A 48024-nucleotide genomic window follows, 5' to 3' on the forward strand; every position below is an offset into this window, starting at 1 on the left:
TTAAACCCCTTTTGTTGAAAAAAAGAATATTTTCATTATTTCCTACTCGATTCCTCCTTTGGAAAATTTAGCAACAAATCCCGGTAATAGGCGTATTGCTTTTTGCGTAGCTCGATTTCTTTCGGCAAGCCTTCGGTTAGGGAATTAGTTAATGCGTCGAATTTATCTAGTATGTCGACGATTTGGTTTTGGGTTTCTATAGGGGGGATGGGGATTTCAAAATTTTTAAAATCACCCATATCAATAGTGGGCACACTAGACTCTCGAATATTATTTTTGCACCATTGCGCCAACAAAAAACAATAATAAAAATAAAACTTTATATTTAAGGTTTTTTTATATTCTGGTTTTAAGGATAAATTGGTTAATTGCTGATTTGATAGATGAGGAACTGTAATTAATGCGTGTTCGCCGATAGTTGCTAATGTTGAAAACATTATTGAATTAGCAGGAAATAATTTTCCACCCTTTACCGCACTTTCGGAAACTTTTTGAATAGAATCACTAAGAACTCGCCCGTTTTCTCTAATATCTTCCATTCTAAACCAAGGGATTGTTCCGTTTTCCCAATATTCTTTATTGGCTTTTGATGGTGTGTAACCGTTTTTAATATTAAATATTTCACAAAGCGGCTTCCATTCCACCTTGGCGCCATTAAGCAGTTTTTGCAGAAAAGGAAAGCTGTCGGCGTTTTTAAAGTCTAACAGTTTATCGCGGTAGTATTGATATTGCTTTTTGCGAAGACCAAGCTCGCGCGTTAGCTCGCTTATTAGCTTGGTGAAAGTGTCTAGCATTCTGACAATTTCATTTTGAATCGCTAAAGATTTCTCTGGATTATTCGGCGCGGGGATGGGAATTTGTAAGGTTTTTAAATTGCTGGCATTTAAAGCGGGTATGCCGTCAAACGTGCATAATTCCTGAATCTCTTTTTGCATATTTTGCAATACGTGATAAAGAAAGCGGATAGTTATTTTTTTGTTATTTATGATAGTTGCGGAATAATTTAGATTTCCCCTGAAATATTTCCCTTCTTGCCAAGTAATTGAGCCAACTCCCGCTCCCCTTGTTGTGATTCCAATAGGGTCATTTTCTGTATTCCATTCATTGATAAAACCAAGCGGTTCTCTGCCGCTATTAATTACGGGATATTCTCCTGGATTTTCTGAAATCATATTTTTATTTACTGATTGCCCTGTCTTTATCTTGACTACTTCCCCCAGCGGCTTCCATTCCACGCCCTCACCATCAAGGAGTTTTTCCACAAAGGGATGTATTTTTTGATTCTGCATTACTGGCTAGCCTATTTTATGCGATTTGACTGACAATGCCATTGATGGATTGGCGGAGGTGATCGATGTTTTGGGCGATTTGATCTAGCTTTGCGTTTAGCTCGTTGATATCGATGCTCTCGCGGGTGTCTTTGGGGGCAACGTAGCTACTCACAGATAGGTTGTAATCATTTTCCCGGATCTGGTCTAAGCGCACACTTTGGGCAAAATGCTTGATGTTTTGCTTGCTGGCAAAGACATCTAAGATTTGATGGATATGCTCATCGGTTAGCACATTGTTATTGGTTTCTTTTTTGAAAAGCTCGCTGGCATCGATAAACTGCGTGGCATCATCGGTTTTGTGTTTGGATAGCACGAGGATATTGACCGCAATGGATGTGCCAAAAAACAGGTTGGGTGCAAGGGAGATAATCGTCTCAATATAGTTGTTATCAATAAGGTATTGGCGGATTTTTTGCTCCGCACCGCCACGATAAAACACGCCAGGGAAGCAAACAATAGCCGCACGCCCTTTGGCAGAAAGGTAGTTTAGGGCGTGGAGCACAAAGGCAAAATCCGCTTTGGATTTGGGTGCGAGCACGCCGGCGGGGGCGAAACGATCATCGTTGATGAGGGTAGGATCATCACTGCCTACCCATTTGATGGAGTAGGGGGGATTAGAAACGATGACATCAAAGGGCTTGGCATTTTTATACTCAGGAGCGGTGAGGGTATCGCCTAGATGGAGATTGATATGATCGTAGCCCACGCCGTGCAAGAAAAGGTTCATACGGGCGAGGTTGTAGGTGGTGTGGTTGAGCTCTTGCCCAAAAAAGCCATCTTCGGTGGGATTGTCTTGAGCGGTTTGGTCTTTGAGGGTTTTTTGGACTTGCAAGAGCAGAGAGCCACTCCCACAGGCAGGATCGTAGATTTTGTTGATCCTGTTTTGCCCAAAGGTGGCTAGAGAGGCGATGAGCTTAGAAACGTATTGCGGGGTGAAAAATTCCCCACCAGATTTGCCGGCATTAGCGGCGTAATTGGAGATGAGAAACTCATAAGCATCGCCAAAAATATCAATATGGCTACTTTGAAAATCGCCAAAATCAAGGCTAGCTACGCCTTTGAGGATAGCGCTTAGGCGGGTGTTTTTCTCTGTGACACTAGCGCCAAGTCGAGAGCTGGTGGTATCAAAGTCAGCAAATAAGCCTTTGATTTTTGCTTCGGAACGTGCGCCGGTGGCAGAAGCTTCGAAAGCTTTGAAAATATCGTTAAGATTTTTATTGAGATCGGGATTTTGGTGTGCGGTTTTTACTACATTGCAAAATAAATGGGGGGGGGATAAAGTAGCCTTTGGTATTAATAGCATCTTCTTTGATAGACATAGCAAGCTCATCAGGTGTGGTGGCATAGTCGATACTATCATCACCGGCTTTGACATAGTCGGCAAAATCCTCACTGATGAAGCGATAAAACAGAATGCCTAAAACGTATTGCTTAAAGTCCCAGCCATCGACAGCACCGCGAACATCATCGGCGATTGCCCAGATTTGGCGGTGGAGAGTGGCACGTTGTTGGGTAGTCATTTGGGTTTTCCTTTTTATTGTTTTTTACTCGGTTTGTTTGGAAACAAACCTGAAGACCGCTATGCAGAGTAAAACTCTACTTCATTTCTAATGCCTTTTAAAAATTAATCCGGGCTATTATAGCAGATTTTGAAATCCCCCAAAAAGCCCATTTAGTCCAAACATTAGTCCATTTTGCTCACATCATCCATCACGCTGGCTGCTTCTAAAAGACGCTTTTTGTCAAAATGCGTATAGATCCTGCTCGTATTAAGATCGGCGTGTCCTAGGGCTTCTTGGACCAAAACCAAATCGTATCGCTTCTGATAGAGTAGGGTGGCAAAGGAGTGGCGCAACATATGTGCGCCGTTTTTTTCCTTTCGGATGCCTACGCTAGAGAGGATTTGCTCGACTTGTCGGTAGATGTAAGCTTGAGATAGTGCCTTGCCATTTTGGTTGCAAAACAATAAGCCATCTTGGACCTCGATTTGCGAACGCAAAATAAGCCAATCTTGGAGCAAATCTTGGATATGGATGGCTTTGATCATTACTACGCGGTATTTTTCGCCTTTGCCTTTGATATTTAAAAGATACAAATCCTTTTCCAAAACCATATCTTTTGCCTTGAGCTGGAGGGCTTCGCTCACGCGCATACCCGTATAAACAATCATCTTGATGATGAGGCGATTTCTGCAAGATACTTTTTGAGACATATTAAATTCTTCAATGCCTTTGAGGAACCTCTCAAGCTCATCTTCATTGAGATATGCTGGGAGTTTTTGCCCAGATTTTCCCTTGATAGCGCCGATGTTTTTGAGTTCAATATTATAGATATGAGAATTTCCTTGGGCGTCTTGATTTTGCTTGTCGATATAGCCAAAAAGCCCGAGTAGGGCGATGCGATAGTTTCGCTTGCTAGCCAAGCTCAAGCCACTCGTCTCTGTTGCCAAAAAATCGCTCAAATTTTCTTCATCGATTTCTTTCATCGAGTCTATCGAGCCCATTGCATAGAGATTTTTTAGGTATTCATAAAGCTTAATGATAGGCTGGGCGTAGGTATTGACACCGATGAGACCGGCATTTCTGGCGTTTTTGCAAACATATTCGAGTTCATCGATTGTTTTGGGGACTTTTTGGAGCTTTGAGAGACAATCGTGAATACATTTTTTATCTTTGACCTTGGTGTTTGAGAGTGTTGTCATTTTGTAGCGGATAAAGCGTGAAGACCAAAATAGCAAATCTTCTAAGAAACCTTCGCTAGATTCTAATGGGTAACGCAAAATATTTCCTTATATTTAAGATGATTTGGTTGTAGCAAATAAAGCGTGAAGACCAAAATGGCAAATCTTCGAGAAAACTTTGATTAAATTTGATTAAATCGGTTCGGTTTAATTTTTATGTCGGAACCGCAAATCCTTAATCATCTTTTTTGTTCTTTAGTTTATTTTAGTTATGAAAACCATAATTTTCAAACTTTTTTATTTTGGGGTTGTTTGAGTAAGAGGATATAATGACGCTTGCCCCCCGTTGTGCGACGGGGGGCAAATCGCCTTTTGGAGGTTTATTATGAAACACACTCATAATAAAACTCTTTCAAAGGCGATATTTCCCGCCTCTCCCGCTCCTTGCTTCAAGAAAAACATTAAAACACCTATATAATATTTGAAACTATAAATCTTGATATTCGGTTACACCCTTCGATGATTTGCTCATTGGAGCAGGCAAAAGAAAACCGCACATAGCCATCCATCCCGAATGCTTTTCCCGGAACCAATGCCACACCCTCAACTTCCAAAAGCCTCTGGCAAAATCTCATAGAATCCCCATTATATCCGGGGACATCTTGCATATTGATAAACAAATAAAATGCTCCTTGAGGTTTCAATACAGACAAGCCGTTGATATTTTCTATCAATTCACAAGCCAAATCGCGCCGTTTTTGAAACGCTTCACGCATCATCTCAATATCCCTATCAGCCTCGCCATTCAACGCCACGATAGACGCTCTTTGCGTGATAGAATTGATATTAGAAGTGCATTGACTTTGCAAATTATTCATTAATTTTAACAATTTGAGATCTTTCGTCGCTAGATAGCCCATCCGCCAGCCTGTCATCGCCACCGATTTGCTCAAGCCATTGACCGTGATTGTCCTTGCCATCATATCTTCGCTAATGCTCGCACACGAAGTGAATTGCGTATCATAAATGAGTTTTTCATACATTTCATCGCTCAACACCCAAATACTGCTCCCTTTGAGTATTTCTGCGATTTGTGTGAGTTCATCTTTTGAATAAACCATTCCTGTGGGGTTTGATGGCGTGGTGAGGACAAGCATTTTTGTTTTTGGTGTGATGGCTTCTTTGAGTTGCTTGGGGGTGATCTTGAAATCGGTGTTTTCATTCGTGGGGATAAAGACAGGCTTCCCGCCACTATAAACCACCAATTCTGGATAAGTAACCCAGTAAGGTGAGGGAATAATAACTTCATCGCCCTGCTCTATCAAAGCCTGGAATGCGTTAAACAAAGATTGTTTTGCACCATTGCTCACCAAAATCTCCTTAGGACTATAGACCAAGCCATTTTCTCTCTCAAGCTTGCCAGCTATGGTTTCAAGAAGCTCTGGGATACCCGCAACCGGCGTGTATTTGGTATATCCCGAATTTAACGCCCTGATTGCCTCATCTTTGATAACTTGGGGCGTATCAAAGTCAGGTTCTCCTGCAGAAAAGCTCAAAACATCTCTCCCCTGTGCTTTTAGCTCGGTAGCAAGCGTGGCTATGGCAATGGTGGCTGACTCTGAAAGATTTTGGATTTTTTGAGAATACATACTGCTAATCCTTAAATTTTTGATATATTCTACTCAAAAGAATATTGAAAGTCATTTAATATTTCTTAAAATATGATTTTATATGACAAAAAAATCTATTTATTCACTTATTTTTATTTTTGAAATATTTTGATAATTTTTTATCGTAGTGTTGAACTTATTTAGAAAAAATTTATTTTTGCCTGCCAAAAAACTCACCACCATTTGCAACTGCTCGCTGTTGAGTTCGGCAACCGCTTCTATACATACTTTTGAAAATTCATTATCATCTGCAGAAGCCATACTTTTAGAAAAGGCTTTGGTATATTTTTGAAATAATTTTTTATCTTGCGCTTCTTGTTTGTTTTGACGAATAATTTCATCCTCTAGGATTTTGAGCTTTGAAATGCTTAATTCCTTGAGATATTTTTTTGAATAAGCATTCGTAAGTGCCAAAATACGGGAGATAAGCTCGAGTTTTTCTGGTGTTTCATCATAATAAGCTTTATAATTTTCTTCCATCAGTGAGGGCATAAAAACCTTGATAACATCTAGTTTAACTTCTGAAATCTTTTTTATTTTTTCTATATAGGCGGGGTCTTTTGATTCATCATATACCCGTTTGAGCACAGCGAGATTGTCTTGGTTTTTCTCATAATATCTTATCAGAGGTATCCTCTCTTCAATGGGCAAAACTTGAAATCTTTGTTCAATTTTTTCAAGCCATACTTGTTGGAGCTGGCGGTATTTGACCTTGAGAATCTTTGCGATTTTGCTAGATGGGATGGTATCAAGGTGCATACACAAAATCTCTAAAAACTCCTGATAATCATAATGGTCAATATATTCATCAATTAAGCCATAAATTTTTGAAAAATTTTTTCCAATTTTAGAAAGCTTGGACTTGAGCTGATTTTCTAAATCATAATCTTTAACTTGCTCGGCAGGAAAACTATTATTTTGGCACAATGTAATTTGAAAATCATAAATCATTTTATGGTTGATGGTCTTATAAAGATTAAAAATTTTTTCATCTTCCATTATGTCAAGCTCTGCGGGGCTGTAGCCGTGATTTTTCAAATAAAGCTTCATTATTTCAAAATTATAAGGAATATGTTTCACTTCACTGCCTCTAAAGCCTCATAAATTTTCAATATATCGAGATGTTCGTCTTCATCGTGCACGCGCAAGATATTCGCACCATTTTGAAGCGCAAAAAAATGCAGGGCAAGCGTGCCGGCAAGCCGGTCTTGGGTATCTCTTTGCGTCAAAAGACCGATGGTATTTTTCCTGCTTGCCCCAACCAAAATCGGGCGTCCAAAATGCAAAAAATGCTTCAAATGTTTGATAAGGGCGAGGTTTTGCTCTTGATTTTTGGCAAAACCAAATCCAATATCTAAGATAATATTTTTGATACCAAAAGATTGCAACCATTGGATTTTTTGTTCAAAAAAATTATCAATTTCTCCAAACAAATCTGCATAATCAGTAAGCTTTTGCATTACTTTAGGTGTGCCTTTTGAATGCATCAAAACCGCTGTGGCATTGTATTGTGCTGTGATTTTTGCCATATCGCTATGATGATACCCGCTAATATCATTGACAACGCCAAACCCCTTAGCCAGCGCAAAATCAGCCGTTTGGGGATTATAAGTATCGATACTAAATAATGCTTTTTTGAAAAGATTTTGCGTATAGATTTCATTGGCGACATCGTTAAGACGTTGTTTTTCTTCTCTAAAATCTATCAAATCACTACCGGGCTTTGAGCTTGCTGCCCCAATATCGATGAAACCCACGCCTTTTTCCATCAGCTGATAAATCCTCTCAATCGCTCGTTTTCCATCACACCGACTACCTGAAAAAAAGCTATCCGGAGTAATATTGACAATTGCCATAATCTGAGGAAAATCCAAAGATTGGGGCGCAATTTTTAGATGGGAAGCAACTTGATCTGCTAGCTCTTTGAGGCCAAAAGGCTGGATTTTACATTTGCTTACGATCCGTTCAAGCTGTGATTTTGTAGCGATAAGCACCCCATCATAATGGGATTTTTTAGCCAATATGCCATCCTTTGGCGTTGCCAAATCGCCCCCGACGCTCAAGGCCTCTTGTTTGAGGATCATCATCGCACTCAAAGGTAAATTTTTGATTTCAAAGATAATGACTTCGCCTTTTTTATTCATTATTTTTTGACCCTGTTTTTCACTCCCAATATTTTCGATGGCTCGAGATAAGGTATCGGGGTGAATCCTTTTGATAAACATTTTTTACCTTTTAAAATTTTTTGCTATTTTTATCTTTTGTAGCACCATCAATAATAACGGCAAAAAGATATACACATCTTTTTGATAATTTTGATTAGCAAGTAAGGCTTCATCAAAACTCTTAAGCTCTAATTCATCAAGAAAAATACCATTTTTTTTAATCATAAATAAAAGTGATTGGATCTTTTCTTTTGTGATTTCTCTCGTTGGGCTTTTTTCTGATTCCAAAGATTTCAAAAAATCATAAATACTTTTTAAAGATAGGTTTTTTAAATCCAACTCCAAATCCCTAAAAGCGATCTTTTTTCGTTTATCTTCCAAAGGCAATCTCGAACGGATTGTCGGCAAAAAAGAAGTTTTATTTTTACCAATCAGGACAAATCGGATATTGCTTGGTGGCTCTTCAAGAATCTTTAAAAGCGCATTTTGGGCAAAATGATTATAAGCATTCGCAGCAATAATAATGGTTTTTGGCTCTGCTGAAGCGATGTAAGCTTGCGCGATAACCTCGTGAGCGTCTTCGATCTTGAACTCATCGCAATCAAAAATACGCAAAAACTCCTCTTTGATATGCATACTTTGATACTCGATTTCACGAGGCAAATCATTACACAAGATGATACGTCCGCTGGTAGTTTCTTTCATTCTAAAATGATTTTTCCAAACAATGCCCCAAACAAGGCTTCTTCAAATATCCGAAAAAGCTGGATAAGCTTATAATCAAACATCTCATCGCTATTAGGGTTTAGCGTTATGCCATCTTGAACGGATTCATTGAGTATCCATAAAAATCCATTTTCCTTACTCAACGCCAGATTTGCCATCGGATTGCGCCTCTCGCCAATATACCAAAATGCGTAGTCTTTGTAAGCGACACTTAGCATATCATTTATCAAAAACGTTTCTTCCAGAGCCGATTTTTTCGGCACAATGCTTGCGAAGTCAAAAATTGGCATCATAGGTCTTGGCTGGTCTTTTGGGCGATTGATAGAAGAAACAATATATTTGCCAAACCACTCCCGCTCACTATCGGTATAAACGAGCAATACCCCACCACCCAGTATATGGCGAATGGTGCGTGAAACCAAAGAAATCCATTGGTGGCGATCCATCTCAAGCCACCCGCTCATAAGCGCTACCTTATCGCTCTCCTCACGGATGGTTTTTAGCATCCAATCAGATATTTCAACCCCACTATTCATTTGTCAAGCTCATATACAGAATGGAGTGTGCGGACGGCAAGTTCAGCGTATTTGATATCAATAATCATCGAAACCTTGATTTCACTCGTGCTAATCATCATAATATTGATATTTTCTTTTGCCAAAGCCTTGAAAGCCGTGCTGGCAACTCCTGAATGCGACTTCATCCCAACGCCAACCACAGAGACTTTTGCGATATTGCAATCATAATCAATGGATTCGACGCTGTCTAAAAATTTTTCTAATACGTTTTTGGTCGCATCAGTCTCAGTTTGTGAGATGGTAAAATCAATATCCGTTCTCCCATCCCTGCCGATGGTCTGGACGATCATATCGACATTGATATTCGCATCAGCGAGAACGCCAAATATCTCTGCAGCGATACCCGGGCGATCAGAGACATTAGCGATACTTACCCGTGCTTGATTTTTGTCTAAGGCAATGCCACTGACGATGGGTTTTTCCATAATATTCTCCTCTGTTGTGATTAGTGTGCCCTCATCTTGACTAAAAGAACTACGCGTTACCAGAGGGACATTCCATTTTTTTGCCAGCTCCACAGAGCGATTAAGCAGGACTTTTGCTCCCATTGAGGCAAGTTCGAGCATTTCATCATAGCTGATTTTTTGAATCTTTTTGGCATTTTTATCGATCCTCGGATCGGTAGTATATACGCCATCGACATCGGTATAGATTTCACACAAATCCGCCTTCAATGCCCCAGCGACCGCCACAGCAGACAGATCGCTCCCGCCCCTACCCAAAGTCGTTACCTCACCATTCTCCCCTACCCCCTGAAAACCCGCAACCACAACGATATAATCCTCATCTAACAGCTGTTTTATCCTGCCTGTTTCGATCATCTCTATCCGTGCTTTAGTGTGTGTGTTATCCGTGATGATACCCGCTCCTCTGCCACTTAGCGAAATAGCTTTTTGCCCCATTGATTCCAGTGCAATGGCTAAAAGCGCACTCGTTACCCGCTCCCCGCTACTCAAAACCATATCGACTTCGCGCTCATTGGGGAGTTTTGAGAAATATTTGGTATAGCCAATCAACGTGTCCGTCTGCCCGCTCATCGCAGAAACGACCACAACGACAGAATGCCCAGCATTTTTTGCTTGCATTACACGATTGGCGACATTTTGGATTCTCTCACAATCCCCCATACTTGTCCCGCCATATTTTTGGACAACTAGCATTATAAATAGCCCTCTTTCTTAAAATAATCAATCACTTGCTTATAAACCTGTCTTTTAAAATGTGTTACTTTTTCGAATAATTCTTTATAGGTTACAAATTGATATTGATCAAATTCTGGAATAGCCGTTTGGATATCAATCAATGCATTATTTTTCAATCGCACTAAAAAGTATTTTTGTTCCTGCCCATCAAAAGGATAAAGTTTTTTACTCACGCTCGCAGGGAAATCATATTTGATCCAATCAGGATACTCCGCAATGATTTCCACCCCATCCGTGCCGATTTCTTCTCTAAGCTCACGATAAAGCGCCACCAAGGGGGTTTCTCCCTCATCAATCCCCCCTTGAGGGAACTGCCAAGCCCCCTTGATGTCGGTTCGCTGTGCGACAAAAAATTCGCACTTATTGGGATAATTTGATGACAAAACCACTGCAGCTACATTGGGTCTGTAGCTTTTGTTATTTTTCATAACCAGCTCTCCAATCAATAATATTTTTTTGAATTATAATAAATAAATGCTTTAAGGTTTGTTTGTTGCAGGGGAAAAATCGTAGAAAATTGCGAAGTTTTTGGGGAAAATCCCCAAAAATTATTTTTTGAGAGTCGGGATATATTTTGCCAATTCATCAATATCTTTTTCGCTCAAAGGCTTGATTTGCCCCCACATTGTCGCTCCCAAGCCATATTGGTTAAGCTTACCTGACTTATAGCCCATCAAATCTTCTTTGATTTTTGCACTATCAAGCGTATTGACAATCTTGCTTTTTCCCAAAGCTGATTTTTCCATATTGGGTCCGTGGCACGCTTGACATTTTGTCTTGATAATGGTTGCAGGATCTGCGCTCAATGCTGTTATTCCAAGTGTTGTTAATGCGATTACTAGTAATGTCTTCTTCATTTGTCTTCCTTTAATATTAAAATGAAGATATAATAATAATGCCAATATCGTTAATATTTTCTTAACAAAATCCCAAAAAAATTAGGAACAATGATTCTTTATATCCACATCCCTTTTTGCACGAGTAAATGCGGTTATTGTGCGTTCAATTCCTATACAGATCACGATGATTTTAAAGAGGCTTATATCCACGCACTTTGTGAAGATTTGAAGCATTCTTTATTACAAAATTTTCAAAATCCCATCCGTATTACTTCGATATTTTTTGGCGGTGGCACGCCCAATACGCTTCCTGTTAAAAGCTATGAAAAAATCTTTGAATGTATCCATAAATATTGCTATCTCTATCCAAATTGCGAAATCACAGCCGAAGCTAATCCGGATTTGATCAGCCAAGAATGGTGCGTGGGTATGAAACATCTTGGAGTGGGTCGCATTAGTGTGGGCGTGCAGAGTTTTTTTGCAGACAAGCTTCTTTTTTTGCAGCGCGAACACAAGCAAAATCAAATCAGTTACGCCATTGAATCAATCTATCAAAGCGGGATTGAAAATACCAGCATCGATCTTATCTATGACACCCCACAAGACAGCAAAAAACGCATTTTCACCGAGATAGAAAATGCCTCCAAACTCCCTATCAACCACCTCTCTGCCTATAGTCTTAGTATCGAAAAAGGCACAAAGCTAGCAAAAATCACCACGCAAAATCCTCAAAATCAATCATATTGCCAAGAAGCTAGAGACGCACTAAGGCACTATGGTTTCAGCCAATATGAAGTCTCCAACTATGCACGAGGCTACAAAGTAGCGCACAATCTGGCTTATTGGAATGCCCAAGAATACATTGGCTGTGGCGCTGGAGCGGTTGGGCGGATAGGTGATAGGCGCATTTATTCACATTCTAGTATCCCAAGCTATATCAAAACACCCACAGAAAAAAGATATGAATTTTTGAGCAAACAGGATTTGAGAATGGAAAACATTTTTTTGGGCTTGCGTTGTGAAATTGGCGTGGATGTCGATTTGCTCGATGAGAAAAAAATAACGGCGCTTATCGAAGAAAACAAATGCCATCTGGTAGGCAACAAACTCGTTGCTAATGATTATTTCCTAGCTGATGAGATAGCATTGTGGCTAATGTAATATTATGTTTTACTCGGTTTGTTTCACAAACCTGAAGACCACTGCGGGCAGTGAAACTGCCCTACGTTCCTAAAGTAATCATCTCATACCCAAAGCGTTGCTTTGTGTATTTGAGATAAGTTTTATAGGTTTTTACTCGGTTTGTTTTGCAAACAAACCTGAAGATCACTACGCAAGATGTAAAATCTTGCTCAATTTCTAAAGGATTTTCACCCACCCGAGTTATATCCTGCTAACGCAGGAATATCAACTTGGGGCGGGCGGGCAAAGTTTCTAAGGTTTATTGTGTAGAATTGCTAACAAAAAAGCAATCTACGCCTTGTTATCTGGAATTACTAAGGGGGCGGGTCAGGGGGATTTCACCCGCCCGCCCGATTTGTTAAGGGGAATGGGGGGCGGACTTCGTAAGGAGAGGCGTCCAGCCAGAGCCAACTGCTTGGCTCTGGTAGCCTCGCACGCCGATCGTATATGCCCGCAAGGGCATAGCAGACGGCTAGCCCCCTGTCCCCCTCATAGTGAAAGTCACAAACCAAAGCTGGCACATCAGAAAAGACATTGGGCGTAAGCCTCACAAGAACATTATGTTCTATTCGATTTAATAAGTCGAATCTGAAGACTACTACAGCAGGCAAAGCCCATCTTCGCCCCTAAAGTAAGGGCGTCTGCTATGCTCCTTAAGGTCGCATAAACGCATCGCCGTGCGAAGCTAAAAAAGATAAGCAGTTATCTTTTTTTTTACGCTTCTCCTCTCACACCCAAACGGTGCTTGTGCGTTTGAGATAGGTTTCTAAGATTTTCATTAACAAACTAAATACTATACCCAGCCAACTATGCTTTCTCAATCATCGAATAATCAAACTTCTCATAAGGTAAATCCAAATTTACATAAGCAGGTAAATGCCCGGTGCGTTCTTCTTCGGGTGGGAGCTGCATATAATCCCCATACATTTCACGCAAATACATATCAGTATCTGCTGGGGCTTTGAATGTATGCCCCTCAAAGCTAACCTCGCTAAGCGGGTAAATCACGGATTTTGGATAGAGACATTGCATTGAAGGGTATTCCATTTGAACAATATTCCCAAGAAGTTCTGAATTTTTATCATCAAAAGGAAATTTTGCAATCTTATATTTGTAAAGCCATTTTAAAAAATTAATCCAAAGATTATTTTTTGAAAGTAAGGCAAGGAATCGCAAGATGATTTTTTTTGGAAATTTTTTGTGTTGGGGTGAAAGTTTTCGATAACGAAAGCATATGTAAGCATCAAGACGCACCAAAAAACTAAAATGTTTTTTAGCTAGACTTTTGTCTGCCCCCCCCCCATCAAGGATAAATACATCAATGCCCGCACCACTTTTGTAAGCTATGCGATTGTTTGTGATGAGCGGTGAATTTTTTAACCAATCAAAAGCCGATGAGATTGTCGTTGTTCTCTGGTCTTCTAGCCTGCCATAACCCCAAATATAATTTTTTGTCTTATCCCAATGCTTGAAAGCAAACTTTTCTTTAAAAACCCCTTGCTTGTCTAGCTCGATGAGGCGTTCATAATCTTTTCTTGGCATACAAACATCTACATCATCATCCCACGGGATAAAGCCTTGATGTCTCACCGCTCCGAGCAATGTTCCACAATCCAGAAAGTATTCCAAATTATTTTCATCACATACCCGTTTAAATTCCAGCAAAACCTCTAATAGACACTCTTGTAATGCGTTCATTATTTCTCCTTAGTTTTTATAAAATACCGCGTTGTAGCGGTATTTGGAATTTTGATACCCAGCAATATCTTGTTGGGATAGCTCCAATCTCACAGACTCAAAATTGTTCTGATTGTATGCAATCACTATATTTTCCAAAAATTCTTTAGGGATATAAAGATGTTGCAATGCCCCTGTATAGAGGTCTTTGATACCAAGTGCTGCTTTTGCTTGCAGATCTTCTTCTTTACGGGCAACATCAAGCAAATCCATCAATAAAACGATTTTTTTGGAACTTTTTAACATCTTTAATACCACTGATTTGACATATTCAAGCGAGGGAAAATAATGAAAGACCCCAAAGCTTAAGCAACAATCCACCCCATCAGCACTAATCTCCATATTTGAGGCTTCTAGTGGCAAGAAGGCTTGGCTATGGAGTAGTTTTACCTGCCCCCCCCCCCGCACGATTAATGGCTTTGGTTTTGAATACCAAATCCGCCACACGAATAAGTGAATCAGAATAGTCGCAACCCCCGACTGCATAGGTTTTTGGCGTATTTTTGTTTGCATTTTTATTCTGCAAATCCTCTAATAGGAGATACAAAAACGCCCCACTCCCGCAACCCACATCATAAAAGCTTTCACATCCTGCAAGCTTGGGGGCGATGGTTTTGGTGATAAATTCACGCATAGAATCAGATTTGAGCGTGCCTGTCTTGCTATCATAGCCATTGAGTTTCATCAGATAATCCCCAACCTCAGTAACGCTATCATTTATAAGCTTTTCTTTTAGCCACGCCAACTCAGCTTCATTGCCAGATTTTTGCGTCCAGATGTCTTTCCACGTTTTATTTTGTTGCATTTTTTATTCTCCTTGTATGATAAAGGCGATATTGTATCCAAACAATGATTTAGTGATCTTTAGCAATCAAATAGCGGATAATCACGCCTTGTTGCTCAATCTTTAGGACTTTGTAGCCGTGATTTTGGGCGTCAATGGGGATATTATTGATACTTTGGGGGCAATCGCTCAAAACCTCAAGAATCTCGCCATCACCAAGCTTTGGGAGTGTTTGCAGGGTAATGATAGCAGGGTATGGGCAAGGCTCACCCAAGAGATCCAAACGATAATCGGGGATAATTTCTTTATCTTGCATTGGAATTTCCTGCTAGTTTTTTGAATGTTTTTTTACTAAAGAATCTTTTTTGCACCCAAAACACCCAGCAAAGTGCCAAAAATAAAAGCATATAATTCACAATCAAACCCCCATAATTACCAAAAACTTCCAAAAGATTTATCTTGGGCCACGAAGTTGCCAACGCTTTGCCGTAATAATCCCAACTCAGTGCCAAGATGATCGTCCCAACGACATTGCCAAGCCCGACTATCCAGTAATGTATCTGCCCCTCGAGCGCGCGATACATCCAGCCACACTCACAACCCCCAGCCAAAACAATCCCAAATCCAAACAAAAACCCGCCCAAAACGATGTTAGGTCCTAGCCAAGAAAGTTTCGGTGGCACGCCCAACATCAAATAACTAAAAACCCCGATACAAGAAACCATCATCCCAATGATAACGGCATTTGCCATCTGCGAACGCCCGGTCATAAACAAATCTCTGAATGCCGAAGTGAAGCAAATCTGCGCCCTTGCGATGATAAATCCAAAAGAAATGCCAAAACCCAGCGCCATCCCAAGCACTGGGAAAGCCCGATTTTGAGGGGTAGGCGAAGCGTGTGTGAGCCAGATTATCCAGCCTAATGAAGCAACAAAAACAACGCAACCAAGCAAAAATAAGATTTTTGAGCGTTGTTTTGACTCAAATAATTGTTTTTGTGCGCTTACTTTTTGGAGTTTTGGCTCAGGTAGAAAGCAAGGCAAAGCGACAAATTTACTCCCCACATACACGCCTATAATCATCATTATGGTAAAAACCCACGTATGAAGCGAGAAATACGGGATACCGGTAAAAAAATCTGCGAGATTGCACCCCATCGCCAGCCTTGCCCCAAAGCCTGAAATCACCCCACCAATGAAAGCTTGAGCGATTCTCGTTTTGTTTTTGGGGAAGCGGATTTTAAAATTATTCGCCCAAAGGCTCGCTATCAAACAGCCCAAAAGCATACCGATGACCATTATCCCATCATTCCTGCTTAATGGCGTGCCGTGCATATCTTGAATCTGATAATAGGCAAAACGTCCAATATCGACCCCAAACATCTGGAGCAAATGCCCGCCCCAACGGGTAAATTCTCCTGTTACTGCCCACAAACTCCCTGTCAGCCCAAAATAATAGGTCGATAAAATCCCCAGCGCAATCACGGCTGGCAATGGATTCCAAAATCTTATAAGATATTTTTGTCTAAAATCTTGCCACATTATCCGCCCCCCAAAATGCTTTAATTTTGCGTGAATGCGGTTTCAATCACATCGCATAATGTATGGATAATAAGGATATGCGTTTCTTGGATACGGGGGGTGTCATCGCTTGGGACGATGAGATTAATATCGCATATTGCAGACATTTTGCCCCCATCTCTCCCGCTCATCCCGATGGTTTTACAACCGATAGTTTTGCCTGCTTCAAAGGCATTCAAGATATTTTTGGAATTGCCACTTGTTGAGATACCAAACACCACGTCTTGGGGGTTTGCAAGGGCTTGCACTTGCCTGGAAAATACGACATCATAGCCATAGTCATTCCCAATCGCTGTGAGTGCAGATGTATCTGTCGTGATAGCAATGCCTGCGAGGGCTTTGCGCTCCCTTTTGTATCTACCAGTAAGCTCTGCAGCAAAGTGTTGGGCATCGGCAGCACTCCCACCATTCCCACAAATGAGGATCTTACCCCCCTTAGCTAGGCAATCTATAAGTGTCGTTGCGGTGGCTTGAATGCTTTCATTCAAGGTTTCTAGGCTTGTTTTGATGGTTTGGATATGGGATAAAAATTCACTTTCAATAAAATTTTTCATTATATTTTTCCTTTTTTGTCATAGCGATTTGACTTTTTGCAAAATTTTTGTAGTGGATTTCCCTGCAACAAAATCAATAAGCTTAAGCTCTTTGGCGTATTTTGTCCCTGCAATCTCCTTACCCTCATAATCTTTTCCTTTGACCAAAACATCGGGGCTGATAGAGGCGATGAGCTCTTCTGGTGTGTCTTCATCAAAAATCACAACAAAATCCACGCTTTCAAGACCAGCAAGCACAAACGCCCTATCCTCTTGGGAATTAATAGGTCTTGCTTCGCCTTTGAGGCGCTTCACTGAAGCATCGCTATTTAAGCCTACAATCAAAATATCGCCGAGGTTTTTTGCCTGCTGGAGATAAAAAATATGCCCTTTGTGGAGGATGTCAAAACAGCCATTAGTAAAAATAATTTTTTTGTTTTTCAAGGATTGCAGGGTTGTTAGAAGCGATGTTTTTGAGATGATTTTATCATTGCAGTCTGATTGATTTCTTGAATGCATATACTGCACGATTTCTGCATATGACACGGTCGCGCTACCGACTTTTCCGACAACTACAGCCGCAGCGACATTGGCAAATTCGCACGCCTTGTAAATATCAAGCCCGCCGGTAAGTGCCAATCCCAACGCAGCAATCACGGTATCCCCAGCACCTGTAACATCATAAACCTCTTTGGCAATCGTGGGGATTTTGATGAGTTTATCGTGTTTATCGAGCAAGGCGATACCATCTTCGCTCATCGTAATCAGCGAAATGCTGAGTTTGCATTTGTCTTTGAGTTGTTTGAGTGCGATTGTGAGGCTTTTATCATCAGCGATAGTGATTTTGGTAGCACTCTGGGCTTCGTTTTTATTGGGTGTTAGCAGGGTCGCCCCGGCGTATTTTTGGTAATCATTGCCTTTGGGATCGCATAGAACAAGCTTATTTTCACTCCTTGCAAGCTTGATAAGTCGCCCTGTCAAAGCGGTATTGAGGACACCTTTATCATAGTCAGACAAGATCAAACAATCAAAATCCGATATTTTGCTTTCGATTGATTCAAAAATTTCTAGCGAAATATTTTCTGGGATTTCGCTTTTCTCTTCTCTATCGACCCGCAAAACCTGCTGATTGGAAACTACCACACGGGTTTTTTTCGTTGTGGGGCGATGGGGGACGATCATAATATTGCTGATGTCAATGCCGATAGTATCGAGGTTTTTGATAAGATACCTGCCCGTATCATCATCGCCAATCACCCCGCATAAGCTCACGCTCGCCCCCAAGGCAAGCAAATTGTTAGCGACATTGCACGCCCCGCCTAAGCGATTGCTCTCATCTCTGACTGCAACGATTTGAACAGGAGCTTCTGGCGAGATACGCTCGCATTTCCCCCAAACATAATGATCGATCATCAAATCCCCTACCACAAGGATACGGGGCGTTTTATTCTCAAGTCCAAACATTATTTTATCCCCTCATAAATCGCTTTGATTTCGCTTACATAGCTTTTGATACCTGATTCTAAATCAAATCTCGGCTCATAGCCTAGATCCTTTGTGGTCGGTATAATGTCTGCTTCTGTGTGGTTTTGGAAGAATGTATAAGGGTTTTTGATATAGCTCACCTCAAATGCCCCGAGCTCGCTTTTGAGGCTCTCTATAATGTCATTGAAACTCCTTGCCTTGCCATAACCGACATTATAGATACCGCCCTTTTTGGCTACCATCGCTTTGATATTGGCTTGGATCACATCTTCGATATAGACAAAATCCCGTTTTTGCTCGCCAAATTCAAAAAGCTTGACTTCTTTGTTTTTGAGGGCTTGGATGCCTAGCTGGAGTATCATCGAAGCGGTTTTGCCTTTGTAATATTCTTTTTGCCCATAGACATTAAAATACCGCAAGCCGATAATGGGGGCTTCGGGGTTGTGTTGGAGGATTTTCCTGGTGCTTGTATCCATACAGAGCTTGGAAAATCCATAAACATTCTCGGGTTCTTCGCCTTTCCCGACGCTATTGGGGGCGCTTGAGTTGCCATAAGTGCCAGCTGAAGAGGCATAGATCATTTTGGCTTGTTTGGATGTGGCGATATGATAGAGATTCAAAAAGGCTTCGTGGTTGGTTTGCATTACCAATTCTTGATCCAAAACCGTCGTGTCTGAAATCGCAGCTTGATGGAAAATATAATCAAAATCCAAATCCGCTATTTTTTCAAGGTCTGTGGGGTTGTTAATATCGCCTGTGATGACCTCGCCCCTAAATCCAATGAGATTTTTAAAATGCCCTAGCGATGTGGGATTCCCGCTTGAGAATGTGTTTGAATCTCGGAATTTATCAAACACAATCACGTTGGCTTCGGGATGATGGTTTTGAAAGTAAAAAGCAAGATTACTCCCTATAAAACCCGCACCGCCCGTTATTAAGATGGTTTTTCCTTTTAAATCATTTTGAATATATTTCATTTTTTTCCTTCCAATAAATCATTGATGACTTCTAAAGCCTGTTTGAGCGAATACACGATATGGATTCCTTGTTCTTCAAAAGGTTTTTGATTCCCTTTTGTCAAAAGGATTTTGTTTTTGATCCCTCCTGCCTCGCCAGCTTGCATATCTGTTATTTTATCGCCGATGATAAAACATTCACTAGGACAAAGATCATAATCTTTTTTTGCTTTTTCAATCATTCCGGGCTTGGGTTTGCGACATAGGCAATCTTTTTTGGGATTGTGTGGGCAAAAATAAATGCTATCAAACCCAAAACCTAATCTTTTTTTTAACTCATCTTGCATATAGCGGGTCAGTTCTTTGAACTCATCAAGCGTGTAATACCCCCTGCCAATGCCAGATTGATTGGTGATGAGGAGCAATAAAAAATCTTTTTCTTTGCAAAATTTTAGCAAATCAAAAATGCCATCTGTGAAAACAAATTCTTTGGGTTCATAAACATAACCAAAATCTTCATTTACGACCCCATCTCTGTCAAAAAATACCGCTTTCATTATTCTTTACTTGGTTCTTTTCTTGGTGTTTCCTCTGGCATTTCTTTGGGGTGTTCGGCGTGATTGCCCTGCTCCATATGCTCGGGGGTGTTATTGTGATGATTCATCTGATGAGAACCCATATGATGCCCCATTTGGTGTGTTTTTTTGCCCTCAAGCATTAAAACACCCTTATAAATACTATAGCCACCAAAACACAACATCAAAACAAATGAGAGCTTCATAAAAAAGCTTCTATACGATGTGGTTAGCATTTTTCCTGAGATAAACCCCAGCACAAACATCGGCAGAAACGTTGCGATTCCAAAAGTTCCCATCGTAACCATTCCCATCCAAATGCTTGGGGCAAGGGCGGCACTCAAGGCAAACCAATACACCATCCCGCAAGGAAGAAAGCCATTTAAGATACCTAGCCCATAGAAGCTCCACGGGCTTTTTGAGGTCATCAGCCAGCCAAAAGAGCGTTGAAAATACATCGAAATTTTGCTTTGAGACTTTGCGCCTATCGATGGTTCAAAATAAGCAATGGCTTTTGGAAAAAACATATAAAGAAAGGCAAACAAAACCAAAAGAATCCCGACGACAATAAACAAAATCCCTTTGGTGCTCATCGAAGCAGAAATCCCATAACCAATCGCAGCGCTAATCCCCCCGATGATCATATATGAAGTGATCCTGCCGAGATTGTAAAGAATATGGCAAAAAGTCTGATAAAAATTATTTGAATCCGGGTGGATTTTTCCATTGGAATACGCAATGACAATGCCCCCACACATCCCAATACAATGGCTCAAAGACATACTCAAGCCAAGCACAAATATCGAAAACAAATCTAATTTTTCCATCATAATCCTCCTTCAAGTGATCGGTTGATTGATTCATTGGCTTTTTTGATCGCTTCTAAAACCATATCATCTTTTTTGGGTTCTAAGGATTCAGAAATTTGTTTTTGATCTTTTGGGTCTTGCCCTGTTGGGATAACACCTTTGGGCATTTTTACAAACACATCTTCGTAATTTTTGCCATTTTTCTTATATCGGATATAGATTTCTCCTGTGAGTGTATTATAAATATAGGTATCGGTTTTGTCGCTAAACATTTGCCAATCTGCTAGTAGCGGGCTAAGTAGGCAAAAAAACCAGCAAAATATTTTTTTCATTGTTGCCCCATTGTTTCCAAAAGCGATTGGAATTGCGACTGCAGGTCCAAAATAGCGTGTTTTTTGCTATAAAAACTATTTTTATTTGCAATCAAATAAGCACTCGATTCCATAATGACTTCATCGATTTTAAGATTGTTTTGCTTCATCGTTGTCCCTGTTTCTACAATATCGACAATCCCATCAGATAAATCAACCAATGGGGCTAATTCGATCGAGCCATATAGCTTGATGACATCAATGGCGATGGCTTTTTTTGAAAAATGCTTCATCGTGATATTAGGCATTTTGGTGGCGATTTTGACACGTGGCTTGCGGTAATCAATCGCTTTGTTGCACGCTGAACCCACGACGACTTTGCATTTGCCAATACCAAGATTAAGCAACGCGATGAGATCTAATTCTTTTTCTTCCAAAACATCACGCCCCACAACCCCAATATCAGCGGCTTGATGATAGACATAGGTAGGCACGTCTTGATTACGCACGAGCAAAAATCGAAACCCCATATGTTCCAAGATGAGTTTTCTATCTTTGAAAACAAAATCTTGTTTGAATATCTTGCTAAATAGCCCAAGCGTTTCATCGGCAATCCTTCCCTTAGGGAGTGCGACGGTAATCATTTTTTTTCCTCATATTTTTTTAATGCCCTTTCGATAGAAAGTTGCATACCATTAAAAACAAGCATTTCATTATAAATCGATTGTTCAAAAAATTTCGCCAAAAATTTCCCATCCCCTCCAGTAAAATAAGCTTTTTTGCCTCCAATTGTCTCTTTGATACAAGATACGATACTTTTTAATGTCCCAAAACTTATCGCTGTTTGCGTATCTAGGGGGATTTCATCAAGAGAAATACCAAAATTTATTTGCTTATCCAACGCTGGAGAAATCTGTTTGTAAGCTCTAAAATAGCTCGCTAGTCCGGGCAAGATATACCCGCCCCGATGTCTGCCTGCGTGCATAATATCAATCGTAATCGCACTCCCTGCATCGACAATCACACCATCATCAATACCTAAACACGCTGCTTTGCGATCGACCCCAAGACCCTCATAAGGCGTATCAAGTTCAATGATTTTAGCAATATTATAAGAATTTTTATGCGCCTTGAGGAGCTTTTTTTCATTTTCGGGATTGACACTGATGTAGTAAATATCGGCTTGAAGATTCTTTTTGTCGATATTTGTAGGCAAATTCTTCCAAATACGATATTTATCGCAAAAATGAATATAGGTATTCCCAATATCGCAAAGTATCATCAACGCTCTTTGTTAAAATCAAGATAATATTTGTCGTAATAAATTCTATGTTTATCATAAAAATTCATTTTATTGAGCTTCATTCGCCCCATAAAGCCCTTGATTTCAAAGACTTTATAATTAAAATTGATCGTATCAACTTCAATCAAATAGCCACGTTTTTCGATCGTATAAAGCTTGTTGCCAACAATGACAATCGCATTAAGCGAGGCAAAAGGTAGTTTGATTTGATTGACTTTTCGGAGTGTTTTATCCATTTGGATAATCTGCCCCTCAAGCGTGAGGAGATAAAGATAGGGGGCGTGATACAAAATATCGATAATATCCCCATCATAGCTAAATTCCTGCCCGGAGATGATAGAGACTAGCCGTTTGCCCGTTGTTGCGAACATATTTTCCCCATCAACAACCAAATAAGTAACATTATTAAAAAACTTTTCGCTATTGATGATGATATTTCTAACGGGGGTGAAATTTTTGGTATCAACAACCAAAAGTCGCCCATCAAGCGTGGGGAAAACGACCAATGTATCCAAAAACACCGGCGCAGCCACGAGGGAATTTATCGCTAAGCTAGGCGTGCCTTTTTGAGAAAAAAGAACATTTTTGGTTGTAATGTCATAAATATCGGTCGAATTATCCGCAAGCACAACGGCTAATTGATTGTTTTTTATCGAAGCACCAAGCGGGCAAGCTGTCATTGGGATTGTTGTGGATTCTTGCGTATTTTTGTTGATGAGTTCGATATTCTCGCACCCTTGAGCGATGATGTAATAATCTTTGGTTTCATTTAAAAACACAGAATTTTTGTTGATTTTTAGATACGTAACCCCATCAACATCAATCACGTTGCCATTATCCAGCACAGCTCCAAAGCGGTTTGCTGTCTTGATATTGTCTTTTAGTTTGTGATCAAACTTGATCGCACCGCTTACGATGGGTGGCTCAAAATATTTTTTTGAACTACAACCAACAAAAAAAACAATCGTTGCTAAAATGAAATAGATAGTCTTATTTTTCACTTTTAGCCTCTGGGGTTTTCTCTGGATTTGGGCTTTGAAGCGAAGAGACGCCATAGTGTTTCAAGATTGAGGCGATCTGATAAACCGAAGATGTTCTGTCTATTTCGTTGAGCAAGGCTTTGGCTTGGGGGATTTTATTCTCCCCATAGAGCAGATAAGCTATCTGGATGATCGAAAAATCTTTCATCGGGGTGGTGTTTAAATTTTGCAAATCTTGAATATTTTTGGCATAAGAGGCGTATTGGTAATCTGCTAAGATTTTGACTATGGGGTTTTTTGAATCTCTTAGTGTTCCTAAGGTCTTTTCATCGCCATCTTTGAGGGCTTGAGCGTAGGTGTATAGATCGTATAAATCTCTCGAACTCGCTTTGAGTTCATCTAAAAGGGCTTGATTGTTGGGATTTTTTAGCAATTCATTATAAATCGCAGTCGTTTTTTGGGCGTGCTTTTCAGCAAGGAATTGCGAAACATTATAATACCCCACCCAGATAATCACCGCTAGGAGAAGAAGCCATAATAAATATTTATATTTGCTATACAATCGTTCGAGCCTGAAAGCATTTTCTAGGATTTTTTCATCCCCTTTAAATTCTTCTTGTATCTGTTTGATATTGTTTTTTATATCCATACTTTCCTCCTAGAGTTATTTTATACCGCTACTGCCAAATCCACCCGCCCCTCTTGGCGTGCTATCAAGTTCTTCTACTTCGATAAAATCAGCTTGATGGGTTTTGCTGATGACCCCTTGGGCGATCCTATCCCCAGCAGAAATGGCAAAATCCACATCGGCGTGATTGATGAGAATAATCATAATTTCGCCACGATAGTCGCTATCAATGGTTCCAGGAGTATTCAGCACGCTAATGCGATGTTTGAGCGCTAGGGAGCTTCTGGGGCGAATCTGGAGTTCATAACCTCCCTCAATCGCCATACTCAAGCCCGTTTTGACTAGCTCAATACCGCCGGCTGGGACAATATAATCTCCCAAAGCGCAAAAATCAAAGCCCGCTGCACCTTCGGTTTGGTATTTTGGAATAATGGCATCGGGATGGGTTTTTTTGATATTAATTTTCATTTTTCTGCCTCGCATTTGTCAAACTCGATATGTTGATAGCCTACTTCGAGTATCTCAAAATCGCTTTCTCCTGAGGGTAGTTTGATACTCACTTCATCGCCTTTTTCTTTGCCGATGAGGCTTTTGGCAATCGGAGATCCAAAGGATATGAGTCCTCGTGTGGGGTCGCTTTCGACACTCCCGACAATGGTATAAGAAAATTCCTTATCATTATCGAGATTTAAGATTTTCACCGTGCTACCAAAACTCACCTTATTGTGTGCAAGTGTAGCAGGATCGATGACTTGGGCATTGCTAAGGATTTGGGTGAGATCATTGATCCGTGCTTCGATAAAAAGTTGTTTTTCTTTGGCAGCGTGGTATTCGGCATTTTCTTTTAGATCCCCGTGTCCTCTGGCTATATCAATTTCTCTGACAATAGCGGGGCGTTCGATTTCTTTGAGATTTTTGAGTTCGGCACAAATTTTTTCATACCCATATTGGCTCATTGGTTCTTTATTCATTTTTTATATATCTCCTAAAACTAAAACTGCAATCATATAAAATCAGAAGTTAATTTAACGTTAAATTTATCCATTCAGCGATATTTTTGGCACTGCCGTGCTTCAAATACTCACGGATTTTACCCGATTCTATCAAAAATTTTTCTTTATCGGTATTTTGGTATGCTCCCAAAAGATTTTCTGCATCCAACTCATCTTGAATCAATTCTTCGTGAAGCTTGGTTTTCCCACACCCTGGTCTTTCGCCATTGAGGGCATTATAAAAAATATTTGCCAGCCCGACAAAAGAGAGTTTGACAAATATTTTGAGAATGGCAAAATCCAGCTTTTTGGCTTGATAGCCCAGCACAAAAGGCGTGCCTATGAGCGTGGCTTCAAGCGTGGCTGTCCCGCTACAGATAAAAGCAAACTCCGCTTCATAGAGACTTTGATGGGCATTGAATGAAATCTCAAAAAGCTCGATTCCCTCGCCATAAATCGAATGCAAATCGAGCGTTTCAAATGCCTCTGGAATGACTAAGATCTTTTTTTTATGCGGGAGTTTTTTGGCGACTTGCACAAAAATCGGAAAAATTCTTTTAATCTCCCCTCGCCTACTTCCAGGCATAAAGACAATCCCCTCGCCTGCAGGCGTTTGTTTGTAATGATGGATTTCATCTAATAGTGGGTGTCCTACATATGTCGCTTTGTTTTGATAAAACGAGGTCTCAAATGGTAAAATCGCTCCCAATCTATCGCAATAACGCTCGATTTTTTTCGCTCGCCAGGGTTTCCACGCCCAAATTTGAGGCAAGATATAATAAATGATGTGCTTGTTGGGGTCTTTTTGTTTGATGGCTTTTGCTAATGGGATATTAAACGATGATGCATCCATCAATAGCACCATATCCGCTTGGCTAGCTAATCGAGCCATTTTTTTGTTGGCTTGGTAAAAAAAGCTTATTTTTCCCAAAACATCGCCAAACCCCATCACAGAAAATTCCTTTGGGTCATAAAGTGCCTTTCCCAAATTTTTGTCAAAAATACCGATAAATTCGACGTTTTTGAGGTATTTTTTGAGTTCTTTTAGATGGAGATTTGAGCTAGGTTCGAGCGCACTCACGAGGATTTTTGGCATTTATTTTTCTTCTGTTTTGTGATCTAAAGATTGATTTGCTTTTAGCATATCTTCAGCATAAAAATCCCGAAGCTCGATTTTGAGTTTTGAATTTTCCAATTCCAGCTCCAAAATCTGCTCTTTGAGGATTTTATTTTCTTTGAGGATAACGCGATATTTTTTGTATAAACCATCTGTAAAGACCCTTTTGACGGGTCTAGCTTTTGCAACTGTGCCATCTTTGAGATAAATCTCGATCAACTCAAGTGGCTTGGGTAAGATTTCTTCTTTTTTTTCATTGATGATTTGAAGTTTTTCATTTTTGAGTTTAGAAATATTTTTTTTTATTTTTTGCTCAAATAAATGCCGTTTGATGTCTTTGATTTCATCAATTTTTTCTTGTTTTGTTTCTTCAAGTTTTTGGACTTCGTTTTTGGATTCTTCGACTTGCTGGCGGATTTTTTTTAGCTTGGCTTTTGCCTGTGAGATTTCTTCTTGATAAGAAAGAATTTCTTGTTTGAATCTCTCTCTTTCATCCTCAAAAAGTCGCACCAACTCCCAACTTTCCTTGATTTCAGAACTCTTTTGGATAAAATCTTTAAAAATTTGCTTATCTTCCATTTAATCCCACCATTTAGTCAATTTGCCCAATCATTTCTAAAGACAAAAGATGCATTTCACGCCCTTTGATCATTTCGAGATTTTTGCTTCCACATTGCGGGCATACGCCATAATCGATACCTTCTGGGACAAAGCAATGGTGGCAGTCGTTGCACTCAAGTTCGACTTTTTCCTCTACGATGTCCAAGATAGCGTCTTTACAAACTTGTGATTCTTCTCTAAAAGTCTCAAAAGCACTCACAAACAAGCTCTTATCCATCCCGCTTCGCTCCCCAATGCCAACGATGATTTTCTCGATTTTAAAAGCATTGTTTTTAAGGGCGTGTTCTTCGCAAAGTTCGATAAGAGAAGAAACGACAGAATATTCGTGCATCATCCGACCTTGTGTTTTGGGATTTAACTATTAAATTTAAATATATTTTAGCGTATATTTGCTTGGTATCATCATAGAACTTAAAAAATTTTTAAGAATATAACATCTATAATAATTTTGCCGGCAATTTTTAACTCTTAAAAGGAAGTGTTATGAAAAGCTTAATTTCTGTTTTTCCTGCCTTGGTTTTAGGTTTAGGAAGTCTTTATGCAACTGAGTGGGGATATGAGGGCAAGGGCGCCCCATCTCATTGGGGGAGTTTGGATAATGAATTTAAAATTTGCGAAGTTGGGAAAATGCAATCCCCTATCAATATCACAAATGCCGTGAAGTCTGTGAATACACATCATTTCGATATTAACTACATCACATCATCAAAGACCGATCCTATCGATGTTGTCAATAATGGTCATAGTATCCAGGTTAATTTTAGACCGAGTAATTTTATTACCTTTGATAACCAAAAATATCAATTATTGCAACTCCATTTTCATTCCCCAGCAGAGTTTGCCTTTGATGGGGTGAAAAATCCTTTTGAAATGCACCTCGTGCATAAAAACGACAAGGGCGAGCTTTTGGTTATCAATGTCGATTTCAAGCTAGGCAAACCAAATGAAGCGATCGAATTGATCTGGAAGTTTATACCCAAAGAAAAAGGTCAAAAAAATACAACAATCAAAAATGTCAAGCTTACAGCGTTGTTGCCAAAAAACTTGGGGTATTATTATTTCAAAGGCTCGCTCACCACGCCCCCTTGCACAGAAAATGTCAAATGGATTGTGCTAAAAACTCCGCTTAGTGTTTCAAAGGAGCAAGTCGAAATATTCCACAAAACAATGGGATTTGACAACAACAGACCTATCCAGCCAACCAATAATCGTGAGATCGTCGAAGAAGCAAACTAAGTTTGCTTCAAAGCGCAAAAACGATTCAAGTCAAATCTTGATTGCCAATGCCATCTGGCTTGGCGTCTTTTGTAAAAACAATACTTTGTATATGGTTGATATTTTTATCAAGCTTTTTTTGCGGGGTCCCTTCGATATTTTCTAAAATATCGCAAAACACCTCGCTTTGGCGACAAAAATTCACAATCTCATCATCTTTGCCATATCTCAAAACATACTGCTGGATGGACTTTTCCCAATCAATTATCAAATCGTTGTTTTCTAGGGCTTGATACATTTCATATACATAAGCGATTTTCATCGTGATATTGACCTTGTTTTGCCAATTTTTTAATGGGAAAAATTTACATATTTTGGCGTATGTTTGCTTGGTATCGCCACTTTGGGCGATATTTTTTGCTTCTTCAAAAATCTCAAAGATTTCTTTATAGATAGCAACAGCCTCCTCTGAAGTCCCCATCTCCGGATATAATTCAAGCATTTTGTAACATTCAGCATAGTTTTTTGCCCGACATTTTTCAAGAAAATCCCCAATATGAGCCAGATAATTTTGACTTCTTTTGACAAAATCCAAAAAAGGCTCTACCCCAACTAAAATCTTCAAATATTCTTGGGCTTTGGTGTAGTCTTTGCTTAGAATGCAATTTTGAATCTGGCGGGCAATGGCTTCGCATTTGAGATATGTTTTTTGGTAGGTTTTGCTTTTTTTGAGGAATTTACATTGCTGTGCGAGCAAAAAATAATTGGCAAAATCGTTTTCTTTGGCATATTTTTCACCCAAAAGATATTTGTCCCAATGGTTTAAAATCGTTGCGACTTGCAATTTTTTTTCAGGGATGTTTTTGAAAGGTTCTAAAAGATTTTCCATTTCTTCTTTGCCTGCCAAAGGGTCTTGAACTCCCAGATATTTTGAAACATCACAAATTTCTTCAAAATATTTTTCTATCTTTTGGTATTCATCAAGATTTTTGATACAAGGGTGCAATGAAGCAATCTCATAAGCTAAACCATAATCTCCCTTTTCAAACTCATAGTAAAACTCTTCAATAAAAGATTTTTCAAGGATATAATTTTTGATTTCCTCTTCTTTGCTGGGGTCTTCAAAATAAGGCTGTGCTATCTCGATAATCTTTTCGGCATTATTGTGTTTGAGGAGCTGGGAAATCTCTCTGATGACTTCTTGCCAGCTTGAATTTTTGACTTTTGTATAGACTTGCAAGGTTTTGAGCAAGATATTATGTTTTTCTGCGAGTTCTTTGGCAAGCTTAAATTCATTTTGATTAAGTAAGTCTAAAAATTCATTGATTTTATAAAATTTATCAATAATCTGAACGCTCCCATTGATAAAACAGATAAAAATAAAATTTTCGTATGCTTTGATACACGTTACCCCTTTGAAAGCGAGATTGATAGTATAAGCAATGGCATTGCTTTTGAGGCAATAGATATACAAAACATCCTCACGTGTGCCAATATAGGCATAATTCTCCTCTGGTTCAAGCATTATTTTTGTCATCCAGCAAGAAAAACATTTATGAAAGTCATTTTGCTGGGTGAGGGTATCAAAAATCCCTGCTTCGCCATCTTTGCAAACATAAAAAATTTTTTGGTCGCTATCAAAAAAAACCATATCCTCGATAACACTAGGCGTGGTTGTAGAAGCGATAGGGGTGTCGGTTTTGAGGCTATAAATCGTTAAGGTCAAATCATAAGAAGCATAACAAATCGCTTCAGAGTATTTTCCAAAAACGATTGAAGAAATATAATCGGGCTTTCTGGACAAAAATGTATTGAGCCGATGATTGGGGTGCGTATAGACAAAAACCCTGCCATCTTCCCCGCCTGTAGCGAGGTATTTGCCATCTTCAGAAAATTTTGAAACGCTAATATCAGCCTCGTGCCATTTCAATCGTGAAGTCAAAAATATCCGATTATTGACAATCTTATAAATAAAACCGATGGGGCTTTTGGTCTTAGGGATGAGGAGATAGCCATCTGGAGAGCAATTGATGGCTTTGGAATAGCGGTGATGGGGGATGGCATCTTTGGCGACTTGTTTGCTAAAAGAAAACATAAATTCTTTGAGGGAAAATTTATACACACGATAATTGTGATCGGCAAGCAGATATTCCCCATCAAATAGGGTCATATCCAAGATACTTCCAAACAGATTGATTTTGTTTTTTATTTTAAGCACAATCCCTCACAATTCAGATATTTTCAAAGATTTTCGTAAGATCCCATCCTTTTATCATCAGTTTGGCGTAAAAAATTTTATGTATAATGATACCACATTTTTAAGGTTATTTTTTTATCAAATTTAATTTTAAGTTAAATAAATGATAAAAGATAAATGTTTTTTACTAATAATATTTTCAAATTCTAAGGAAAAAGACAATGCTAAGCCCTAGATACCCCACCAAACAAATCTTCATCGGCAATGTCCCTATCGGCGGGGACGCCCCTATCAGCGTGCAAAGTATGACTTTTAGTAAAACCGCAGATATTGAAGCTACCAAAAAACAGATCGACAGACTGCATTTTGCCGGTGCGGATATTGTTCGGCTTGCGGTGAGTTCAGAAAAAGACGCCAAAGCCCTAGCAGAAATCAAAAAAATCTCCCCATTGCCTATCGTGGCTGATATTCACTTTCGCCACCGATTTGCCCTCATCGCTGCTGAAAGTGTCGATGCTATCCGTATCAATCCGGGTAATATCGGGACAAAAGAAAGGATAAAAGCCGTTGCTGATGCGTGCAATCAAAGAAATCTCCCCATACGCATTGGTGTCAATAGCGGGAGTTTAGAAAAGCAATTTGACAAAAAATACGGCCCCACGCCAAAAGGGATGGTCGAATCTGCCCTTTATAACATCAAATTACTCGAGGATTTTGGTTTTGCCAACATCAAAATATCGCTCAAAGCCAGCGATGTCGAACGCACAATCGAAGCGTATAGAATGCTCCGCCCTTTGGTGGATTACCCCTTTCATCTAGGCGTTACAGAGGCGGGGACGATTTTTCATTCGATGATAAAAAGCTCGATGGCATTAGGGAATCTCTTGATGGAGGGAATCGGCGATACGATGCGGGTTTCTATCACCGGAGAACTCGAAGAAGAGGTCAAAGTCGCCAAAGCCATCTTGCGCTACAGCGGGAGGCAAAAAGATGGGATTACGATCATATCTTGCCCGACTTGTGGGAGGATTGAGGCAAATTTGGTCGATGCGGTCAAAGAGGTAGAAAAACGCCTCGCCCATATCCGCACACCTTTGAATGTCAGTGTGATGGGGTGTGCGGTAAATGCTATCGGTGAAGCCAAGCACGCCGATATTGCGATCGCTTTTGGCAATCAAAGCGGGCTTATCATCAAAAATGGCGAGGTTTTATGCCGATTGCCTGAGGATAAAATCATCGAGATTTTTATCGAGGAAGTCGAAAAACTTGCCCTGGAGCGCCAAAAATCTGTTTGCTAAAGATGATTTGATAGGGGTTTTTGAACATTCTTGCCTATTTTTCCTTTTACCCCGCCTTTCTCCTCACTTTGCCACTACCCTGCATTTCCCAAAAATTTATTCAAAAATGCCTTGCCAATCACATCGCAACCGAATAATGCAACAATTTGACACCCCAGCACTATATGAGTTAAAAAAATAATGAAAAAATTTAAGATTTAAAAAGCTTGATGAGAATATAATCGCATTTTTATATCCTAAATCAAGCGAGTTTTGGAATGTTATTGGCTTTGTATGGGGTTTTTGCCTTTATTGGATTGGGTTATTTTGCAAAGACAATGCGAATGGTTGGGAACAAACAAAGTGGCATTCTTCTAGGATTTTTGCTTAATTTTGCCCTGCCCGCACAAATCTTTACAGGCATTTATCACGTTGAACTTGACATCAAGCTCATCGCTATTATGCTCGTGGCATTGAGTTGTTCTTTGCTCGGTGGGGTAACGATGTATTTTTTTGCCAAAAAAATCCTCAAACGAGAAGCTGGCACGGCGATTGCAATGGCATTTTTGGCTACTTTGGGGAATACGCTATTTTTGGGTATCCCGTTGATTCAAGGTTCTTTGGGGCAAGAATACGCCAACAAAGCGATTTTATACGATCAAATATGCACCGCCATCCCTTTGGCGACACTCACGCCGTTGGTGATGAGTTTTGGAGGCAAAGGGGTTTTTAGTTTTCGAGCCATCACGATGAGGCTATCGCAAAATCCACTTTTTTTGGCTCTGATTGCGGGATTATTTTTCAAATTAATGCCCTTTTCGATCGGGGAATGGATTTTCACCCCTATCAAGCAATTAGGGGCTTCAGCCACGCCAGTAGCGTTGTTTGCCATCGGGGTGCAAATCAGTCTGGGGGATATCAAAACCGAATGGAAAAATACATTTTTTGTCCTTTTGTGGGGGATGATTATCGTGCCAGCATTGATGTTTGCTTTTATGAAAGCCAGCGGGGTGGTTATCAATGACACGTGGAGAATGGCACTCCTAGAATCTGCAATGCCCCCGCTTATAAGCTCCGCAGCCGTGATTATGCGTGCAGGGTTAAACAACAGAATCGCTGTGAGTTCTGTAGCATTTGGAATCTTTGCGAGTGCTTTGACAATCCCCTTTTGGCTACATTTGAGTTATGTTTAAATTTTATGAAAAATCCAAATACCATCACGTATTTTTAAATAAAATAGTTATTTTTATCTTTGAGGCAACCAATGGGTGCGCATAAAATCGCTTTTTATAGGATTTTACCCATTTTGTTTGTTGCTTATTTGATTGCCAATATCGAAATCGCTAATGTGGGTTTTGCCAAATTTTTTATGAATAAGGATCTCGGGATTTCTGAAAGCAGTTTTGGCGTTGGGGCGGGAATGTTTATTGTTGCTTATGCGATTTTTGAAATCCCTAGTGTGATGTTAGCCACAAAGATTGGCTTAAAATATTGGCTTTTTTTGATGATGGTGATTTGGAGTATTTTTTCATTTTTGATGGCGTTTGTGCAAAGCCCATATGAATTTTATATCTTGAGATTTTTCTTTGGTGTGGCAGAATCGGGATTTTTAAGCACAACAATGCTGTATTTTAACGGGTGGTTTGGCAAAAAACACAAAGCAAAGCTACTGAGTTTATTTTTGCTTGCCAATCCATTGGCAAATTTCTTGGGTTCCCCGCTTGCTACGTGGATACTCTGTCTTGATATTGCCTTGCTTAAAAATTGGCAATGGCTTTTTGTTTTTGAGGCGCTTCCTGCTTTTTTGTGTGGTTGGGCGGTTTTGTGGCTACTGCCAAAAGACTACAAAAGCGCTTCTTGGCTTAGTGCCTCCCAAAAAGCCCAAATCGCCCAACAACTCGATCATACCCCGGTAAAAGAAATTTTTTCATTCAAATTTTTTCTTGATATGCGGATTTATCTTTTTGCTTTGATTTATGCTAGCGTCTCGGCTAGCTCGGCAGTCTTTAAGATCTGGCAACCCTCCATCATCGCTTCGATCCCATCGATTGCTAGTGCTAGAGGTGGGCTGGATTTGCAACTCGTTGGTATTTTAAATGCCCTGCCCTTTGGGATTGCGATGGTTTTGATGGTGATTTATGGGGGCTATTCAGACAAATATTTTAAAGATAGAAAATCCCATATCCTTGTGCTTTTGTATGGGTTGTGTTTTTCTTTGGCGGGGTTGGGTTTGATAAATAATTCCCTCGTTGTTATTGAAATATTTCTGTGTATCATTATCGGCTGCGTGTTTATGTTTAAAGCCCCATTTTGGGCATACCTTAGCGAACACATAGCGCCTCAAAAGGTGGGCTTTTATCTAGCGGGTATCAATGCCTTGAGCAATTTTTTTGGATTTGTTGCTACCAGTGCGGTGGGTTTTATCAAAGACAAAACCGGCGATTATGTGTATGCTGTTTTGCCTCTTTTAGCACTCGGGATTCTTAGTTGCCTAGCTTTGGCGATCATCAATCGACTCAAAAAAATCTAAATCATATCTTCTCTAGATCATATCTTCCCGCCGACTTCAAGATGGTAATTTGCTCCTTGTGCTTTGTAATAATCAAAATATTGCGAATCGGTAAAATTCAAAACACTTAGCGATACCCAGAGGTGATTTTTGAATGTATAGCCGATTTTAAAATCAGCATCGATATGCTGGTAATAGTTTTTGTAAGCATTTTTTATGCTGTCATTTTTGATACTATTATAAGCCCCGCTCATCGCATTGATTTGGAGCGAACCAAAAAAGCCTTTTTCTCCCCCATAAAGCAAAGACAAATGCCCCATATGCTTTGGGATAGCGGGTAAAAATTTTCCATTATCTTTGCTCGAAGATGGGTTATTGATAACTTTGGCAGATGTATAAGAATAATTGATGTCTGCATAGAGATTTCCCCAAATTTTTTGAATAATCTCCGCTTCAACACCCAAAATCCGATTATGCCCGCCATTGATACTCCTAAAGGCAGTTTCTAGACTTTTGCCATCACCTTGTTGGTAAATCGCATCAAATAAGTCGGTTTGAAAAAAATAAAGTTTTGCCACACCGCCATAAGGATTGCGTTGCTCGATACCCAATTCATATTCGGTCCCATATTCGGGTTTGAGGTAGGGATTGGCTTTGCTCCTTTTGCCGATTTTATCAACCAGATACATTTCTCTAGCCACTGGGGCGCGAAAAGCCAATCCTGCAGAAGCTTTGAGGGTCGTGTAGGCATAAGGATTGTAATTAATCGAGACTTTGGGACTTGGGAAAAAGCGTGAGAATCCGCCATAATTTTGCAAACTTTTGGTTTTGTCATCGTGGTCGTAGCCCGCAGCATTGTCATTGAAATTTTGCCAATAATCCAATCGCAAGCCCATATTGGTAGATAAAACATCGCTCCATTGGGCTATCCAGCTCCCCCACAAAGCCAAAGCATAGGCATTGGTATAGTCCTTGACACTAAAGCCGTTGTAATGTTTCCAAAATTCTTTTTGATTATATTCATTGATGAGATTGCGTTCGTTATTCGTAGACATATATCTTCCTTGAAATCCCGCTAACAACGTATGTTTATCGCTCAATCTACCAGAATATACCGCGTCAAAATAATTGCTTGTAGCAAAATTATCCAAACTCTTGCCCTTACCGCCAAAAATGCTTGCATCACTCTGCCCATCGATAAAATGGCTCACCAGATCCACGCTTGAAAAGGTCAAAGTCAAGCTCGAATCCTCATCAAAATGATGTTGGTGTGAAATCGAGGCAATATAATTCCATTCGTGCCGTCTGCCTGCTTCAGAAAGGGCAAGGAAAGGCGAGTAGCTGACTTGCTTGCTATTATTTGTGGTTTGATAAGACCAGATCGGATTGCCTAGCTTGTCTCGCATATTTGTATAAGGGATACCTTCATTTTCTTCTTGATACAAGATATGCAAATCCAAGCTTGTGGTGTCCCTATCACTCCAATCATATACCACCCTTAGCCTGCCATCTTGGGTATTGTAGCCATTGCGACCGAGCCATCCGGCATTGTTGTTGGTTTTTGTATCCAGAGGTTTGCCATTGATGGATACATCATTTGAAGTTGGGGCATTGCTCGCAGTTGTCGGCACGCGGTAAGCCCCATCGGAATTGGTAAATCCATAAGTGGCTTTTATCCTCAAGCGGTTATCCAAAAAAGTATCGCCTAATGAAAAATACCCTCGGGTTAGATTTTTGTCCGCACTTTTTATCGGATTGGAATCAAACTCGCTACCATAATTAAGCGTAGCGATGGATTCAAATCCCGTCGGCATATGGGTGATGAAATTTATCACCCCTCCGATCCCTCCTGTCCCATAAAGACTGCTAAAAGGCCCTCTAGCGACTTCAACACGATCGATATCATAGGCATTGATGGACTGAATGACACGCATTTCTCCCTCCAAATCATTCAAGATCACCCCATCAAGCATCACGATTGTCCCATAGGGAATGCCCCGAACAAAAAGCTGGGGACGCCCTTGATACCCTACATCTTTGCTCACCCTCACCCCTGCCATTACTTTTAGCATATCGCTGATTTGCTGGGGCGTTCTTTCTTTGATTTCAGACTTTTTCATCACGGTAACATTCCCAGGCGATTGCGTTATCAATGTCGGGATACGTGTTGCTGTCGCTGTAACGGGGGTCAAATGAAATGTTTTGGGCGTTTCTGCACCTAAAATCCCCGCCCCTGCAAATAAAACTAACCCAAACATTTGGCACAAATGTATTTTTTTCAATTTAATCTCCTTTATATATAAAAATATATAACGATATCCTAAGATAAATTTGTTTAAATAAAAATTAGATTTTTATAGAGCTATCCAAATTTTATTGCATATTCAAGCAAATAACACTATAAATAGCATTTTAAAAAACACGTGATTTGTGCGTGAATGCGGTGATTTTCAAATCCTACCCCAAATCAAATTTTTGCAAAAAGGAGATAAATGTTTAAAATATTTGAAACTTATAATCGGAATGAGAGGCTCTGGATATTTGGCACGTTTGCCTATATCTTTTTATTTTTATTGCTGGCAAACTTTTTATTTCCCACCCAGAGCGATGATTTTGACGCGCATCTGCAAGCGCTAAAAGTATGGAATGGGGGGGGGGCATTTGAAGACTTCCTAAGAAGATTTTTCTCTACTTATCTTGATTGGGATTCAAGAATAGGCGACGTTATTTATACCGGATTTCTCGCAAAATTCAATGCGAGCGTGTTGTTTGATTTTTTTCTCTCCATACTAGGGACAAGCTTTTTTATTGCTTTTTTTGTATTGTTATTTGCTAGGTTGCCAAAAAGCTTTGAAGATGTTGTTATTTTGTTTTTATTATTGTTTTTAGTTTTATTTTTTGGTGCATTTGGTTCGGATTTTTTATGGGGTTCGGGTGCATTAAACAATCTCTTTGGGATTGTCTTGATTTTATCGAGCTTGATTCCCTACCGACTTTTTTGGCAAGACTATTATGATGGAAAAAATTTAGAAAAACATTTCAAACCTTCTAAAATCAAGCTATTGGGGATTTTTGCCTTGAGCTTTTTTGCTGGGTGGGGATTTGAGCTTGGCATTATTGTCGTGATCGCCCACATCGCCGTGTTGTTTTTTGCGATTGCGAAGAAGATCAAACTGCCCGCTTGGTATTATGCGGGGGTTTTTGGTTTTGTTGTGGGGTATTGTGTTTTGTATTTTGCACCAGGACCTAGGAAACGAGCGAAACTCTTTGAGCATTATTTGAGTTTGGGTGAGATATGGCGACTTTCTATGTATGAAAAATACCTCCGACTCAAAATGGCGTTTCGTGGCTTTTATGCGAGTGTTTTGCCTGCTTCTATCTTGTGTGTTTTGTTTTATTTTGCGCTTTTATTTTCAAAATCCCGCCCGACTTTGGTTGTTTGGATGACTTGGATCGGGTATGTTTTGCTATCAATCATCTTGTTTGTTTTGCTCAAACACCTAACATATTTTTATTTACTATATCTCATCGTTTTGCTCATTGCCATTGTGGTTTTTTACAAAAAACAAATCCCGGATTTCAAATTTTTATGCGTCATTGGTTGTTTGTATCTGGCTTGGGGGATTGGTGCGGCAAGCTTGGTGCAGATTTTGGGTATTCCTGATAGGACCAAGCTATTCCCTTCTTTGCTCTGTTTTGCCATTATTGTATTTTCGCTTTTAAAAATCTATCAGATTTTATCGTTGCGTGCGAGAATGTTTTGTGTCGCAATGGTGCTGATTGCCAGTCTGTCTGAGTCGTTGTTTGTTGCGAGCGAATATTTGAAATTTCGTATCAAATGGGAAGCGCTCAAAGTCTCTATTCAAGCCCAAAAAACAATGGGGAATAGAGATATTGTGCTTGATGAGAGGTTTTTTAGAAGCCGTTACCGAAATTTTGGTGATTATGGCAATCCCGGAACAGAAGCGAATAGATGGCCTAATCCAAATTATGCGCGCTATTTTGATGTCGATAGTATCCGCACCCAAATCCCAGAAAAAAATGATTTTGATCCAAATTTTAGCGATTGATGGCTTGCGCCATCGCGCCCAAATCAATATTGCCTAGAATTTTATTGAATATTTAAACAAATAACACTATAAATAGGACTTTAGAAAACACGTGATATTTTTTGGGAGAAAAAAATGATAGACAAATTCAAGACATTCGTTGATGAATACCAAAAATCCCCTGCTTACAAAACCCCGCTAGGCTTTGGTATCGCTCGGGTTGATGTAGGGCCTACCTCGCAAAAAACCCTATGTGCGACCTACCCTACTCTGAACTGGGCAGGTGAAAATCTCGGCTCTTATGCGGTATTTATGAATGCGATTAGCCCCCAAAACCAAATCATTTCTAGCGAAAATGAATGCGTGTATGGCATTGATGAAGATTTTGTTTATAAATGTCTGGAGCTTTATACGCCGTTTTTGATGGAAGCGATTCAAAACAAAACCCATCACAAAAATATCCAAGTCGTTTTGGAACTCAAAAAAGCCTTAGATGAAAATCGCCTCAGAGATGAAAACGGCAAGAGTTTATTCCGTTTTGTTGTGCTCTATCAAGACGCAAAATGTGAAAGCGTCGAAAGTGCCTATCTCAAGCTCCTTGCGCTATCATTAGGCAAGGCAAAGCTTAGAAGCTTGGTTTTAGATGGTATTTTTGGGCTTTTGGAAAATGTTGCTTGGAGTGGGAATAAGCCCTATGAATTGCAATGGCTACGAGACAATGAAATCACTTTAAAAATGCGGGGCGATTACCCACGTATCGATTTTGTGGATAAATTCCCACGTTATTTAATGCAAGTCATCCCCCAATACGACAATATCCGGATTTTAGATACTGCCAAGACGAGATTTGGTGCTTATCTAGGAACGGGTGGCTATACCCAAATGCCCGGGGCAAGCTATGTGAATTTCAATGCCGGTGCGCTTGGGGCGTGTATGAATGAGGGACGGATTTCTTCATCAGTCATTATCGGAGAAGGCACGGATATTGGCGGGGGTGCGAGCATTCTTGGTGTGCTAAGTGGCGGGAATGCCACGCCTATTAGCATTGGTAAAAATTGCCTTTTAGGGGTCAATAGCTCCACAGGCATTAGTCTAGGCGATGGCTGTATCGTTGATGGCGGGATTGCGGTGTTAGCGGGGACGATCTTTGAGATTAGCGAAACGGAAGCGAAAAAACTAGCTGAAATCAATGCGGATTTTTCCATCCAGCCTAATGGGCTTTATAAAGGCAAAGAACTTTCTGGAAAAAATGGGGTGCATTTTAGGCAAGATAGCAAAACAGGGAAAATGATAGCTTTCCGAAGTGCCAAAAAAATTGAACTCAATGATGCCTTGCATTAAAAAAACCGCTGAAACTGGGTTGATGGGGCAAGCGTAGCTTGACCATAACCCTATCCTTTAGGAACGAAAACGGGCTTTGCCCGTTGGAGTGGTCTTCAGGTTTGTTTTTAAACAAACCGAGTAGGCATAATGTTTTTCCATAGTGCTATCGCTAGTGATTTTTTCTTATACTCGCTAGAAAGGGGTCAGGGGGGTTAGCCATCTGCTATGCTCCTATCGGAGCATATACGCATTGTCGTGCGAGGCTACCAGAGCCAAGCAGTTGGCTCTAGCTTTTCGCCTCTCCTTGCGAAGTCCGCCCTTAATGGGCGGGCGGGTCAAAAAGACCCCTTAAACCCCTACCCCCCGACACGCCCCCTTAGTAATTCCAGATGACAGAGCGTAGCGGGCTTTGGTTTGTAGGTGGATAGGATTTTAAAGCCATCTAAGGCTTGAAATTCTGAAACTGCTTTCTTTGTCGCGCTTGTGTGCTGTGAAAAATCGGAAAATTATGACCCGCCCGCCCAAATCGTTGAAGTGTAACCGCCGATTTTATTTTATTATTTGAACTCAATTCGCTTAGCGAATCTGAAGACCACTTCGGCAAGCTTTGCCCGCCTATGTTCCTAAAGGACACAAGCAAGCGACTTCCCCTCCCATTGATTAAATGTCCTGCCGAAAAGAAAAGCGGAGGCTTATTCTTTTCGTGGGTTAATTGGGGGAGAGGCGTAAGCCAGAGCCAACTGCTTGGCTTTGCTAGCCTCACACGGCGATTGTTTATGCCCGCAAGGGCATAGCAGACGGCAGGTTAGAGGTGGGATAAACAACGGGCGGGCGGGTGAAATTTCTTTTACGATAAGAAAGTTTAAAGTATTTAGGAAAGCTTACAGGCGAAAGCCTTTAGGAACGAAACTGACCCACCCACCCGTAGGTTTAGCTCCCGTGAGTGGTCTTCAGATTCGATTTATCGAATCGATACCTATAAAACTTATCTCAAACGCACAGCCTCTGGCTGGGTGTGAGATGGTTACTTTAGGAACGAACGGGGGTTTTACTCCCGTGAGTGGTCTTCAGGTTTGGATTCTTAAATCCAAACCGAATAAACATAAATGAAAACACTGGCATAGTTTTTGCTTTTGAATCAAATAATATAATACGTGATTCAAAAATACAGGAGTCCAAAAACAATGCGTAGGATCAAAAACTATCTTTTCATCGCCCTATTGATAGGGGTAAATAGCCTTTATGCTGCTGATACACAAACCTCACAGCCCCCACTTTCTCAAAATCAAAATACAAATCAAAGCCCCCAAAATCCTCAAGATTCTGCGAGTGCTAATCCTGCCAATCAAGAGAGTAGCGAAAATAAAGAAAATCAAGCCCCTATTCTCGCTCCTAATCCCGAGCCTGATACCCCTATCGTCCCAAAGCCAACACCCCTAACCGATCACCTCACCCCGCCAAACTCTGTTCAAGGCATACTTGAAGCCGGTATCAATGCTGCCAAAGAGGGTGATTACAAGCTCGCATTCAAGCTATTTTCACAATCTTGTGATGAGGGCAATCCCGCTGGTTGCTTTGCTGTAGGGACAATGTATATGAATGGCGTGGGTATCCAAACCGATATTCAAAAGGCAACCCGTTATTATCAAATGGGCTGTAGCGGGGGCGATGCGACTGCTTGTGCTAATCTCGCAATGATCTATGATTATCAAAAAAACGCCGATGCCAATGACAAAGAAAAAGCTGCCGAACTTTATATGACAGCTTGCCAAGGTGGGGATGTTTTGGCTTGCAACAACTTGGCGTGGATGTATGCCAATGGCGAGGGTGTGCAAAAAGATTATTTCAAAGCGATCCAGTATTATAAATTTGCCTGCGAAGCTGGGAGCGATATGGCTTGCTACAATCTAGGCTTAATGTCAAATACCAGCAATGTCTATGGCAAGGACAAAGCCAAGCTTGGATTGGTGGATTTGAACTATTTGGCTTGCAACGCAGGTGATATTGCCGGATGTGCTAATCTCGGCTGGATGTATGCCAATGGCACTTCTGGGGCGCCGGTGAGCTTTTTTTATGCGGCAAAATATTTTCAAATCGCTTGCGATGGCGGGATGATCGGGAGTTGCAATAATCTTGGTGTGTTGTATCAAAGAGGTCTTGGTGTCCCGCAAGATTCCAAAAAAGCTCTGGATTTGTTTGCCTATGTTTGCGACAATGGTTTGCAATCTGGTTGTGATAATTATCGTATTTTTAAAGAGCAACTTCTCCATCCCAAACCCAACAATGGGAGCTTTTTTCTCCCAAAAAATTCCGGCTCAAACCGCAGATAGGGATAAAATTTTTTCTAACATTGGGATATAAAATTTTACATTTTTGTGGAGTTCTTGTCTTTTTTCTTTATAGTCGGGGCAAAATTTCCCAACGAGATCCCAAAAATCTCTTGAATGATTTTTGTGTGCGATATGGGCGAGTTCGTGAATGATGACATAATCAATCAAGGCTTGCGGGGCAAAGATAAGCAAAACTGAAAAATTTAGATTATCTTGATAAGAGCAACTCCCCAGCCTCGTTTTGCTTGTTCGCACAGAAATTTTGCGATAAATAAGCCCCATATCGTTTGCGAGCGATTTTGTGCGTGCCTCTATGTAGTTTAAAAGCTCTTTTTTGAGATAGACCAAATCCATCTGGGGAGTATGGGTTACCCATTTTCCAAAGAATAATATTTCATCACGATGATGGGAAAAAAAATCTTGCACTTCAAAATGATGGCGTTTAATTTTTTCAAAACTTTTTTTTATCCACCCATCACAGGAAGCAAGAACCTCAAAAATTTGCTCTTGCGTATAGAAAAAAGGCACACTCAAGATAATTTTATGATCGATTTTTCCATTTTTGCCATCTTGCCTGATACGGATTCTGGGATTTTTGCACGCTGTTTTTTTGACAACAAGACAATCATTTGTGTTGCTAGTTTTTGTGCCTATAAAATCCATTAGCCTTACTCTTTTTTGCTAAAATCTCGCCAGAATATTATCGAAAAAGGATCAAAATGAAAATCTTATTGATGGAGGATGTCAAAGGTCTAGGCAAAAAAGGTGAAATCCACGAAGTAAAAGATGGCTATGCACAAAATTTTTTGATTGCCAAAAACAAAGCCAAGCACGCCACCAACGAAGTCATCAACAAATACAAAGCCGATGAAAGAAAAAAAGCCGAAAAAGAAGCGCTTGAGATGGCTGAAAGAAAGCAACTTGTCAAAACCCTAGAAGCCATCACGCTAAAAATTACCAAAAAAGTCGGTGCGAATGGTTCGCTTTTTGGCGCTATTACCAAAGAAGAAATCCTTGAAGCCTTAGAAAAATCCCATCCACTAAGCTTAGATAAAAAGCATTTAGAACTCAAAGCACCGATCAAAAGCACGGGTATTTATGAGATTGAAATCAAGCTCGGTCAGGGGATTTCAGGCATTCTCAAAGTCAATGTGATCGCAGAATAAAAGGCAGAATAAAAATGTTTGAAGCAACAACGATACTCGGCTACAGAGGGGAATTTGAAGGCAAAAAATTCGCCATCATCGGTGGCGATGGGCAAGTGAGCTTTGGGAACTGCGTGCTAAAAGCCAATGCGACAAAGATTCGCACGCTTTATCACGGGCAAATATTAAGCGGTTTTGCCGGGAGCACTGCTGATGCTTTTTGTCTCTTTGATATGTTTGAGAGAATCCTCGATGGGAGAAAGGGCGATTTGGTTAGGAGCGTGCTTGAGTTTAGCAAGGAATGGCGAAAAGACAAATATCTCAGGAAACTCGAAGCGATGATGATTGTCCTCAACAAAGATTTTATCTATATTCTTAGTGGCACCGGCGATGTCGTAGAGCCTGAAGACAGCAAGATAGCTGCGATTGGTAGTGGGGGAAATTATGCGTTGAGTTCTGCTAGGGCGTTGGATAAATTCAGCTCCTTAGCACCCAAAAATATCGTAGAAGAATCCCTAAAAATCGCCGGAGAAATCTGTATCTACACGAATACAAACATCAAAACGCTGGAGCTAGAATGAATCACGACAAACTCAATATGACGCCAAAGGAAATTGTAAATTTCCTCGATGAATATATCATCGGGCAAAAAGAAGCCAAAAAAGCTGTGGCGATTGCCCTAAGAAATCGCTACCGGAGGCTGTGCTTGCCTCCTGAAATTCAAGAAGAGGTTACCCCCAAAAATATCTTGATGATCGGCTCTACAGGCGTGGGAAAAACCGAAATCGCAAGGCGTATGGCTAAGATTATGGGGCTTCCTTTTATCAAAGTCGAGGCGAGCAAATACACAGAGGTCGGATTTGTTGGGCGCGATGTCGAATCGATGGTGCGGGATTTGGTGCTAGCGAGTATCAATCTAGTCGAAAACGAATACAAAGAACAATCCAAAGAAAAAATAGAAGATTTTATCATCGAAAAAATCACTCAAAGACTCTTGCCCCCGCTCCCTAGCGGTGTGAGCGAGGCAAAAAAGCAAGAATATGACAGCAGTTTTGAAAAGATGAAACAAAAGGTCAAAAGCGGGGAAATGGATGATTGCAAAGTCCAAGTAGAACTGAATAGAAAAATGATGGAAACTGATAATAATATGCCCCCAGAAATCATCAAGGTGCAAGAAAGTATCATCAAGGTTTTGAGCAAAGAAAATGAAAAAATCAAAAAAGAAATGAGTATCAAAGAAGCCAAAGAAGCGCTCAAACAAGATGCCTCAGAAGCGATTCTTGATTTTGAAATCATCAAGCTCGAAGGGCTTAGGCGCGCTCAAGAATCTGGCGTGATTTTTATTGATGAAATCGACAAAGTAGCCGTAGGATCAAAAGAAAGCTCCCGACAAGACCCCAGCAAAGAGGGCGTGCAGAGGGATTTGTTGCCTATTGTTGAGGGCAGTATTGTTAATACCAAATACGGGCAAGTCAAAACCGATCATATTCTTTTTATCGCTGCAGGTGCTTTTCATTTGAGCAAACCTAGCGATCTCATTCCTGAACTTCAGGGGCGATTTCCCTTGCGGGTGGAGCTTGATAGCCTCGATGAAGAAACGATGTATCAGATCCTCACACAAACCAAGACATCGATTATCAAGCAATACCAAGCCCTGCTTCAAACCGAAGATGTGCAGGTGGTGTTTGAAGATGACGCCCTCAGGGAGCTTGCTAAGCTTTCTTATAATGCCAACCAAAAAACCGAAGATATTGGCGCAAGAAGACTACATACCACGATAGAGCGGGTTTTGGAAGATACGAGCTTTTATGCTGATACATACAAAGGGCAGACGATTACCATCACACAAAAACTCGTGAGTGAAAAACTCAGCGATCTGGTTGAAAATGTGGATCTAGCTAGGTATATTTTGTGAATCCAAATTCTATGAACCCCTATTCTATGGATTTGGGCGGTTTCAAAGCCGGCTTTGTTGCTGTCGTGGGGCGTCCAAATTGTGGCAAAAGCACGCTTTTAAATAAGCTTTTGCAACTTGATATCGCCCTTGTCTCACACAAAGCGAATGCGACAAGAAAAAGAATGAATCTCATCGTCCCGTTTTCAGACAAAAACGGCAACAATGCCCAGATTATTTTTGTCGATACGCCCGGCTTGCACCGCCAAGAAAAACTACTCAATCAATTTATGCTAAAAGACGCCCTGCGGGCGATTTCAGATTGTGATTTGTGCGTATTTATGGCTTGTATCCACGATAGCATTAAGCATTATGAAGAATTTTTGAGCCTCACAGACAAGCCCCATATCGTGATCTTGAGCAAAATCGACACCGCCACCCAAGAAGAAATCCTAAAAAAAATCCAAGATTATCAAAAATATAATGAAAAATTTCTCTCTCTTATCCCTATAAGCTCACAAAAATCGCTTAATCTTGAAAATTTTCTTGCAGAAGTTAGCAAACATTTGCCTGATTCGCCACCGCTTTTTGATACCGAAATCTTAACAGATGAGAATATGAAGCAGATCTATAAAGAAATGATTCGAGAAAGCGTATTTAATAATCTTAGCGATGAGATCCCCTATGAAAGCGATGTGCGGATAGAAAAATTTATCGAAAGCGCTCATCTTGATAAGGTATTTGCAAAGGTTTTTGTAGAAAAAGAAAGCCAAAAAAGTATGGTGATCGGCAAAAATGCCCAAACAATCAAGCGAATCGGCAAGCAAGCAAGAGAAAAAATGGAACTTTTGAGCCAAAAGAAAGTTTTTTTGCAGCTCAATGTTTTTGTTCAAAAATCTTGGAGCAAAGAAAAAGAAAATCTCAAAAAATTTGGATATGATTTTGAAGACTAAACACCCAAAAAGGAGCAGAAATATGAGGTTTATTTTGAGCATTGGTTTGGTGGCATCTTGTATGCTTTATGGGATGGATACGCAAACGCTAAATATCATCCAAACTTATCGCACCAAAGGCATACAGGCAACCCAAGCGATGCTAGAAAATTATCTGACTCAAAAAGATTTTTGGCTAGGCGTTTTGCAAGACAAAGATACAGATTATGGGTATTATGAAAATGCGGATTTTTTGTTTGTTTCTGATAAATCGATTCCAGATCTGACGCTATATGCCATCAAGGATGGGCATTTAGAAAAAATCAAACAAACAACGGCACTGGTGGGTTCTGGGAAAGGAAACAAGCGCATAGAGGGCGATCTGACTACCCCTATTGGCGTGTATGATATTACCCAACGCTTAAGCGGGCTCAATCAATACTATGGACCGATGGCATTTGCTACCTCTTACCCCAATATCTACGATAAAGCACAGAAAAAAACAGGTTATGGCATTTGGATTCACGGGTTTCCATTAGATGGCAATCGCGAAGAACTCAATACTAAGGGCTGTATTGCGATTGAAAATCACGTATTAAATGAATACGACAAACTCATCAGGAACAAAAAAACACTTTTGATCACCTATGAAAACACGCTCAAGACGGCAACAAAAGATGAGTTAGCGACTATTTTGAGCGATTTGTATCAATGGCGTGATGCGTGGATAAAAAACGATCTCAATGATTATTTGGCATTTTATAGCGATGATTTTGTCCGCTATGATGGGATGAAGATAAAATCTTTCCGAGATTACAAAAAACGTGTTTTTGACAAAAAAGAACAAAAAACTATCTTGTTTTCAGGCATTAATATTTCCCCTTACCCCAATGAAGCGGGAAAAAATTTATTTAAAATTAGCTTTTCGCAAGATTATTCTGCCTACAAAAACAACCAACCCACCTATACTTCTAATAGCAAAAAAGAATTATATGTTGAACTCAATAATAATAAAATGAGCATTCTGACTGAAAAGTAAGTAAAAACTACATTATTTTTTACTCGATTCAGTTTAAAACTGAATCTGAAGACCACTTCGGGCAGTTAAACTGCCCTGCGTTCCTAAAGCTACCATCTCACACCCAAGCCTAAGGCTTGTGCGTTCGAGATAGATTTCTAAGGTCTGGAAATCTTATCTGCTAGCAAAACCAAAGCCCGCTACGCCCTTTCAGCCTGCAGGCTAGGGGGGCGTGCAGTGGGTGGGGGAAGGTCTTAGGAAGGGGGCGGGCAGCTTGCTAAGTAGAACCCCGCCCCCTCCTAATAGGCGAAGCCTCTATCTTTTCTACTCGATTCAATTTTTAAAAATCGAATCTGAAGACCACTCACGGGAGCGAAGCCCCCGAACGTTGCTAAAGTTCAGGGTTATTCCCAGCTACCGCTGGTCATCAACCCAGTTTCTAAGGTTTTCAATTTTGAACCACTTCCAAACCAAGTAATCTACGCCCTGTCATCTCGCCCACTAAGGGGGCGTGACGGGGGTTTTCACCCACCCACCCATTGTTCTAAAGGGGTCTTTTTTACCCGCCCATCCATAAAGGGCGGTCTTCGCAATTCTAAGTTTTTATGGGTGGGTGGGTCAGCCTGACCCCTTTCTAGGTAGTATAAGAAATAATCATTAGCGACATAACTATGGAAAAGAATCATTATTTTTTAAGCGATTCAATTTTTAAAAACTGAATCTGAAGACCACTCACGGGAGCGAAGCCCCCGAACGTTGCTAAAGTAAGGGCGTCTGCTATGCTCCTTAAGGTCGCATAAACGCATCGCCGTGTGGAGCTACCAAAGACAAGCAGTTGTCTTTGGCTTAACGCTCCTCCTGTTCCTAAAGTATTTTGACCTGCCTACCCGAGTTATTCCCTGCTTGCACGTCATCAACCCAGTTTCTAAGGTTTTCAATTTTGAACTGCTTTCTTTATATCACCCTTTCTCAATCATCGAATAATCAAACTTCTCATAAGGTAAATCCAAATTCATATAAGCAGGCAAATGTTTGCCGATACGTTCTTCTTCGGGTGGGAGTTGCCTATAGTCCCCATACATCTGGCGTAAAAACGCATCGCTATCTCCTGGGGCTTTGAATATATGCCCTTCAAAGCTCACTTCACTAAACGGGTAAATTATGGATTTCTCATAAACATCATAACCAAAACTCATCATTCCAAAAATATCCCCAACAAAATCCGATGTTTCGACACTGAATGGGGAATTTCGAACTTTACGATTATAAAACCATCTTAAAAAACCAATCCAAAGATCGCTTTTTGCGAGCATAATGAGCGTTTTGGTAATGAATCTTTTTGGCAGACTTT

At 40.3% G+C, this 48024-nt stretch carries 46 protein-coding genes and 2 pseudogenes; 13 read left to right on the plus strand and 35 right to left on the minus strand.

From position 1 onward, the window contains the following. Nucleotides 1-35 precede the first annotated feature (35 nt). The 11 genes and pseudogenes from BJI48_RS08310 to BJI48_RS08360 form a co-directional block, all read right to left on the minus strand. Nucleotides 36-1289, minus strand: coding sequence for a restriction endonuclease subunit S (locus BJI48_RS08310; RefSeq protein ID WP_095333926.1), 1254 nt, complete (start codon nt 1287-1289; stop codon nt 36-38). Nucleotides 1290-1305: 16 nt separating this feature from the next. Further along, nucleotides 1306-2851, minus strand: a pseudogene (locus tag BJI48_RS08315) (type I restriction-modification system subunit M). A gap of 164 nt (nt 2852-3015) precedes the next feature. Beyond that, complete coding sequence (locus BJI48_RS08320) at nt 3016-4110, minus strand: tyrosine-type recombinase/integrase (protein WP_095333928.1); 1095 nt, start codon at nt 4108-4110, stop codon at nt 3016-3018. A gap of 371 nt (nt 4111-4481) precedes the next feature. Continuing rightward, complete coding sequence (locus BJI48_RS08325) at nt 4482-5660, minus strand: pyridoxal phosphate-dependent aminotransferase (RefSeq protein ID WP_095333930.1); 1179 nt, start codon at nt 5658-5660, stop codon at nt 4482-4484. A 99-nt stretch (nt 5661-5759) separates the two neighbouring features. Beyond that, entirely contained in the window at nt 5760-6761 is a 1002-nt protein-coding gene (locus BJI48_RS08330) for a hypothetical protein (RefSeq protein ID WP_095333932.1), read from the minus strand. Beyond that, nucleotides 6758-7906, minus strand: a complete 1149-nt coding sequence (gene folP / locus BJI48_RS08335; RefSeq protein WP_095333934.1) for a dihydropteroate synthase — start codon at nt 7904-7906, stop codon at nt 6758-6760. Before folP ends, BJI48_RS08330 begins: the two co-directional genes overlap by 4 nt. 3 nt (nt 7907-7909) lie before the next feature. After that, nucleotides 7910-8551: a DNA polymerase III subunit delta' gene (locus BJI48_RS08340; protein WP_095333936.1), complete on the minus strand. Its 642-nt coding sequence runs from the start codon at nt 8549-8551 to the stop codon at nt 7910-7912. Next, the gene (locus tag BJI48_RS08345) at nt 8548-9108 is read right to left on the minus strand and encodes a HobA family DNA replication regulator (RefSeq protein ID WP_095333938.1); all 561 of its coding nucleotides are present in this window, start codon (nt 9106-9108) and stop codon (nt 8548-8550) included. The genes BJI48_RS08340 and BJI48_RS08345 overlap by 4 nt, the downstream gene beginning before the upstream one ends. Beyond that, the gene (locus BJI48_RS08350; protein WP_095333940.1) at nt 9105-10310 is read right to left on the minus strand and encodes an aspartate kinase; all 1206 of its coding nucleotides are present in this window, start codon (nt 10308-10310) and stop codon (nt 9105-9107) included. Before BJI48_RS08350 ends, BJI48_RS08345 begins: the two co-directional genes overlap by 4 nt. Beyond that, complete coding sequence (locus BJI48_RS08355; protein WP_095333942.1) at nt 10310-10780, minus strand: RNA pyrophosphohydrolase; 471 nt, start codon at nt 10778-10780, stop codon at nt 10310-10312. The genes BJI48_RS08350 and BJI48_RS08355 overlap by 1 nt, the downstream gene beginning before the upstream one ends. Nucleotides 10781-10900: 120 nt before the next feature. Further along, complete coding sequence (locus BJI48_RS08360; RefSeq protein ID WP_095333944.1) at nt 10901-11209, minus strand: c-type cytochrome; 309 nt, start codon at nt 11207-11209, stop codon at nt 10901-10903. 90 nt (nt 11210-11299) lie between these two features. Here BJI48_RS08360 and hemW point away from each other — a divergent pair, with 90 nt between their 5' ends. Then, complete coding sequence (gene hemW, locus BJI48_RS08365) at nt 11300-12352, plus strand: radical SAM family heme chaperone HemW (RefSeq protein WP_095333946.1); 1053 nt, start codon at nt 11300-11302, stop codon at nt 12350-12352. A gap of 828 nt (nt 12353-13180) precedes the next feature. Here the strand turns inward: hemW and BJI48_RS08370 are convergent. From BJI48_RS08370 to hypA, 20 genes are read right to left on the minus strand one after another with little or no spacing between them, the layout of a single operon-like run. Then, a complete protein-coding gene (locus tag BJI48_RS08370; RefSeq protein WP_095333948.1) occupies nt 13181-14071 on the minus strand; it encodes a LicD family protein in 891 nt (296 codons plus the stop codon). 9 nt (nt 14072-14080) lie between these two features. Further along, nucleotides 14081-14452 carry a hypothetical protein gene (locus BJI48_RS08375; protein ID WP_095333950.1) on the minus strand — a complete coding sequence of 124 codons (372 nt, stop codon included), beginning with the start codon at nt 14450-14452 and terminating at the stop codon, nt 14081-14083. Between the two features lie 31 nt (nt 14453-14483). Then, on the minus strand, nt 14484-14915 hold the full coding sequence (locus tag BJI48_RS08380) for a hypothetical protein (protein WP_095333952.1): 432 nt from the start codon (nt 14913-14915) through the stop codon (nt 14484-14486). A 49-nt stretch (nt 14916-14964) separates the two neighbouring features. Continuing rightward, nucleotides 14965-15195, minus strand: a complete 231-nt coding sequence (yedF, locus tag BJI48_RS08385; protein ID WP_343286672.1) for a sulfurtransferase-like selenium metabolism protein YedF — start codon at nt 15193-15195, stop codon at nt 14965-14967. A 4-nt stretch (nt 15196-15199) separates the two neighbouring features. Continuing rightward, nucleotides 15200-16435 (minus strand): selenium metabolism membrane protein YedE/FdhT, encoded by a 1236-nt coding sequence (gene yedE / locus BJI48_RS08390; protein WP_219350126.1) that lies wholly within the window; start codon nt 16433-16435, stop codon nt 15200-15202. Nucleotides 16436-16455: 20 nt separating this feature from the next. After that, nucleotides 16456-17028, minus strand: a complete 573-nt coding sequence (gene gmhA, locus BJI48_RS08395) for a D-sedoheptulose 7-phosphate isomerase (RefSeq protein ID WP_095333958.1) — start codon at nt 17026-17028, stop codon at nt 16456-16458. An 18-nt stretch (nt 17029-17046) separates the two neighbouring features. Further along, nucleotides 17047-18471, minus strand: a complete 1425-nt coding sequence (gene rfaE1, locus BJI48_RS08400; RefSeq protein ID WP_095333960.1) for a D-glycero-beta-D-manno-heptose-7-phosphate kinase — start codon at nt 18469-18471, stop codon at nt 17047-17049. After that, a complete protein-coding gene (gene rfaD / locus BJI48_RS08405) occupies nt 18471-19469 on the minus strand; it encodes an ADP-glyceromanno-heptose 6-epimerase (protein ID WP_095333962.1) in 999 nt (332 codons plus the stop codon). Before rfaD ends, rfaE1 begins: the two co-directional genes overlap by 1 nt. Then, nucleotides 19466-20005, minus strand: a complete 540-nt coding sequence (locus BJI48_RS08410; RefSeq protein ID WP_095333965.1) for an HAD family hydrolase — start codon at nt 20003-20005, stop codon at nt 19466-19468. Before BJI48_RS08410 ends, rfaD begins: the two co-directional genes overlap by 4 nt. Then, nucleotides 20005-20853 (minus strand): sulfite exporter TauE/SafE family protein, encoded by an 849-nt coding sequence (locus BJI48_RS08415; RefSeq protein ID WP_095333967.1) that lies wholly within the window; start codon nt 20851-20853, stop codon nt 20005-20007. The genes BJI48_RS08410 and BJI48_RS08415 overlap by 1 nt, the downstream gene beginning before the upstream one ends. Next, nucleotides 20850-21164 (minus strand): hypothetical protein, encoded by a 315-nt coding sequence (locus tag BJI48_RS08420; protein WP_095333969.1) that lies wholly within the window; start codon nt 21162-21164, stop codon nt 20850-20852. Before BJI48_RS08420 ends, BJI48_RS08415 begins: the two co-directional genes overlap by 4 nt. After that, nucleotides 21161-21787, minus strand: coding sequence for an ATP phosphoribosyltransferase (gene hisG, locus BJI48_RS08425; RefSeq protein ID WP_095333971.1), 627 nt, complete (start codon nt 21785-21787; stop codon nt 21161-21163). Before hisG ends, BJI48_RS08420 begins: the two co-directional genes overlap by 4 nt. Next, a complete protein-coding gene (locus tag BJI48_RS08430; protein ID WP_095333974.1) occupies nt 21784-22425 on the minus strand; it encodes a type III pantothenate kinase in 642 nt (213 codons plus the stop codon). Before BJI48_RS08430 ends, hisG begins: the two co-directional genes overlap by 4 nt. Beyond that, on the minus strand, nt 22425-23447 hold the full coding sequence (locus BJI48_RS08435) for a hypothetical protein (protein WP_095333976.1): 1023 nt from the start codon (nt 23445-23447) through the stop codon (nt 22425-22427). Before BJI48_RS08435 ends, BJI48_RS08430 begins: the two co-directional genes overlap by 1 nt. After that, on the minus strand, nt 23437-24075 hold the full coding sequence (locus BJI48_RS08440) for a hypothetical protein (RefSeq protein ID WP_180763099.1): 639 nt from the start codon (nt 24073-24075) through the stop codon (nt 23437-23439). The genes BJI48_RS08435 and BJI48_RS08440 overlap by 11 nt, the downstream gene beginning before the upstream one ends. A 15-nt stretch (nt 24076-24090) precedes the next feature. Beyond that, nucleotides 24091-24522, minus strand: a complete 432-nt coding sequence (gene dut / locus BJI48_RS08445; protein ID WP_095333979.1) for a dUTP diphosphatase — start codon at nt 24520-24522, stop codon at nt 24091-24093. After that, a complete protein-coding gene (greA, locus tag BJI48_RS08450) occupies nt 24519-25025 on the minus strand; it encodes a transcription elongation factor GreA (protein ID WP_095333981.1) in 507 nt (168 codons plus the stop codon). Before greA ends, dut begins: the two co-directional genes overlap by 4 nt. A 49-nt stretch (nt 25026-25074) precedes the next feature. After that, entirely contained in the window at nt 25075-26142 is a 1068-nt protein-coding gene (gene lpxB, locus BJI48_RS08455) for a lipid-A-disaccharide synthase (RefSeq protein WP_095333983.1), read from the minus strand. Continuing rightward, nucleotides 26143-26742, minus strand: coding sequence for a nickel-binding protein Mua (mua, locus tag BJI48_RS08460; RefSeq protein ID WP_095333985.1), 600 nt, complete (start codon nt 26740-26742; stop codon nt 26143-26145). Between the two features lie 13 nt (nt 26743-26755). Further along, on the minus strand, nt 26756-27115 hold the full coding sequence (gene hypA / locus BJI48_RS08465) for a hydrogenase/urease nickel incorporation protein HypA (RefSeq protein WP_095333987.1): 360 nt from the start codon (nt 27113-27115) through the stop codon (nt 26756-26758). Between the two features lie 152 nt (nt 27116-27267). On the opposite strand from hypA, the gene BJI48_RS08470 reads away from it, so the two are divergent. Beyond that, nucleotides 27268-28020 (plus strand): carbonic anhydrase family protein, encoded by a 753-nt coding sequence (locus BJI48_RS08470; protein ID WP_095333989.1) that lies wholly within the window; start codon nt 27268-27270, stop codon nt 28018-28020. A gap of 25 nt (nt 28021-28045) precedes the next feature. Here BJI48_RS08470 and BJI48_RS08475 read toward each other — a convergent pair whose 3' ends face one another. Further along, on the minus strand, nt 28046-30217 hold the full coding sequence (locus BJI48_RS08475) for a WD40 repeat domain-containing protein (protein ID WP_095333992.1): 2172 nt from the start codon (nt 30215-30217) through the stop codon (nt 28046-28048). A 200-nt stretch (nt 30218-30417) separates the two neighbouring features. Between BJI48_RS08475 and ispG the strand changes: the two genes are divergently transcribed. The 3 genes from ispG (at nt 30418) to BJI48_RS08490 (ending at nt 34003) form a co-directional block, all read left to right on the plus strand. Continuing rightward, nucleotides 30418-31494 carry a flavodoxin-dependent (E)-4-hydroxy-3-methylbut-2-enyl-diphosphate synthase gene (gene ispG, locus BJI48_RS08480; RefSeq protein ID WP_095333994.1) on the plus strand — a complete coding sequence of 359 codons (1077 nt, stop codon included), beginning with the start codon at nt 30418-30420 and terminating at the stop codon, nt 31492-31494. Nucleotides 31495-31751: 257 nt separating this feature from the next. Next, nucleotides 31752-32666, plus strand: a complete 915-nt coding sequence (locus BJI48_RS08485; protein WP_095333996.1) for an AEC family transporter — start codon at nt 31752-31754, stop codon at nt 32664-32666. A gap of 71 nt (nt 32667-32737) precedes the next feature. Beyond that, nucleotides 32738-34003: an MFS transporter gene (locus tag BJI48_RS08490; RefSeq protein ID WP_095333998.1), complete on the plus strand. Its 1266-nt coding sequence runs from the start codon at nt 32738-32740 to the stop codon at nt 34001-34003. A gap of 17 nt (nt 34004-34020) precedes the next feature. Here the strand turns inward: BJI48_RS08490 and BJI48_RS08495 are convergent, their stop codons facing one another. Beyond that, nucleotides 34021-36264 carry a TonB-dependent receptor gene (locus BJI48_RS08495; protein WP_095334000.1) on the minus strand — a complete coding sequence of 748 codons (2244 nt, stop codon included), beginning with the start codon at nt 36262-36264 and terminating at the stop codon, nt 34021-34023. A gap of 210 nt (nt 36265-36474) precedes the next feature. Here BJI48_RS08495 and BJI48_RS08500 point away from each other — a divergent pair, with 210 nt between their 5' ends. The 3 genes from BJI48_RS08500 to BJI48_RS08515 all read left to right on the plus strand — a co-directional run bounded on the left by BJI48_RS08500 (nt 36475) and on the right by BJI48_RS08515 (nt 41684). Then, a complete protein-coding gene (locus BJI48_RS08500) occupies nt 36475-38052 on the plus strand; it encodes a DUF6056 family protein (RefSeq protein WP_095334002.1) in 1578 nt (525 codons plus the stop codon). A 114-nt stretch (nt 38053-38166) separates the two neighbouring features. After that, nucleotides 38167-39372 carry a 2,3,4,5-tetrahydropyridine-2,6-carboxylate N-succinyltransferase gene (locus BJI48_RS08505; RefSeq protein ID WP_095334004.1) on the plus strand — a complete coding sequence of 402 codons (1206 nt, stop codon included), beginning with the start codon at nt 38167-38169 and terminating at the stop codon, nt 39370-39372. Nucleotides 39373-40538: 1166 nt separating this feature from the next. Continuing rightward, entirely contained in the window at nt 40539-41684 is a 1146-nt protein-coding gene (locus tag BJI48_RS08515; RefSeq protein ID WP_095334008.1) for a tetratricopeptide repeat protein, read from the plus strand. On the opposite strand, the gene BJI48_RS08520 is transcribed toward BJI48_RS08515, so the two are convergent. Further along, nucleotides 41670-42347, minus strand: a complete 678-nt coding sequence (locus tag BJI48_RS08520; RefSeq protein WP_095334010.1) for a SprT family zinc-dependent metalloprotease — start codon at nt 42345-42347, stop codon at nt 41670-41672. The genes BJI48_RS08515 and BJI48_RS08520 overlap by 15 nt on opposite strands. 56 nt (nt 42348-42403) lie before the next feature. Here BJI48_RS08520 and rplI point away from each other — a divergent pair, with 56 nt between their 5' ends. The 5 genes from rplI to BJI48_RS08545 are packed head-to-tail and all read left to right on the plus strand — an operon-like array spanning nt 42404 to nt 46694. Beyond that, on the plus strand, nt 42404-42850 hold the full coding sequence (gene rplI, locus BJI48_RS08525; RefSeq protein WP_095334012.1) for a 50S ribosomal protein L9: 447 nt from the start codon (nt 42404-42406) through the stop codon (nt 42848-42850). 14 nt (nt 42851-42864) lie between these two features. Beyond that, nucleotides 42865-43410, plus strand: coding sequence for an ATP-dependent protease subunit HslV (gene hslV, locus BJI48_RS08530; RefSeq protein WP_095334014.1), 546 nt, complete (start codon nt 42865-42867; stop codon nt 43408-43410). Beyond that, a complete protein-coding gene (gene hslU, locus BJI48_RS08535; protein WP_095334016.1) occupies nt 43407-44744 on the plus strand; it encodes an HslU--HslV peptidase ATPase subunit in 1338 nt (445 codons plus the stop codon). Before hslV ends, hslU begins: the two co-directional genes overlap by 4 nt. Before the next feature lie 26 nt (nt 44745-44770). Continuing rightward, entirely contained in the window at nt 44771-45676 is a 906-nt protein-coding gene (era, locus tag BJI48_RS08540) for a GTPase Era (protein ID WP_095334020.1), read from the plus strand. Between the two features lie 22 nt (nt 45677-45698). Continuing rightward, nucleotides 45699-46694, plus strand: coding sequence for a L,D-transpeptidase family protein (locus tag BJI48_RS08545; protein ID WP_095334022.1), 996 nt, complete (start codon nt 45699-45701; stop codon nt 46692-46694). Between the two features lie 938 nt (nt 46695-47632). On the opposite strand, the pseudogene BJI48_RS08550 reads toward BJI48_RS08545, so the two are convergent. Then, a pseudogene (locus tag BJI48_RS08550) lies at nt 47633-48024 on the minus strand (LicD family protein); the annotation flags it as partial.

The sequence above is a fragment of the Helicobacter sp. 11S02596-1 genome, from assembly GCF_002272825.1.
GTDB lineage: Bacteria > Campylobacterota > Campylobacteria > Campylobacterales > Helicobacteraceae > Helicobacter_J.

Coding starts and splice junctions, on each gene's coding strand:
- BJI48_RS08370 (WP_095333948.1), bottom strand. CDS start 14,071: ATGAACGCATTACAAGAGTGTCTATTAGAGGTTTTGCTGGAATTTAAA.
- BJI48_RS08410 (WP_095333965.1), bottom strand. CDS start 20,005: ATGAAAGCGGTATTTTTTGACAGAGATGGGGTCGTAAATGAAGATTTT.
- lpxB (WP_095333983.1), bottom strand. CDS start 26,142: ATGCCAAAAATCCTCGTGAGTGCGCTCGAACCTAGCTCAAATCTCCAT.
- hypA (WP_095333987.1), bottom strand. CDS start 27,115: ATGCACGAATATTCTGTCGTTTCTTCTCTTATCGAACTTTGCGAAGAA.
- BJI48_RS08505 (WP_095334004.1), top strand. CDS start 38,167: ATGATAGACAAATTCAAGACATTCGTTGATGAATACCAAAAATCCCCT.
- BJI48_RS08355 (WP_095333942.1), bottom strand. CDS start 10,780: ATGAAAAATAACAAAAGCTACAGACCCAATGTAGCTGCAGTGGTTTTG.
- gmhA (WP_095333958.1), bottom strand. CDS start 17,028: ATGAAAAATTTTATTGAAAGTGAATTTTTATCCCATATCCAAACCATC.
- BJI48_RS08415 (WP_095333967.1), bottom strand. CDS start 20,853: ATGATGGAAAAATTAGATTTGTTTTCGATATTTGTGCTTGGCTTGAGT.
- ispG (WP_095333994.1), top strand. CDS start 30,418: ATGCTAAGCCCTAGATACCCCACCAAACAAATCTTCATCGGCAATGTC.
- BJI48_RS08340 (WP_095333936.1), bottom strand. CDS start 8,551: ATGAAAGAAACTACCAGCGGACGTATCATCTTGTGTAATGATTTGCCT.
- BJI48_RS08325 (WP_095333930.1), bottom strand. CDS start 5,660: ATGTATTCTCAAAAAATCCAAAATCTTTCAGAGTCAGCCACCATTGCC.
- BJI48_RS08430 (WP_095333974.1), bottom strand. CDS start 22,425: ATGATACTTTGCGATATTGGGAATACCTATATTCATTTTTGCGATAAA.
- rfaE1 (WP_095333960.1), bottom strand. CDS start 18,471: ATGTTTGGACTTGAGAATAAAACGCCCCGTATCCTTGTGGTAGGGGAT.
- era (WP_095334020.1), top strand. CDS start 44,771: ATGGATTTGGGCGGTTTCAAAGCCGGCTTTGTTGCTGTCGTGGGGCGT.
- BJI48_RS08380 (WP_095333952.1), bottom strand. CDS start 14,915: ATGCAACAAAATAAAACGTGGAAAGACATCTGGACGCAAAAATCTGGC.
- dut (WP_095333979.1), bottom strand. CDS start 24,522: ATGAAAATTAATATCAAAAAAACCCATCCCGATGCCATTATTCCAAAA.
- hisG (WP_095333971.1), bottom strand. CDS start 21,787: ATGATTACCGTCGCACTCCCTAAGGGAAGGATTGCCGATGAAACGCTT.
- BJI48_RS08500 (WP_095334002.1), top strand. CDS start 36,475: ATGTTTAAAATATTTGAAACTTATAATCGGAATGAGAGGCTCTGGATA.
- mua (WP_095333985.1), bottom strand. CDS start 26,742: ATGGAAGATAAGCAAATTTTTAAAGATTTTATCCAAAAGAGTTCTGAA.
- rfaD (WP_095333962.1), bottom strand. CDS start 19,469: ATGAAATATATTCAAAATGATTTAAAAGGAAAAACCATCTTAATAACG.
- BJI48_RS08345 (WP_095333938.1), bottom strand. CDS start 9,108: ATGAATAGTGGGGTTGAAATATCTGATTGGATGCTAAAAACCATCCGT.
- folP (WP_095333934.1), bottom strand. CDS start 7,906: ATGTTTATCAAAAGGATTCACCCCGATACCTTATCTCGAGCCATCGAA.
- BJI48_RS08515 (WP_095334008.1), top strand. CDS start 40,539: ATGCGTAGGATCAAAAACTATCTTTTCATCGCCCTATTGATAGGGGTA.
- BJI48_RS08360 (WP_095333944.1), bottom strand. CDS start 11,209: ATGAAGAAGACATTACTAGTAATCGCATTAACAACACTTGGAATAACA.
- BJI48_RS08520 (WP_095334010.1), bottom strand. CDS start 42,347: ATGGATTTTATAGGCACAAAAACTAGCAACACAAATGATTGTCTTGTT.
- BJI48_RS08350 (WP_095333940.1), bottom strand. CDS start 10,310: ATGCTAGTTGTCCAAAAATATGGCGGGACAAGTATGGGGGATTGTGAG.
- rplI (WP_095334012.1), top strand. CDS start 42,404: ATGAAAATCTTATTGATGGAGGATGTCAAAGGTCTAGGCAAAAAAGGT.
- BJI48_RS08420 (WP_095333969.1), bottom strand. CDS start 21,164: ATGAAAAAAATATTTTGCTGGTTTTTTTGCCTACTTAGCCCGCTACTA.
- hslU (WP_095334016.1), top strand. CDS start 43,407: ATGAATCACGACAAACTCAATATGACGCCAAAGGAAATTGTAAATTTC.
- BJI48_RS08375 (WP_095333950.1), bottom strand. CDS start 14,452: ATGGAGATTAGTGCTGATGGGGTGGATTGTTGCTTAAGCTTTGGGGTC.
- BJI48_RS08545 (WP_095334022.1), top strand. CDS start 45,699: ATGAGGTTTATTTTGAGCATTGGTTTGGTGGCATCTTGTATGCTTTAT.
- BJI48_RS08440 (WP_180763099.1), bottom strand. CDS start 24,075: ATGGATATAAAAAACAATATCAAACAGATACAAGAAGAATTTAAAGGG.
- hslV (WP_095334014.1), top strand. CDS start 42,865: ATGTTTGAAGCAACAACGATACTCGGCTACAGAGGGGAATTTGAAGGC.
- BJI48_RS08490 (WP_095333998.1), top strand. CDS start 32,738: ATGGGTGCGCATAAAATCGCTTTTTATAGGATTTTACCCATTTTGTTT.
- yedE (WP_219350126.1), bottom strand. CDS start 16,435: ATGTGGCAAGATTTTAGACAAAAATATCTTATAAGATTTTGGAATCCA.
- hemW (WP_095333946.1), top strand. CDS start 11,300: ATGATTCTTTATATCCACATCCCTTTTTGCACGAGTAAATGCGGTTAT.
- greA (WP_095333981.1), bottom strand. CDS start 25,025: ATGAATAAAGAACCAATGAGCCAATATGGGTATGAAAAAATTTGTGCC.
- BJI48_RS08470 (WP_095333989.1), top strand. CDS start 27,268: ATGAAAAGCTTAATTTCTGTTTTTCCTGCCTTGGTTTTAGGTTTAGGA.
- BJI48_RS08310 (WP_095333926.1), bottom strand. CDS start 1,289: ATGCAGAATCAAAAAATACATCCCTTTGTGGAAAAACTCCTTGATGGT.
- BJI48_RS08485 (WP_095333996.1), top strand. CDS start 31,752: ATGTTATTGGCTTTGTATGGGGTTTTTGCCTTTATTGGATTGGGTTAT.